Source organism: Microbulbifer maximicatervae (SeqCode) (assembly GCF_052467065.1).
Window position 1 is genome coordinate 5102090 of the sequence record NZ_CP174299.1, and the last position, 57671, is coordinate 5159760.

Below are 57671 nucleotides of genomic sequence, written 5' to 3' on the forward strand. Positions count from 1 at the left end.
ACCATCAATACCAATTACACCTGACTCACCCACGGCGTTATCATCTATCGCCACACCTAGCACTGCACCGACTGGCACCACCTGGCCAGAGGTAATAACCGCGCTGGTGCCGTTGGTGTAATCCAGCATGCGCCCGTCTTGTAGAAAATTTTTAACCATTTCACTTTCCCTCGATTGGGTTAATAATTGAAAGCAAAAAGGCCGCGCAATGCGACCTCTTCTATGAGCGTTGTTCGAACTAGCAGTTAGCTGGTTTTTGGGGCTCCAGGCTTTGGCTGCGACATCCAGGCGGACTTTGAATTCCACGCCATCGATATCCCAGCTATTTTACTCTTCTAAGACTGGTGCTTGCTGACCATCCAGATAGAGCACTTCGATAGTGTCATGCACTACCGGGTCGGTATTAAGGTAGTTGCCAGTCCTAACGCATCCCAGGCTGAAGTTTGGGTTGCCTATGAGAAATACCCAGCCGGCCTAGTGCAAAAGATTTTTATCTTCGCGGATTTAGTAGAGCTCTACTTCGCCTCCCCTCAGTACACCAAACACATAAAGCTGCAGACTCAATAAGACTACCATCGCTACAGTCAGCGTGTTCTCGCGGTATTTGGGGAGATGGAACCAGACAATATCAGCTCCCCGCTAGTGCAAATGTTTATGGATGCACGCGGCGCTGAGTACCCCACCTCAGTCAATAGAGAGCGAACCTTTCTAGGCATTGTGATGAAGTGGGGCAAAGCCAGGGGCATCGTGAAGATTGAAGACCCCACAGCATTAGTAAAAACAATTAAAGCAAAGCCCGGCGGGCGCTACGTAGAAGACTGGGAATACCAAGCCTTTTGGCAATGGCTGGGTGATCGCGGCCACGTGATGCACCAGTGTGCTATGGAAATCAGCTATTTGTGTGCAGCCAGGCAGCAGGATGTACTCGCCCTCACCCGTGCAGACATCCAAGAAGATGGCCTATTGATCGTGCAAGCCAAAACAGGCAAAGCCCAACTAAAGCTATGGAGTTCAGCGCTCAAAGAAGCCGTTGATCACGCAGTAGCCACTAACACAGAAGCCCAAATCCAAACCACCCATATCATCCGCAGCCGTGTTGGCCGCGCCTACACCCGCACCGGGTTCAATGCTATTTGGCAAAGAGAACAACGAGCGGCGCTAGCTGCTGGGGCAATCAAGCAGCGTTTTCGCTTTCACGATTTGAAAATTAAAGCCGTCAGTGACTTTGACGGCGATGTGCAGAAATTTACCGGACATAAAACCCGCTTGATGGCAGAGCGATACAATCGAACAGCAGATAAAGTTGTCAGCCTAGACCGGAAGCAACCAAAGAAAGGCAAATAATTTAGTTAGCCTACTGCTCCGTATCTTCTTTGTTTTCTACAACATCAATGCGAGCATTTCGTTCAAGCTCAAGTCTCAGTACAGCTCTCAAATCTTCAACTGATTCAGGTGATAAAGCGGCTTGCTCATCTTTCACTTTAGATAACTCAACTGCAATTGCGTGAGTTAGGTTACTTATTGATTCATCAGAGAGAGTGACTGGCTGTAAAGACACAGGAGAATTTAGATTTACGGAAATATCTTTATTTTGGGAGTAGATCTGCCCTATAAGCGCACCAACAGCTACCAAGGCTGAAAAAACTGCTGCCCAGAACATCTTTTTTGTAAGCTTGACTCCGTGCCTTGCAACTTGAGCACTTTGCTTGGCTGCACCTGCACTCACTTTCGCTGCCTTCGAACTGTCAGCAGCAATTGTATTTGCAAGTTCAGCAGCATGCACTGCACGCCTCGACAGTTCGGCCTGATTTCGCTCCAATCTATCACGGCCAAACCTTTCAAGATCTTCGATTCGCATCTCTATAATAGGCAAGAATGAATCAATGACTCTTGTCACTTTATTTTGCTTATTCTTCAGTTGTTGATACAAACCAGAATTCACTCCAGGCTCCACAGAAAGCGCCTCCAAGTCTTCAGAGACCCCATTCAGAGCTTGACGATCGCACTGCAGCGCCCCTTTCCAGCTCCTATATTCAGAGAGAGCTACCTCCACGCCTGACTCATCACTCAGGGATAGCCTTTCTTCTATTTGGCTGGACCTTTCTTGCAGCTCGGTGAATTCATAAGCGACAGCAAGAGCTTTTTTAATTTTCTCTAAATTAGCTTCCATATTGCTCCAGCCCCTATGACATACATCCTTAAAAACATAAAACCTCAATATAGATTGAGGCCATAATTACCACACCAAATTACCACACCGAGGGCAGAAACGAAAAAACCCCGCACTAGGCGAGGTTTTAACTCCTTGATAAACAAGGAAGAATCTGGGGTGGCCGACGGGGATCAACCCCGCAAGCTAGGCCCGTTACCCTACCACTGATAAGCAAACTTCAACTTAATACCATATAGCTCATCATCAAAGTTCAAGTCATCATCTTCGCTAACACCGCCATAAATATCGCCACCTATCACCCATGAGGAATCAGAAAATCCTGAAAAATAGTAGTTATAGAGTAAGGAAATCCCGTGATAACGAGTCGAGACTCTACCTCCACTATCGTAACCAACAGTCCCCAGAAATGTTCCCACAGAGTGGCGATCGGAAGACACTAAACGCTCCCAACCAATACCATAACCTTCGGTCCAACCGGCATGTTCTGAATAGCCCAATAAACCCAAAGTGGCAAAGTATTTATCTTCATCTCGGTTAATTGCGTACTTTGCCCCGAGCCCACCATGATCCCCACCCACACCTAATGAAAAGTTTGAGTCCCCAGCCGCAGAGGCGAAAGCAGAACAAGTTAGGAAAAATACGGACAGCAGATACTTCATTACAGCTCCAAGCTACTTCTTAGTGATCTCAACAGGAGGGAGGGGGAATTTTTACCGCCTGATGGACATGGCTCAAGACCTGCCAACATCAAACCTCAACATAGATTGAGGCTAAAATTGGCACCATAAATTGGCACCACGGGGCCTAAAACTAAAAAACCCCGCACTCGGCGGGGTTTTAAGTCCTTGATAAACAAGGAAGAATCTGGGGTGGCCGACGGGGATCGAACCCGCGACCTCAGGAGCCACAATCCTGTGCTCTACCAACTGAGCTACGGCCACCATAAAAGTGATATACTTCAGCACCTTGTGGCAGTACTGATTGCCGGATACCTCTTGCAGCCAATCTGGCTTCAGACTAAGTCCTTTTTGCCAAACCAGCACCATCTTGTGAAGATGGCACGCCCGGCAGGACTCGAACCTGCGACCATCCGCTTAGAAGGCGGATGCTCTATCCAGCTGAGCTACGGGCGCAAGGTGAACCCGGAAAATTGGTCGGGGCAGAGGGATTCGAACCCCCGACATCCTGCTCCCAAAGCAGGCGCGCTACCAGACTGCGCTATGCCCCGTTTTTCCAATCATTCGCACCTCTTTGACCCTGTTAACCGCCCCGTAGGTGGTTGTGTAAGTCGCTGTAGCTGCGAAGTGCGTGCATAGTAATGATACCCCCGGCCCATGTCAACGCTTCTAAGCTATTATTTTTAAAGAAGTTTATCCTTTTGCCTATCTGGGCCCAGAAGTGGCGAAATTATTTCCAACCTGTGCGAAAATGGCGCACTTCGCGAATCCGACCGGATAAAAAGTAAGCGTTTTTAAAAATCGCCGGCTTCCGCCCTTCTATATAAAGTAGGTGCTGAAGCAGATTCCGGTCTATTAGCCATCGATTTTTTACTGTTAGAGATAGTATCTATGTCTGCACTGGTTCTGGACGGCAAGGCCCTGGCACAGAAAACTGAAGAGGAACTCTCGGCTCGGGTAGCCGTACTAAAGGAAAAGAGTGGTGGCCAAACGCCAATCCTGGCGACCATTCTGGTAGGTGATGACCCCGCCTCCGCCACTTACGTAAAGATGAAGGGCAATGCCTGCCGCCGAATCGGCATGGACTCCCTCCAGGTGGAACTGCCCTCCTCCACCACCACTGAGCAGCTGCTCGCCAAGATCGAAGAACTCAACACCAACCCCAACGTCCACGGCATTCTGCTCCAGCACCCGGTACCGGCGCAGATCGATGAGCGCGCTTGTTTTGATGCGATCAGCCTGGAGAAAGATGTAGACGGTGTAACCTGCCTGGGCTTTGGCCGTATGGCAATGGGCGAAGAGGCCTATGGTTGCGCGACTCCTAAAGGAATTATGCGCCTGCTGGAAGCCTACAATATTGAACTGGAAGGCAAGCACGCCGTGGTTGTGGGTCGCAGCCCCATTTTGGGTAAGCCGATGGCGGCCATGTTGTTGAATGCCAATGCCACCGTGACTATCTGCCACTCCCGCACCCAAGACCTGGCCGAGCATATCCGCCGCGCCGATATCGTAGTGGGCGCCGTGGGCAAGCCTGAGTTTATCAAGGCCGAGTGGATTAAGGATGGCGCTGTGGTTGTGGATGCCGGTTACCACCCCGGCGGTGTCGGCGATATCGAGCTGGGCCCGCTGGCTGAGCGCGCTGCCGCTTACACCCCGGTACCCGGCGGTGTTGGTCCCATGACCATCAATACCCTGATCTATCAATCTGTCGATTCCGGTGAGCGTAAAATTGGCTAACCTGATTCGTCTGGATAAAGCGGTCAGCCAGGTCACCGACCTCTCCCGCACTGATGTAAAGCGCGCCGCCTGGGCGGGGCGCATTACCGTCAATGGTGAGGTGGTCACCAATGCGGCCACCAAAATACAAGTCAGTGATGAGTTGTGCCTGGATGATGAGCCCCTGCACGAGCCGGGGCCCCGCTACATTATGTTGAACAAGCCACTGGGCTATGTCAGTGCCACCAAAGATGGCGAGCACCCTACAGTGCTGGACCTGATTGATGAGCCTAATAAGGAAAAGCTGCATATTGCCGGGCGCCTGGATATTGATACCACCGGCCTGGTGCTGCTTACCGATGACGGCCAGTGGTCCCACAAAGTGACCTCCCCCAACCACCATTGCGACAAGACCTACTACGCTCTGTTGGCCGAGAAAATTGAGGAAGATGCCGTGGCCAAGCTTGCCAAGGGTGTCTGGCTCAATAACGAAAAGAAGAGAACCAAGCCCGCCAAGCTGGAGATCCTCTTTGCCAACGAAGTGCGCATCACCATCGGTGAAGGGCGCTATCATCAGGTGAAGCGTATGTTTGCGGCCCTGGGCAACAAGGTATTGGAGTTGCACCGGGAAAAGATCGGCGAAATCATCTTGGATGAAGAACTTCAGGAAGGTGATTACCGCCTCCTGACCCCTGAAGAAATTGCCTCTATCAATTAAAAAAAGATATGTCAGCCCTTCTACATCAGGAACTTATCCAGGCCCCAGAGGAAACCCTGTGGATCGCCGATGAAAACAGCAAGCCCCTCTTACACCAGGAGGGGTTTCATTTTGCCGGGGATTTAATCAGTAACCGCTGGGATATTGCCGAACTCGCCGAAAATACGGTGAAGCGGAGCTTCTTCAATGATTTCCACTTTGAAGAACTGGACCGCAAATACCGCCGTATTGTCTACGCCGTTTCGAAAGAAAAGGCCGTAGTTCACCATGTTATTGATTGTGCACCCCACTTCCTCGGTGAAGGTGGCGAATTGATTCTGCTGGGTGAAAAGCAAAGCGGAATCAAAAGCTACGCCGCCAAAGTGGCCGAGCGCCTGGGCACTGCCAAGCACTTGCAAAAAAACGGCAACGACTACCTGAGCAGTAATGTTGTCGCTCACGAGGACACCGGCAATCCAATCAGTGAGCTTCAGTACGCCCAGTTACAAAAGCTGCCCGAGCTTGGCGGCCTCTACTCCAAGCCGGGATTGTTCGGCTGGAACAAAATCGATAAAGGCAGTGCCCTACTCGCCCAGCAATTAACGACGGAGTTGCCACAGGACGGTTCTCGTATTGTTGATCTCGGTTGTGGTTATGGCTACCTGAGTATGCAATTAGCCGCTTTGGGTAAATATCATTTTACCGCTACGGATAATAACGCCGCTGCTCTAGTGGCCTGCCGCAAAAATTTTACCGAACAGGGAGTCGAAGGCATCGTTGTGCCCTCTGATGCAGGCTCTGAACTGGAAAGTGAAATCGCCGATCTGGTACTGTGCAATCCTCCTTTCCATCAGGGCTTTCAGGTGGAGGGAGATTTGACCGATCGCTTTCTGCAACAGAGTGCGCGGATTCTTAAATATTCCGGCACTGCGATTTTTGTGGTGAATGAATTTATTCCCCTGGCGAAAAAAGGGCCCCGCTATTTTTCCCAGGTGGATTTAATCACCAAAGAGCAAGGATTTTGCGTATACCGACTGCGCCCCTAAGAGCTGGGGCGCAGGCCGGCAGCAGTCGCCTGGAAACAGGATTAAAGGCTAGTAATCGCGCAAATTAAACAAGTTCATCGACAGCGTATGCTCTTCCAACTCTTCGAGTTGTCGCAATCGTTCGAATGCATCCCGTGCCGATGGGGTTTCAGCGCCCTGGGCAAGATCCCGATATTGATCGGCCAGGTAGATCTCGATATCCATGGCCAACTTGGCAATCTGCTCCAAGTCTTCAATATCAATGCCGCGCAAGCGCTGCAAAAATTCTTTCTCTCGCCCTTCCGGGGCAAATTGCACCCAGGTATGTAGGGCTCCAGGGGGCAGGTCTTCATGGAAATTTTCCAGTGAGTGCTTCATGGAATCTTCCCGTCGTCGCAGCTGATCCAGCAGCAACTCGACCCGTTCATTGGTGGCAAGCTGCTCATACTCTTCGTACTGCAGCGCCAACTTGGCATGAAAATCCCTTCCTTCCTGAATCACTTCCTCAACAGTTTTGTACCGCATCAATCGATCCCGGCAGAACACTTCGCTCACCTTGAGTATAGTCACGAGGTGACAAAGGGCGCCAATGAATATCACTATTAAAGTGACAGGGATTTTAGGAGCCGGCCTCTGTGGGGGCTGTCGAGATTAGCGAAGCTGGCTCATGCGGTAATCCAGGCGCCGATTGGGGTTGGCGGGATTGATCTTTTCTGGGGCCCTGGCCGCCAGCTCACCTTTGCGCAGAGTTCTTCTGCTCACTGCCAGGATATGATTCTCATACTGGGGCATATAGGCCATCCAGGCACCGCCGAGTCGCTCACGCATAGCTTTATCGCGCCAAGCACTGTTCTGTAGCTCGGGCCTATCCCCGAAGTTGCTGACCAGCACGCCATCTTTATGAAGCAGGCGCATCAGACTGGAGCACCAGGACTTATCGGCGGGCACCGCTCGCTGCGCTACGCCTCCGCAGTGCCCAAATAAGTCGTCAATCACCAGGTCGAAAGTGCTGTGAGAGGGTCGCTTCAAGTGATCGCGCACAAAATCACAGGCATCCGCACACACCAGCTCAACATCGCGCACATCAAAGAAGCGACGGGCAATATCCAGGTGCACCGGGTCCAAATCTACGCCGACAATACGCTTAGCGGAGGTAAACGCCTGTAAAAGGCGAATCAGGGCACCGCCACCAACGCCGAGCACCAATACCGAATTCAAGCGCTCTTCAGGGAGGAAAAATGCCGGTAGCAGCAACAGCTCCCAAAGGGAGCCCTTGAGGGGATCGCGGGGATTCCACTGAGAATGGAAAACCCCATTGCTGTAGAGGCGCACACTCGCGCCATGGTTGCGCACCTGGTAGCAGGTATCGCCAACCTGCTTTTGCCAAAGCAGCGCCATCAGCTCGCCGGGAGGTCTGAGGACTTGAGCAATACCCGGGCAAAATCCTGTAGGCCCGCCAGGTCTTCCTCGCTAAAGCGCGCCACACTGGGGCTATCGATATCCAACACTCCCAGGCAACGACCCGCTTCGTCATAGAGCGGCACCACCACCTCTGAAGCTGACACGGCATCGCAGGCGATATGGCCGGGGAACTGATGCACATCCTCTACCAATTGGGATTCACCGGTCGAAACAGCAGTACCGCAAACACCGGCGCCCACTGGAATCCGGGTACAGGCAGGCTTGCCCTGAAAGGGCCCCAAACGCAGCTCATCACTGTAGAGGAAATAGAAACCGGCCCAGTTGATATCTTCCAACTCCATAAACAACAGCGCACTGGCATTGGCGGTGTTGGCCAGCCAGTCTCGCTCTCCAGAAAGCAATCCTTCCAGCTGCCCATTTAAGGTGGTGTAAAACTTGTTCAGCGACATACCTAGCGCCCCTTGCCCACTTATAATTTCAAATCGTGTCAGCTAAAACTGGCAAACCCGCAAAACAGTATCCTGCGGGAGGCAGGTATTTTGCGGGCTTTGGCGAGGGAATCAATATGCAGAGTGCAAAATTACTGGTAGGGATCGACCACTGCGGGTTCTTCACCGGTCTCACCACGATACTCATCGGCATCTACAGTTGGGCGAGACCACTCGCTTTCATCATTGTTGCTACGAGTGTTCGACTGGATAGCCGGCGGCGCGCTGGTAACGTCTGACTGCATCAGGTTGCGCGACTTTTCAAAGCGGTCTTCCACTTTTGGCTTGGGCGCAACTTGTGCGGAGTTGCCGCTACCTTCGCGGCGAATGCGGTTAGCCATAGCACTCAGATTAGGGCGGCGACGCTCCGCAAGCTTCACGGCTTCCAACTCACTGTTCAGGCGGTTGATCTCCGCCTGTAAATCTCCCATCTGCGCTTGAAGTTCAGTAATCTGAGTCAACACACCTTTTACTTTACGACTTTCCTTTTCGTACATCACGGCGGCGCCGCCAAAGGCCAACGCAAAAATGACCAGGATGGAAAACTGACGCATAGCAAACTCCGGAAACTGCACTTGTTATTCTGAGGGGCATTTTTACAGCATATTTTTTCTATCTTCCGAGAAATTGCGCATAAAAAACAAGTTCAAACGCCCGCCGACGCCTTGATAGTCACCATTCCATAAAAACGAACAATTAAAATTTATCGGATAGCGACATGTTCACTCTAATGTCCCAGCCAGCTCCCCAATCTCAACCGCCTCCTGATCCACATAGCGATTGCTGTCTGAAATTGCTGGCAGCAGAGTGCTATCTGCATATTGGCAACCAATCGCTTGCACCAGCTTTTGCCCCACCTTTTCCGCCTGCTCTGGAGCATGGGCTTTTCCCGTGCGCAGAAAATGCAGTAACAGATCGTAGCCCGGGCGCCAGCACTGCAAGTCGGGAAAGCTCTTTCTCAGCGCTGCGGCAATCCGCAATCCTTCATAGTCCAGGTCCCCCCAGAAAAATGTTGGAACCGTTCGGGATTCCCCATCGTGCCACCAGCTTAGGAATTGCTGCCGGATATTTTCACTAACCACATTAATAGTGCTGAAGCGCACCCTCGCCCCATTGCGAATCCGTTCTGCGCCGCCCTGGTAGCCCTCGCTATAAACCAGCGCTGCACGACTGGGTTGCAGCTCCGCCAGGCTAATAAAAGTGTCCTGGTTTTCGATAAAAATGACCTGCTCAAATTGCCTGGGCAGGTAGGCGTGGAGTAAAAGCTGGCGCTCCCGGATTTTACGGCTCAGGTCAGGATAGAGATTGCGCACCAGAGATTGACGGCTGGGTAATTCCAGGTATTTGGAATCCCCTTTAAAGCAGCGCGCGGCTAATTGTCGCCAGGAAATTTTATCGGCAAAGATCAGCTCTTTGCCGACAGACACCCAGCAAGCAATAATTTCTTCGACGGAATCAAACCCCGGTTGGAGTTCCAAGCCTTCAAGGGGAAAAGCAGAGGGATTTTCAAAGCGATCGACATAGGGTTCCAGCAGGCTGGTCCAGGCGGATTGGCGAACTGTGGGGGATGGGCGATTGAGCCACAGGCGCAGCTGTTCCTCGCTGGCATCCCGAAAAATCAATTGGGCCCCCTGCCACTCAGCAATACCCGGCCGCCTTTTCGGATTCGGTTTTACCGTAAAACACTGGTATTCCCGCGCAAAATGCTGCAATTCATTCCACAGCTCCTGCTCATCTTGATCGGGGTCCCTGAGGGGCTCCAACACTTCCAACCAGCGTTTACTGCCAGCGCGCAAATCCAGCCTGAAACTAATGCGGGCTTCCTTGCCGCGTTCCAGCTGGCTGTCCCGCCGATCCAGAATAAAATTCAGGATGCCGATTAACAGCGGGTTTTCCTCTACCCAATAGGGCAATGCCTTTTCCATCGGTTGCCTCCCTGCCAATGGAGGGGTTTCCCCCGAAAATACCTATCCCTCTACTTCTACCAGGTCCATAAAATCCAGCGACGCCTGCTGGCGAATCGTGCGGCGGTGATTGGCCCAGAGTTCGGCGATACGCTCCTGGTTGCACACCTTGCGATCGACATACACCCGGGTATTCAGCTGACCGATGGGCTTGGCACTGGGGCACTTACTGAATACAAACTGATTCGAGATCAGATCCATAAAAGGCCCGGATTTACTGCTGGGCATAATAAACAGCAGCTGTAACCCCAGGGTTTCAGTCAGGTAACGGATCACTTCCTTGGAGCGGGACTCATCCATTTTGGAGAAGGCCTCATCCACCAGTACCATTTGCAAATGGCTGCCGCTTTCACCAAAGCGGAAGGCCGAAGTGACCGCTGCGGAGCGGATAATATAAGCCGGCGTTTCCAGCTGACCGCCGGAACCGGTGCCGTACTGGCTGAGCGCAATCGGCTCCTTGCCCTCCGGCTCCTTATAGATCTCATAGCTGCGGTAGTTACGATAGTCGCTGATTCGATCCAGCTCGCGCCGCGCTACCTGCTCGTCTTCACTCAGCAGCATACTCAACAGGCGGTCCCGCACCTTGCGGTGCTTGGGCGCCAAGTCCGTGTCGAACAAGCTCTGCTCTTCGCCCAGATTCGGCAGTTCAATTACCGCCTTAAAGAAGCTCCAGTATTCCTTGAATTCCGCCACCCACTGGTAGTCAAAACGGAAGCGCTCGCGGTCGGCGCCAAAGCGGTGGTGTTCCAGCTCTTTGTTCAGATCATCCAACACGCGCTTACCATCGTTAATGGACTGGTAAATAGCGTGGCACAAGTGGGTTACAAAAGTGGTGTTAAAGGATTTTTTCAATCCCAGCAGTTGATCGTGGCGCTCCACCAGCAGGTTGTTCTTCAGGCGGTTGCGCAGGGTCTCTACCTGATCGCCGAGACCGCTGATCAACTTGAACAGACCATCTTTATGGCCGCCACTCAAGTCTGGCTCAAACACCAGGGTATCGACGCTAGCACAGGTGGCGTTGTACTCCATCACCGCGCGATCGAGCTGGCGACTGTATTTCTCCAGCTGTCCCTGCCAACTTTCGATATCCGCTGAAAAGTCGAAGTTGTCTGCTGCGCGCTCTACCTGCTCGTCGGCAGTAACCAGCACCTGCTCGGCATCGAAAGTGGGATCGATGGCGGTAATACGCCTTACCATTTCCTCGCTGTCACTGGCAGCATCGTCCAAGGACTCCAGCTCGCCAGACAGCGCGTATAAGAGTTTGTCGTTGCTTCTTAGCTTGGTCTCCAGAGAGCCATGTTTGCGCTGGAGGTCCGACAGCTGCTTTTGCTGATCTTTGAGCTGGGCCTTGAGTTCATCGACCTGCTGCTCGAACTGCTCGAAGTCCTTCAGGTCCAGGTTTTCCAAGGCGCGCTCGGCACTGCGCCATTCCCGCTGGGCCGCCAGGGCGGTATCCACAATGGACAACAGCTTGATATTCGCCAGTCCGCGCACTGCATTGGTGACGCGACGGTAGAGCTGGTGGCGCTCGTTGACGTGGGCGGCCTCTTCCAGCAACTGCTCCATAGCGCGCTGCTGCGCCGCCAGTGCGCGAGCGCGAGCGCCCTGGCCGAATACCAGCTCGGCATCGTCCATATCGCAGCGCCACATGCTGTAGTTGCCACTGGCCATGCCGTCGGCAGTCAGGCCCCGGCGGGTGCCGCGCAGCTCGTGTTCATCCTCCACCTGTACCACGGCACCGTATGAGGCGCGCAGATAGTGCTCGGCAGTTTTATGGGTAAACTCCATCAGTTCGATAATAGAGCCCGACGGAGTATCCAGGCGCTCCGCATCGCGGCGGGCTTTATCCCCCTGGATCACGCGGGCGCGGTTGTTGCGCCCGGGCAGGCCGCGCACGATACGAATTGCGCGGGCTTCATGTTCCGGCTCCACGATAATCGAGAAGCGCGCGCCGCCCAGATAGCCTTCAATCGCCATCTGCCAGCGCTCATCCAGCACTTCCACATAATCACACAGGACGCGGGGCTCCGCTTCAGGGCACTGCTCGCGAATTGCGGCCAGGGCCACTTCTACCGATTGGGGGTAGCGCACGCGGTTGGCCTGGAGATGCTGAATGCGACTCTCCTGGGTGCGCAGCTGCTTTTGCAGTTGCTGTACTTTTTGCTCCCAGCGGGAGGCCTGTTGGGCAATCTGCTCTTTGGGGGAAACCTCATCACTTGCGCCGGCTTTGCCACTGCTATCCAGCAGGTCGAAGAGGCGGTTCTGTATGGCCTCACTGCTGGCAGCGCGCTCGCGCAATGGCTCCAATGCAGCCAGGTCAATCCAGTCCTTGCCCAATAACTTGTGCAGATCCGGCAGGTCTTCCTCGCGGGCTACCTGCTTGATCGCCTGCACCAGTGCTTTATCGGAGAAGGCGGGAATTTCCAGCTCGGCGGAGGTGGAGTTGAGCAGGTTTAATAATTCCTCGGCGGCCTCACGGTTCTCGCGCCAGCGGGCCTCTTCGGCAGACATGGGGGTGTGCTGCTGGGACAGAAGGCTCAGGGCATTGTTAATACGCTGTTCCAGTTCGTCCTTATTGCGCAGCGCATCGATACCCAGGCGCTGGGCTTGAAGCTCTACCAGCTGGCCATTGAGTTGCTCGACGCGCTCGGAGGCGACGCGCACTTCCCGCTCATTGCTATCCAGATCACTGCGCAGTTTTTTCTGGTCGTTCTTGCCGCTCAGATAACTCTTTTGCACCCGCTGCTGGCGGTGGCGCGCGCACAAATATTCCTGCACCCGCAACTGCAACCACTGCTCCCGGTAGAGCTCTACCGACTGGGCGATGGCCTCCAGGGAACTGACCCGCTCCACAATCTGGCGGGCTTCCTGCTCCATGCTGTGAATGGTTTTCATCAGCTCGGAGACGGAGCGGATGGCATCACCCAGATCGCGTTTTTCCAACACTTCCTGGGCGACAAAATCGTTGATGCTTTTTACTGGTTTGTAGGCCATAAAATTGGCAAAGGTGCGCGCGGCGTGCATGGCCTCGCGATCGGAGACCGCATCGCGGCGTCCGCGCAGGGCACCGTAAAGGCGGCGCAAGTAGGCCTTTTTCTTGTCGTACTGTTCTACTTTTTCGAACTGCTTGCTCAGGACCTGGTTGAATTTATCCAGCGGCAGCAGGTGTTTACCATCGGTGTAATCCCGGACAATATCCCCCATCACCAACTGTTCGCCGGGGAATACGAAAAAGCGCAAATCACTTTGGCGAGCCTGGGCGGGCTTGCTGCTGTTATCCAGGTGCGCGCGAATACCCATCACTGCGGTAAAGGGCTCAGCATCGTCTTCACCGCTGGTGGGATGGAAAATACCGGCGATGTAACAGTCGGTAGGCTCGACACGGGCATAACTACCGTCGTCACAACCCAGCACATAGGAAGCTAGCGTCCGCACCTGCTTGCCACCGCGCCCGCGCTGGGTGGTTTCATCCTGCCCCGGGTTAAAAGTAAACAGGGTGTCGTGGGCGGCTGTCATCAATGTCTGGATAGCATCGGCCGCCGTGGTTTTACCGGAACCGTTGCCACCGGAAAACAAGTTGATCGGGCCGAAATCATATTCCAACTGCGGGATATTGCCCCAGTTAATCAGGATCAGTTTTTTTAGGAACATAGTCTTTTCAAAAAAACGGTCTTTTCAAAAGCAGGGTCTTTTGCAGGCGGGAAGCCGACACCCTTCTCCGAGGCTCCCGGGCGCGATTTACGCAAACCCGGGCGGTCGAATGTTTTCGATTTTTTATAGCCGCTACTGCGGCCTCTATTCTCACCTAGGAAGCGGCTTCACTCTCAAACAGGCTGCTATCTTCGACTTCTGGAGTGATGCGTTCGAGCGCTTGCTCTTGTTCCGCCTCTTCAACCTCATCAATTTCATCAGTTTGAGTAGCCTCGCTCTCCACTGCGGGCGGGGCTTCGCTGTCGATCAGCTGGTGCAATACCGACTCGCTGACAAAGTGGGCGATGGTCGGGCGCACGCGCAGCCAGACTTCCGCACTGGTCTCCACTTCTTCGCTGCTGAACTGCACCAAACGCAGCTGGCGCAATTTTTTCAGTAGGTTTTTGCGCTCGGCGTGCTTATCCGGCAGGGACATTTTCAGCAGATTGCGCATACCCAGTTCCAGGGCTTCCATCGACAGGGCGGCGCAACCACTCTCATCCACCTGCCCTTCCCGCAGCGCTTTATCGTATTCCACGCGCAGGGCGAGAATCGCGGCCACTTCCTGCTGACTGAGGCGGGCGCGGAAGCCACCGTGGTGCGGCTCTTCCTGATCCGGCAGTCCCGGCACTTCGGCGCCAGGCGGATACACGCGGATAAACTGGAAACGGCTGTCGTGCTGCAAACGCAACCCCAGCGGGGCCAACCACTCGCGCACCAGCTGCTCACAGCGCTGGAAGCGATCGTAAAGGGTGGTTTCGATTACGCTTTCATCCCGGCAAATAACGCCGTAATCCAACAGGCGCACCAGCAGCTCGGAAAATTCGCTGCGGTTCAGGCGACACTGCGCCAGGGCCTCTTCCAAAGCCTGTTCAATCACTGTTTTTCAGCTCCAGGATATATTCGTCAAATTCGGTGAAATAGTCATTGCTGGCAATTTCACCGGTAAATTTCACCTGCAGGTCGGCGGCACCGCTCTGGTTCACCGCCGCCGCTTCGATCACATGGCTCATAGCGAGCAGGTCACGCGCATCGCGCAATGGCAGGTTGCGGCTGTTGATCTGGCGGCCGGTGCCGAGGGCATCGCTCAGATAATCGCGCAGGTTACTGTTGTTGAAGTTAAACGCCTGGTCGAGCAGTTGTTGCAGCTCGATCTCGCGGCGGTTCTCTTCACCGATGGGGGTTTCATCTTCAACCCGGGTATTCACCGGCTGGCGGCGATTGCGCTGCCACAGCTGGGTTTGCTTGGGGTCAAACAGGCGCAGCTGGAAGCCGCCTAACTGTTCGCCCAGCTGCTCGAGAATTTGTGTTTTTTGCTGGCTCTCACCGAGACGCTGGCACAGGTCGGCAAATTCACCTTCGGCCTGGCTGTGCAGGTAGCTGAGCTGGCGAATAATAATATCGGCACGCTTGGTAAAGCCCTGTAGTGCGCGGCGCAAAGCGGGCAACTTCACCTCGCAGGCGCGGCGCATGCGGTCTTCGATGGTATCGAGCATCAGCCACAGCAGGGAGTGGCCCGGTTGCACCAACTCCGGCAGCAGTTGGCGCAGGCGCTTCTCCCACTCCGCTTTCTGCATATCCTCCTTGCGGCGAATGCAGTCAATCACCCGGTTGATGGAATCGCGATGTTTTTCTACGCTGTCCGCAGACAGACGGATAGCCAGGTCCGGTTGGAAGCGGCTCTCCATAAAGGAGAAAAACTCATCGGTGGCCTGCTGCACCAGCAATTGAGCCTCCACTTCCCGCACCATTTCCCGCTTGCGCTCTTCCAGCTCGGCGATCATATCGGTGAAATCCGCCACGATACGCTCGGAGTATTCCCAGGCATCGATCAAGTCGTGGATTTCACCTCGGCTGGCAAAGGCTTCCAAGGCATTTAAGGTGTTGCGGGTATTGCGGTGGCGGGTGCGCACGCGGGTGCCATTCACTTCCACTAGCGGCTGAGTGAAAAGGCGGCCCCGGCGGCTAAACGGATAGGTGGCGGTGAGCGTGGCGCTGTCTACCTGCTTCTCCAGCCAACCGAACTCCACCAGGCTGTTCAGTACCCAGACCGCCTGATCGCGCAGGTTGCGGAAGCGGCCCTCGGGGTCCTGCACTCCATCTTCACTATCGAGCTGCGGCGCGCGGGTCAGAGCCTCGGCAAAAATTTCCAGAATCTGTTCGCGCAGCAGAGACTCACCGTAGTCAGCCTTGGCGGTGTACAGACGCTCATACAAAAGACGCAAGCACTCAACCACCTGCTCGCGGTATTTACCGGTCAGCGGGCGGAAGAAGTGCTGGTAGGAATCGACGAAGAACAACGACTATAGGCCCGCTTATTCCTCTTCCGGCTTTTGGTTGAAGACACAATATTTTGTGTAGTCGCGGGTATCGTCAAAAGTCCACTGCCCTTTGGGAATGCCATCCATTTTTTCGCACCAAGCATCGGAACCCCGTTTGGGCTCACAGCCGGTCAGTGCGATAAGGGCGATAACAGCGCTGGTCAGGACAAATACTTTTTTCATGGTTCGCTTCTACAAATGAAATTCGAATTTCACTTCCCCGGCGGCCGCAAGGTGCCAAACCGGGGAAAATCTATCGGTGTCTCAAGTCTATCCGTGTCTCGGGGAGGGACCCGCGCTATTCGCGGCGCCACTTGGTCCCTTCGCGGCTATCCTCAAGCACCACACCTTTGGATTTTAACTCTTCGCGAATCTCATCGGCGCGGGCAAAGTCACGGTTCTTCTTGCTTTGTGTGCGCTCTTCGATCAGTGCTTCAACTTCTTCGGCAGAAATACCTTCATCTCCACCACGGGCCTGTTTGAACCAGGCTTCCGGGTCTTGCTGGAGAATGCCCAGCATATCTGCAGCGGCCAGTAGCAAGCCTTTCAGGCGTGCTTTATCCACCTCATCGGCTTTGTTCAAGTCACGGGCAATCTGGTGCAATTCGCTGATGGCGATCGGCGTATTCAGATCGTCTTCCAACGCCTTGATAAAGGCGGTGTCGTTAAGGTCCGCCGCTTCAGCCTCAACCGCTTCCGTTTCACGCAGTGCGCCATAGAGAGTATCCAGGGTGCGCCATGCCTGATCCAGCAAATCAGCACTGAAATTCAGCTCTGAGCGGTAGTGGGCAGATAGCAGTGCGAAACGCAGCACTTCACCGGGGTATTGGCTCAGCAGGTCTTTGACCATACGGAAGTTGCCCAGGGACTTGGACATCTTTTCGCCATTGATATTCACGTAGCCGTTGTGCATCCAGTAGCGCACAAAATCCACACCATTGGCGCAGCAGCTCTGGGCGCGCTCGTTCTCGTGGTGAGGGAAGGTCAGGTCGCGACCGCCGCCATGGATATCGATAGTGTCACCCAGGTGCTTCTTGATCATGGCCGAGCACTCCAAGTGCCAACCCGGGCGCCCACGGCCCCATGGGCTGTCCCAGCCGGGCTCGTCATCGGCGGACGGCTTCCACAGTACGAAGTCGCCGGCGTACTTTTTGTAAGGCGCTACTTCCACCCGCGCACCGGCGAGCATGTCGTCAAGGGAGCGCTTGGACAGCTGACCGTATTCCTGCATGGATTCCACGGCGAACAGCACATGACCCTCAGCTGCGTAGGCGTGGCCTTTCTCCAGCAGGCTTTCGATCATCGCGATCATTTCCGGCAAGTGCTGGGTGGCGTAGGGGACAATATCCGGCTCCAGGTTATTGAGCGCGGCCATATCCTCGTAGTAAGCCTGGGCATAGCGCGCTGACAGCACGCCGATTTCCTCGTCGTTATCCCGCGCGGTCTTCATGATTTTGTCGTCAATATCGGTGATATTGCGCGCGTAAATCACATCGCTGAAATTTCTTTTCAGTATCCGGTACAGGGTGTCGAACACCACCACAGGGCGGGCATTGCCAATATGCACGCGGTTGTACACGGTGGGGCCACACACATACATGCGCACCTGATCTTCCACCAATGGTACGAAGGGTTCTTTCTTCCCGGAAAACGTGTTGTAGACTTGTAGAGACATCTTTTCTCTCGAATTCTTTTTGCTGTGTGGCTGGGCCAGTCATTGACCCAGCCGCGAAAACTGCCACTCGGGCAGCCCTCCGCTTTGCTATTTGTTTTGCTCTTTGGCCCAGCTGTCGCGCAGGCCAATGGTGCGGTTAAACACCGGCGCTTCTGCGCTGCCGTACTTGCTGTCGCGACAGAAGTAGCCGTTGCGCTCGAACTGGTAGCCCTGCTCCGGCTCCGCTTTGGCCAGGCCGATTTCCGCCTTACAGCCTTTTAGAATTTGCAGGTTGTCCGGGTTTACGCAGTCGAGGAAGTTCTTACCGCCGGCATCCGGCGCCGCATCGTTAAACAGGCGATCGTAGAGGCGCACTTCGCAATCGACATTGTTGTCCGCAGATACCCAGTGAATAACGCCCTTTGGCTTAACGCCGTCGGCCGGATCTTTGCCCAGGGTGTCCAGATCAACCGAGCAGATCACCTCAACAATTTCACCGGCATCGTTCTTCACGACTTCTTCAGCAAAGATCACATAGGCGTTGCGCAGGCGAACTTTTTTGCCCAGCACCAGACGCTTGTACTTCTTGTTGGCCTCTTCGCGGAAATCCTCTTTCTCAATATAGAGAGTGCGGCCAAAAGGAAGTTCACGGGCCGGCAGATCATCGCGCACCGGGTGGCCGGGTGCTGACAGCATCTCTTCCTGGCCTTCCGGGTAATTTTTCAGGGTGATCTTCAAAGGCTCCATCACGCACATGGCGCGCGGTGCATTTTTATCCAGATCGTCGCGAATGCTGTATTCCAGCATGCCCACATCGACAACTGAGTCGGAGCGGGTTACACCGATCATCTCGCAGAAGTTGCGAATGGAAGCCGGAGTAAAGCCGCGACGGCGCATACCGGACAGGGTCGGCATGCGGGGATCATCCCAGCCGTCCACATGGCCTTCGTCTACCAGTTGCTTGAGCTTACGCTTGGACACCACGGTGTAGTTGAGGTGCAGGCGTGCAAATTCGTACTGACGCGGGCGTGAAGGCACCGGCAGGTTCTCGATCAGCCAGTCGTACAGGGGCTTGTGGTCTTCAAACTCCAGGGTACAGATGGAGTGGCTGATACCCTCAATTGCATCACACTGGCCGTGAGCGAAATCGTAGCTGGGGTAAATACACCACTTATCACTAGTCTGGTGGTGAGCCATTTTTTTGATGCGATAGATGATCGGATCACGCAGGTTGATATTCGGTGCGGCCATATCGATCTTGGCGCGCAAGCTACACTGGCCCTCTTCCATTTCACCGCTGCGCATCTTTTCAAACAGCGCCAGGTTTTCCTCGACAGAGCGATCCCGGAAGGGGCTGTTCTTGCCCGGCTCTTTCAGCGTGCCACGATAGTGGCGAGCTTCTTCTGCGGACAGGTCGCAGACGTAGGCCTTGCCATCTTTAATCAGGTGCAGAGCCCACTCGTACAATTGATCAAAATTATCCGAGGAGTACTTCGCCTCGCCATTCCACTCAAAACCGAGCCAGGAGACATCGCGCTTAATCGCATCGACAAACTCTTCCTCTTCCTTGGCCGGGTTGGTGTCGTCAAAGCGTAAATTACAGGTGCCACCGAATTCCTGCGCCAGACCAAAATTCAGACAGATGGACTTGGCGTGGCCGATATGCAGGTAGCCGTTGGGCTCCGGCGGGAAGCGGGTCGCGATCTGCGTAACCCGGCCCTCAGTCAGATCTTCACGGATAAGGTTCTGTAAAAAGTGAGCTGGCTTGCTCTCGGATGTCATAGGATTCTCTTAATTTACAGCTGTGCGAACGTAAACGGCGAATTATAACCTACTTGAGAGACAGAATATCGAATTTGAAGGAACGCTTTTCATAGAAATTCACTGCAAGCGTTTGATTTTTGTGCAATTGACACAGATATTCCGACACAGCATTTTACAGCTACAGACTACAAGGTATCATGCCGCCCCAAATCAACCCTCATAGGACATTTTATGATCACCCTTCACACAACCCATGGAGATATAGCCATCGAATTGGATTTCGAAAAGGCACCCAAGACTGCTGCCAACTTCTTGCAGTACTGCCGTGACGATTTCTATACCGGCACTGTCTTCCACCGGGTGATCAACAACTTCATGATCCAAGGTGGCGGCATGACGCCGGACATGCAGCAGAAGGAAACCCGCGATTCCATCGAAAACGAAGCCAACAATGGCTTGAAGAACGACACTGGCACCCTTGCCATGGCCCGCACCATGGACCCGCATTCCGCCAGCTCCCAGTTCTTTATCAATGTTAAGGACAACGATTTCCTGAACTTCCGCAGCGAAGACTCTCAGGGTTGGGGTTACTGCGTATTTGGTAAGGTTGTCGACGGCATGGACGTGGTCAACAAAATCAAAGACGTTAAAACCGGCAGCAAAGGCTTCCACCAGGACGTACCCCTGGAGACTATCGAAATCACTGGTATCAGCATCTCTGACGCCTACGCCGATAAGTAATTCCACGGGTCAGTACCGACTCTAAGGCGGGGACATTGTCTACTTATTTTATTTCTGACTTGCACCTCGACGAAAAACGCCCGGATATTACCCGGGCGTTTTTTGATTTCCTGCACGGGCGAGCTGCCGGTGCTGAGGCGCTATATATTCTCGGCGACTTTTTTGAGGCGTGGGTTGGCGACGACGACGATGCCCCGCTGGCCCGCGAAGTGATTGGCGAGCTAAGTCGCTATAGCGGTACCGGCGTAGAGTTGTACCTGATGCACGGCAATCGGGATTTCCTGTTGGGTACCGACTTCGCCCAGCGCGCGGGAGCCACTTTACTTCAGGACCCCACTGCGTTGTCCCTCGGTAATGAGCGCGTGCTGCTTATGCACGGCGACAGCCTTTGTACCCTCGACAAAGAGTATATGGCGTTCCGCCGCCAGGCCCGGGACCCCAAGTGGCAACAAGAGCTACTGGCCAAGTCCCTACAGGAACGCCGCGCTATTGCCGCGCAGATTCGTATGGCATCCAAGAGTATGAACAGCCGCAAGGCCGAAGACATCATGGATGTAACCCAGGACGAAGTGGAGCGGGTGATGCTTGAGCACAATGTGCTTCGACTGATCCACGGCCACACCCACCGGCCCGCCCGCCACGCGTTGACAATCAACGGTGAACCGGCAGAGCGTATTGTGTTGGGAGACTGGGATAAGAATGCCTGGTGCCTGAAAGCGGACAAAGACTCACTGGAGTTGATTCACTGGCCGATCGGCTAGGAACCGGCGTTTTGGATGAGGCTCTGCTGTTGCTGCGCAGCCTCTACCAATTCCCCAAGCGTCTCCCGCAAACGCTGCACACCCCCAAATTGAAAACCTTTCCCCTGTAAATAGGCGCAATGCATCACTGCCGGCGGTTTCACCTGTGACAGGGGAGGAAGCGGTCCCTCTTGTCCGGATATCGATCTTAGAATCTTCACCAACTCGCGACTGCTAACCAGGCAATCACTACAGTTTACTGCCCGCCCCCGGGCATCTTCGTGCTCCAGTAAAAGCTCTACCGCCCGCGCCACATCTTCTCCGTGCACTTCCGTTGAAAGCCGGGAATTTAAATAGGCTTCCCCAGACATCACGGCTCGAGCGATGTCATACCACTTGCTACGACTTAGCGGACTCACCAGCCCGTAAACTCCAGTTAAGCGCAATGAAACCGCATGCCAACTGCGCTGATGCGCCCAAGCAGACAGCATGGCTTCCACAGCCGCTTTATAGCCGCCGTAGAAAGTATCCGGCTGAACAACCTGCTCCTCACTTAAAGAACCGCTCAACTTTCCAGTGGCATAAACGGCACGACTGGAAATAAACACAAATTTTTTTACCTTCGCCGCAAAGGCGAATCGGATTAATGCCAGGGTTTGACTGAGATTTACATGTAAAAAACCCTCGAGATCATCCCCCTCTCCATTTCGATAGCGCCCGGGAAGATGCTCGAAAGCTGCATGCACCACCACATCCAGATTGCTGACGAATGTCTGTAGTGTTGTATCAGAAGTAATATCCCCGACACTCCACGCCAATCTGGGTGAAGCAATACTGCGAAAAAGAGCTGCACTTTCCTCCCTGCGCAGTAATGCTCGCACTTCATAGCCCTGCCGCAAAAAATGCCTGACTAGAAATTGCCCCACATAGCCACTCGCACCAGTTATCCCTATTCTCACAATTCCCTCTCTCGATTTTATTTTCTAAGCACGGGCTAACTCATCCAGATCAACGGCGATATCTCGCCCTTCGTAAACCGCCCACCACAAGTCGATCAGGGGCTTGAGCTTTTCAACTTTTGAGTGCTGTTTTTGCCAGGGTTTTTCATATTGGTAGTGAATGACATGAATACTGTCCCACTGCCACAGCTGCGGCAAATTCAGGTAGAGGTATTGCAAGGCATTATAGATATAAGGCAGGCCGTGCCAACGAGGAAAAAAGGACTGCAAAAATGTCTGGTCTGTGCGCCGCCAGAAAACCCCTGGTCGATCCAGTTGCTCAAGCATTTTTTGGTAAGTCGCTTCACTCGGCACCGCAGTAAACAATCCCGAATTCATGCGATGAAATCCATCCAAGTCTTCGTAAAGATTGGGCGCTGCACAAAATTCTGGGTAATTCATCAAGTGGTCAATATTGCGCAATACCAGGGTGTCCGCATCCAGGAAAACAAGCTTGTCGAATTGGGTCAATTGCCACAGTGCCAATTTGCAAAAGTTATTCAGTGGGTCATGGAAAGCGGGCTTACTACCTTTGTCAAAGGGCGCGCGCCGGTGCAAAGAATCGCGTTTATGGCGGCGGATAAACTCATCGGAAAAACGAGGCGTATAAACTTCTTTTATCTTGCAGCCCGCCGCTTCCAATGGCGCTGGATCACAACTGTTCGGTGGCACCATACAAATTAACGGATAGGCACTGGCCGTACGATCCAATGAGTGTTTCAGTGCCTGCGCACCTATCACATAATCAGGACTATTAACCAGGGTCACAAAGGCACATCTTGACATAACAATTGGCTCTACAGTCCCTATACAGCGTTATTTACAGCGGCGGTAGAATATCTTCAGGTCCGCACAATAATCTGTCACACCAGCGACTTACCATTGCTTCTACTTGTTTTTGTTCAAAGCAATTTTCATTGTAGATAAAGCTCGAGCGCAACTGCTTCCCAAAGACGGTAATAGATAGATAGATGCCATATGGCGTTAAGCGCGTCGCCAGAGGGACAATGCGAATCTTCAAGTGGTCATCCAATTTGACCCAGTCAGAAGTTTCACCGGTATAAACCGCAAAAAAACCTTCCCGATGCTCCTCTGTTTGCAGGAAAGTCACCAAGTAGCAATGGGATGCATCGAGGTGATGGCCAATCAGGCCGTGGGGCCCAATTGCATCAGCAGCATAAACCGTGCGCATGGCATACTTTATCTCCGCAGACAGGCGCGTGAGCTTCTCCTGCCAGGATTCATCCCTACAAACCATCAGGTTGACATACCGGCACATAGGGCCAAACACTTCCCGATACTCCCTCTTAAGCCGAAGGGATAAATTGCCATTCATCCAAAAAGAGTGAGGTATGAATTCACATAAAACCTGCTGAAATGCGGCTGTCAGATAGGCGAAGAGACTCACATTCTCCGAGCTGGCCAATGCCTTTATCTGCTCCAGCTCAATCTCATCTATGTGCTGGATTACTTCACTACAAATAACCGAGGTCTCTTCCGATTGGGGCAACTGCTCTATCTCATCTTTTTGGGATTGCAACTTTTGCTGCCAAAGATTTCGCGCCTTATCCCCCCTCGGCGATCTCAGATAGGTATTTTCATAATTCACATAATCAGCAAAGTCTGCAGTTTCCACCCTAGGTTGATAATCCTTACCCTTCACACTATCCAAATAGTGAGTCAAGGATTCAGACCAGAGGAGTGACAAGCTAATCCCATCGGCAATGATGTGGTGACACTTGGTCAAGAAAATGTATTCATCTTCTCCACTGCGAAGAACACTGAGTCCCAACAATTGGTCCTGCGTCAAATCCATTGGCGAGCTACCAAATTGACGCAAAAAGCTCTCGAAGTGAGCATCACTTAAGTGGCGGATGTCGATATAGTCCAGTTCAATATCTACAAAGGAGCGAACAGCCGGTTCCCCGCTATAACGACAGCGAAAAATCGGATAGGTGTTTACCACCTCTGAAATAGACTTCTTAAACAGTTCAACATCGAATTCTCCTTTGAAAACCATGGCGCGGGTAATCAGGTCGACCAGATCCTTGCGGTGATGCAAATCATAAATACGCTGCTCAGTGATCGATAGGGGGACCTGAGTCGATAAACTCCAACCGGCCATTCTGGTCTCCAAAAATCATTTGCCCGACACAAGATCACTAATGAGTCTGATAAAACTGCACAAGATCATCGGGAACGTTACTTTTAGAATATACAAAACAGTGAAATGACAACGGCGGCATGCTGAAGGCGCAGACAAGATTCTCTTGATTTAAGTCACCGGCACGATGCATGATCTCTACAAACTATAAGGGGCAGGAGTTCCATCCAGGTGATCAATAACCTGAATAAACGCGTATTGATTCTCGGCGGCTACGGCAATTTCGGTGCACGTATTGCACAAATGCTGAGTTCTGAGACCAATATCCAGCTGATTATTGCCGGCCATAACAAGACACGGGCAGACCGCTGCGCCCAATCACTCGGTGGCCTCGCCGAGGGGTTACGATTGGAGAGGGACTCCATCAACTTGACTGCGCAACTGAAAGCCTTGCACCTGGATTTATTAATCCACTGCGCTGGCCCCTACCAGAGAGAAACCGATTACCGGGTGGCCAAAGCCTGCATTGAAGCCCGCACACCCTACATCGATATTTCAGATGCGCGCCGCTTTGTATGTGATTTTCACCGTCTCTCCCCGGCTGCCGAGGCCGCCGGTATCGCCATGGTATCCGGTGCCAGCAGCCTGCCCGGCCTCAGCTCAGCAGCCATAGCTGAGATCCAGAAAGAGCTGCCGGTCATTCGCTCCGTGCAGGCGGCAATTGCTCCGGCACACAAGGTAGAGCGCGGCCTCGCCACCGTGCGCTCTGGCTTTGAAGCGCTGGGGGAGAGCTTCCCCCAATTGCGGGATGGGCGCTGGAGAGAATCATTTGCCGGCAATCACCTGCGCTCGGTAACTCTTGCCCATCCAGTGGGAAAACGCTGGCTGTGCGATTTTGAAGTACCCGACCTGGAGTTGTGCCCAAGATACCTGCCAGATTTAAACACAGCACTATTTTCCACGGGGACAGAGCCCCTGATTCTCCAGGCCGGCCTGTCTTTGTGCGCCCAACTCTCGCGCCTAAATTTGCCCGCCACAAGTTCCCGCATCGCACAAATTGCCCATAAATTAAGTGCCCGCTGGCCTGGTGGCAGCTCTCACGGCGGCATGATTGTCCGCGCACTGGGTGAAGATGCTGACGGTAGGACAGCTGGTAGGCAGTGGCAAATACTTGGAATGGATGGTGATGGCGTCTGGATTCCTGCAGCACCCGCAGTGGCTTTAGCGAGAAAATTCCTTCGCGGTGAGATTTCAGACAGTGGCGCGCGCGCATGCTGGCAACTATTGAAGCTGGATGAAATTCTGGATGAACTGAAGGATTACTCCATCGTCACTGCCATCGAGTTTTTACCTGCAGAGCAAAATTCACTGCCTGCGTTGGCGGCGAGCTAGGGGAAAAAGCCCTTTAGTTGACCTTATCAAGGCAGAACCCTTACAAATGATCTAGGTTCAGTATCGGAACTTTATGTAACGATGCTGAACCTGATTTTATGAGTAGCTCCAACCCCTGGTGCGCCTATTCCGGCCGGAATGGTATAAAGCGCGCAATTATCCCCATTACCGCTCTTATCCTGACCCCATTCTTCTTGGTGCTCACGTTTACAGACAGCGCCTGGTGGCTGGTGGCTCTACTGATTAGCGTTTCACTGGTACTACTGGGAATCTACGATATGCTCCAACCCCACTGGAGCATTACACGGAACTTCCCGGTTGCCGGCCGCATTCGCTGGATATTCCTGAATCTGCGTCCCTATTTCCGCGCCTATATGGTCGAGGGTGATGAGGAGGGGCGCCCTTACAGCATTGAAGCCCGACGACTGGTGTATGCCCGCTCTGAAGGTTTTTCCGATATGCATCCGTTCGGCACTGAAAAAGATGTGCAGAGTGAGGAATATACCTGGCTCACTCACTCGGTGAAGCCCGAAAAAAATGCAGACACTTCCTGCCGTACTGAAGTAGGCACGGGCCGCTGCAAGCAGCCCTACTCCGCCGCCCTATTAAATATCTCCGCCATGAGCTTTGGCGCTCTCTCCGCCGCTGCAGTAGAGGCCTTGAATAAGGGAGCCTCAATTGGCGGCTTCTATCACGATACCGGTGAGGGAGGTATCAGCCCCTATCACCGCAAGCATGGCGGCGACCTAGTGTGGGAATTGGGTACCGGTTATTTCGGTGCGCGCAACGATGACGGCAGCTTTAACCCGGATCTATTTCGCGAGGCCTGCAACGATCAGGTCAAAATGACGGAAATTAAATTGAGCCAAGGCGCCAAACCAGGGCACGGTGGGGTTTTACCCGGCGCCAAAGTTACCCAGGAGATCGCTTCCACCCGCAAGGTTACACCCGGGCAGAACTGCGTTTCCCCTCGCGCGCACTCCATGTTCTCCACCCCCATTGAAATGCTTGAATTCGCCGAGCAAATGCGCGAACTCTCCGGCGGCAAACCGGTAGGCATAAAACTTTGTGTAGGGCATATCTACGAAGTGATGGCCATTATGAAGGCCATGCACGAGACCGGGAAAATGGTGGACTTTATTGTTGTGGACGGCGCCGAAGGCGGCACAGGCGCAGCACCATTGGAGCTGTCCAACCACGTGGGCATGCCGCTGCTGGAAGGGTTGATTATCGTACGCAATGCCCTGGTAGGGGCGGGCCTGAAAGACAAAGTGAAGTTGGCTGCCAGCGGCAAGGTTTATTCCGCGTCCGGCCTGGCACAATGCCTAGCCATTGGCGCTGACTGGTGCAATGCGGCGCGGGCATTTATGTTTTCCGTGGGCTGCATCCAGTCCCAGCGCTGCCATACGGATACCTGCCCAACTGGTGTTACCACCCAGGATCCTCGGCGCCAGCGCGGGCTGGTGGTGGATGTGCAAAGTAAAAGGGCGGCTGCTTTCCAGGCAAAAACTCTCGAAGCACTGGGGGATATAGTGGCTGGTGCAGGACTTACCGATCCCCGGGACCTGAAACCCTACCACCTGGTTCACCGAATTAACGGCGCAGAATCCAGGCCGATAGACCGTATCTGGCATTTTCTCGACACCAATTCCTTAATCGATGCACCGGAAGATACGCCCTACTGGCACTGGTGGCTGGCCGCACAGGCAGACAGTTTTCAGCCTGCGATCAAGCTCGAAGAAGGCAAGTACGCGTCAATCCGCCGCGCTATTAACCGCTAGCCCCACCCAATCTGTGGAGACTGCTATGCAGACCGTTTCAGAAATTATTGTCGATACACTGGTCAAGGCCGGCGCCAAACGGTGTTACGGCATTGTCGGCGATACCATCAACCACTTCACATCAGCGGTGCGCACTTCCGACTTGGAGTGGATACATGTGCGCCATGAGGAAGTGGGCGCTTTCGCCGCTGGGGGTGAGTCTTACCTTACCGGTGAACTGAGCGTCTGCGCCGGAACCGCCGGACCCGGCAGCTTGCACTTTATCAACGGTATTTTTGAAAGCCATCGCAATGTCGCCCCGGTGGTACTGATTGCCTCTCGAATCGACCGTGCGGAACAGGGATTCGGCTATCCGCAGGAAGTGGATCAGCAAAAACTCTACGAACAGTGTTCAGTCTTCTGTGAAACCATGACCCACCCGGAACAAGCCCGTCGAATGATTGTGCAGGCTGCACAAACTGCACTTACTCGCGGTGGTGTCGCGGTGGTGCAAATTAGCGGCGACTTGTTCAAGGAGAAGAGCAAAGATAGTCTGCCCTGGTCGGTACATCGCCCTGAATGGCTAGCGCGTCCGTCTGACTCTGAGCTCGACGCCCTGGCAAAGAAAATCAACGCCGCAAAAAATATCACTATTTACGGCGGTATCGGCTGCCGTCACGCTCACGATGAAGTAGTAAAACTGGGACAACACCTGGCCGCTCCTATTGCCCACACCACCAAGTCGAAAGAGTTTCTCGAATACGACAACCCCTGCCATGTGGGCATGACCGGGATTCTCGGCAATCCCGCAGGCTACCGGGCCATGGAGACTTGTGACCTGTTACTATGCCTGGGTACCGATTTTGCCTACACCCAGTTCTACCCGGAAAAAGCCACCATTATTCAAATTGATGCGGAAGCGCCGCACCTGGGGCGACGCGCTCCTGTGGATATGGGCCTGGTAGGGCATGTGGGTCCAACCATTGAAGCCCTCTTGCCCCGATTAAAGGCCCGCACCGATAGCACCTTCCTCGACGACCTGCTCGAACGATACAAAAAAGATCGGGAAGAGATGAAGAGCCGCGGCAAAGAGAAAGACCCCAGCCTGATCCACCCTCAATTTGTCGCTCAGACACTCAACAAGCTGGCCGATGAGGATGCCGTATTCACCGCCGATGGCGGCGCCTGTATGGTTTGGATGCTCCGCGACCTCACTGCCAACGGCAAACGCTCATTTCTCACCAGCCTTTCCCATGGCACCATGGCCAACGCCTACCCCCAAGCCCTGGGCATGGCCAAAGCCTATCCCGGGCGCCAGGTCATCGCTATGTGCGGCGACGGTGGTATGACCATGTTAATGGGAGACCTGTTGACACTGGTGCAAGAAAAAATCCCATTAAAAGTCCTGGTATTTAACAATAACTCCCTCGGCTTCGTAGAGATGGAACAGCGCATTGAGGGGCTACTCGACAGCTATACCGACTTACATAACCCGGACTTCGGCCGCGTTGCCGAAGCTTGTGGCATCAGCGGTGCCAGTATCGAGAGTGCGGATCAGCTTGAGGACAGCATGAAGCGCTGGCTCGCTACTGACGGGCCGGCACTACTCAGCGTACCGACGAACCGGGTGGAACTGGTGATGCCGCCGGAAGTTACAGCGCAGCAAGTCACCTCCACCGCACTGTTCGGACTTAAGGCAATACTCAACGGCCGCGCAGATGAGGTGGTAGATCTTTTGCGAGACAATTTCCTGCGCTGAGACTTTTTAGCAGGCTAAAACAAAAGGTTTGTGCGGCACTCATGCATCATTTCGGACAGCAACGCCATAACAGCATGCTGGCCCTGATCGCCAGCAGTGAAGTCGACGACAACAGCGCTCCCGGCCGCGCCGCCATGAGGCTACGGGCAGAGTTATCAGAGCGAAAAATTGACGTAATAACAACCACCAGCGGTAGTGATGCCTGCGCCATACTGAGTACTAACACCGCGATCCAATGCCTGCTGATTAATTGGACCCTGCCCGGTGAAGCGAAATGCCCCGCCCTGGTTGTATTGGAAGAACTTCGCGCCCGCAATCCCCAAATGCCGGTATTCCTTCTGGCAGATCAGCAGACTGTCAGCACCATGCCGCGACGGGCCCTGGAATTAGCCAACGATTTTATCTGGATGCTGGAAGATACCCCGACCTTTATCGGCGGTCGCATCCAGAGCGCAATTGAAAGATACCGCCACGCCATTCTTCCCCCCATGTTTCGCGCCCTGACCCACTTTGCCCGGGTCCATGAATATTCATGGCATACACCCGGCCATACTGGGGGAACAGCTTTTCTCAAATCCCCTGCGGGTCGCGCTTTTTACGATTTCTTTGGGGAAAATATGTTGCGCTCGGACCTGTCTGTTTCTGTAACAGAGCTGGGATCGCTTTTGGATCACTCGGGCCCCATTGCCAAGGGAGAGCAATATGCAGCAAAAGTATTTGGTGCGGATCGCACTTACTATGTAACCAATGGCTCTTCGACATCGAATAGAGTGATATTGATGGCATCGGTTACCCGGGGACAATTGGCTCTGTGCGATCGAAACTGCCATAAATCCGTTGAACACGCGATCACCATGTCAGGTGCAGTTCCAACCTACCTGATTCCCCTACGCAACAATTACGGCCTCATAGGCCCTGTCCCTCCCCAACAGTTGACGGCCAGCTCTGTTGCCAATGCTATTCGGCAAAACCCTTTGTCCAAGCACGCCCAAAATTCCCGTGCCGTTCACGCAGTCATTACTAATTCCACCTACGATGGTCTCTGTTACAACGTGCGCAGAGTGGAAGAACTTCTCGGCGAGTCCGTTGACCGCCTGCACTTTGACGAAGCCTGGTACTCATACGCTCGATTTAATCCTATCTATCGAGATCGCTTCGCGATGTACGATTTGGGCGAATCCGACGCGAAAAATGGCCCGAGCAAATTTGCCACTCAGTCAACACATAAATTACTCGCCGCATTGTCCCAGGCATCGATGATTCACATTCGCGATGGGCGTAAACCCATTGAGCATGGGCGCTTTAATGAAGCCTTTATGATGCATGCCTCAACCTCCCCACTTTACTCCATCATGGCCTCCAATGATGTGAGCGCAGCAATGATGGATGGGCCGGGTGGAAAAGCATTAACAGAGGAGTCAATTGCTGAGGCCGTAGCGTTCCGACAAGTATTGTCCCGTTTGCAACAGGAGTATCGCGATAAAGAAGAGTGGTTCTTCGGAGGTTGGCAGCCTGAGCATGTCACCGACCCCAGTAACGGGCACAACTACGCCTTTCACAGCGCCCCAGCAGAGCTCCTGTGTCATGAGCCCAGCTGCTGGCTATTAGACCCCGGCGAGTCATGGCATGGATTTGGTGATATTGAGCCAGATTACTGCATGTTGGACCCGATTAAAGTATCGATTACTACCCCAGGGATAAACCCTGATGGCAAACTGTCTGCATCTGGAATACCTGCCAACATCGTCAGTAAATACCTGGACAATCTCGGCATTATCGTGGAAAAAACTACCGATTTTACGATTTTGTTCCTGTTTTCTATCGGTATTACCAAGGGTAAGTGGGGCACTCTAATCAATGCTTTACTGGCCTTTAAGCGCGACTTCGATGCCAACCGGCCCTTAAGTGAATGCCTGCCAAACCTTTTAAAAAAGTCCCCAGGCTATCGCAATATCGGGCTGCGCGACCTTGCAGACAATATGTTTGCTTCCATGAAAAAATTACAGACCACAGTGCAAATGTCTGCGGGATTTTCAGCCTTACCTAGAGCTGACTGCAGTCCGGTACAAGCTTATGAAACCCTGGTTCGCGGCGATGTGGAAATGCTTCCGCTAAGCAAGTTACCGGGACGTACCGCAGCCACCGGCGTTGTACCCTACCCTCCAGGTATTCCTCTGTTAATGCCCGGAGAAAATTTTGGCGATGAAGACAGTCCGGCATTGATTTACTTGAGAACTCTGGAAGCCTTCGACCAGAAATTTCCAGGCTTTACCCACGATAACCACGGAGTAGAGGTGCGGGACGGCCATTATCATATTTACGCCCTGCGGGGAGACTCGCCATAGGCTCGCCTATCAAAGAGGAGCATAAAATAGGCTTAGTGCCCGCAACCCTGATGGTTGCAGGCAATATGATGGGCTCCGGGGTTTTTATGCTCCCCGCCAATCTCGCCGCAGTCGGCAGTATTTCTTTGATCGGCTGGTTGATAACCATTGTCGGCGCTATCTCCCTGGCCCTGGTATTTGCCAAGCTCGCCGCTATCTATCCCGCAGCCGGCGGCCCTTACGCCTATGCCCGCCGCGCTTTTGGCGATTACATTGGCTACCAAACCAACCTGGTTTACTGGCTAGCCAATGTAATCGGTAACGTTGCGCTGATTACTGCAGGCCTGGGCTATCTGACCCATTTTTTTCCACCGTTAAAAGACCCACTGACTTTTGCCATGGCCCAGGTTGCCATGGTCTGGCTGCTAACTTACGCCAATGTACTGGGCCCGCGCACCGTCGGTCGCATCCAATCCCTCACCACCGGCCTGGTTTTGCTTCCAATCCTCGGCACCGCTATTTTTGGCTGGTTCTGGTTCGACCAGCAAAACTTTACCAGCAGCTGGAATGTCTCAGGCAAAAGCGACCCCAGTGCTATAATGGCCAGCCTGACCTTCACGCTCTGGGCCTTTATTGGGGTGGAAACCGCCTCTGTATCCGCCGCAGTGGTAAAAGACCCTACCAAGAACGTCCCAATCGCAACGGTTGGGGGAGTTATCCTGGCTTCTATTGCCTATGTACTCAGCTCATCGGTCATTATGGGGATGCTGCCGAACCAGGAATTAATCAGCTCCTCCGCTCCCTTTGCCGATGCTGCTCGCCTGGCACTGGGAAATACTGCGGCCAATGTCGTAGCCCTGTGCGCCGCTATTGGCTGTATCGGTTCATTGGGCGGTTGGATACTGTTGGTGGGGCAGTCTGCCAAGGCGGCGGCAGATGATGGCCTGTTTGCGGCGCTATTTGCCCGCACCAATAACAAGGGCGTGCCTACCGGCGGATTGACTCTGGTAGCCGTGCTGATGTCTGTATTGATACTTACCACTATATCGCCAACGGCCAGCCAGCAGTTTGGCAAAATTGCCTCTGTCGCTGTGATTATGACGCTGATGCCCTATATCTATTCAGCGGTAGCTTTGCGGGTTTTGGCCTACGGCAAAATGCCGCCTCAGCAGTACGGACTGTTTACTGTGATTTTGCTGATTGCAGCGGTGTACTGCCTTGTGGCCCTGGTGGGATCTGACGGGCAACAAACCCGCTGGTCCCTGATCTTTGTGATTGCGACAGTCATTTTTTATGCACTAATTTTAAATCGCCGTCGCAGCGTTGAAGAAAAGCACTTTCTACCCGGTGGGCCAGAACCAGCCTGGGTTCACTACTTCACTCTCTTTGCCACAATTGCTGCCCTGTGCCTGTTCTTCTGGTTTTCCGTAGGGCAATACCCGGACTTGGAATTGCGCCTGCGCGCACCCAACCCCTCGGGTTATCATCTTGAGAGGCACATTGAATCCTAGACTCAACGGGTTAGCGCCCTCTCGATGGTTTCTGCGGTAATTTCAGTAATCCCTTGGGAGTTGGATTCACGGTTACCCGCCACATTGAGCGTCTGCGGACGATTCTTGAGGATAAAGTCGCGCACCAGTTGTACTCGATCGGCATCAGCCGGATTGACTACCAAGTGTGGTTTCCCCGATGCCTGGCAGAACTCAATAGTAAACAGGGTACCATCACTACTGGGATTGGTTGTGAAGATAACAGTGGCATCAGAGTTGCGGATATTCTCACGAGTACGCTCTTCCAGATCCGGGGACGTGTTTTCAACCAGCCCAAGCCCTTTAAGAAAATCTGGCCGATCACCGATCTCAGTCCAGTAACCCTGCGGTGCTGTGCCACCAGTGACAATTCCCAGGCGCTGTCCTGCCAGCAAGCCGCCGGTATCCGCCCCTGTCTGACCACCACTGATAATTTTCTCCGGTCGGAAGATCACTTTTCTCCCCCATATCGTTTATCGTCCTACTAGCTCGAGCTAGCAGATATCAAGGCAGCGATAATTGGCATTGAAATTAACGACCGCAGCCACTAATTTATCTCCAACTTTAGTCTGGCCGGCAGCGCTGTGAATTACTATCTGATACTGAAAACACTGCATATCCTCTGCGCCATAATCGTACTCGGCACAGGGACCGGCATCGCTTGGTACACCCTGAGGGGCTGGCTATCCGGAAATGCCCAAGTTATGCAGTGGGTTAGCCGGGAAACGGTACAGGCAGACTGGATATTTACCGGATCGGCGGTAATTGGTCTATTCGGTAGCGCGGTGGGAATGCTGCTGATTAATCCAAGCTGGATGCTACAAGCCTGGCTGCAATTAGCCGCCGGTCTCAGCGCAACCGTGTTCTTGTTGTGGCTGCCGGTTGTTTACCTTCAGTACCAGCTGCGTAAACATGCCAAAGAAGACGGTAATATAGACAAAATGCGCAAGCTAATGATGGCTTGGTGCCTGCTCGGGGCTATCGCATTTCCCATAACCGTTGTCATTGTCTATCTGATGGTGTCTAAGCCGGCACTATAAGGACTCATGCCTGGCCATTACCTCTTCGTCCCCCTGAGGGTCTTATAGCTCGCTCGATGGCCAATATCTTTCCACTGCCGCTTGAAGTCATCCAGGACTACGCCAGACACGATTTCTGCATTACCTTCCGCACTTTTATCCAAACGGTGTATCGCTTCTTTCTTACATAGTGGAACAATAATCGCCGAGCGTTCATGTCGGTCCATTCTCAACAGACGGCTGCGAATATGCTCTGCCTCACCACCGGTACAACTTGCATCTGTAATCACAAATACATTGGTATCACTGTCCAGGTCCGAGGCTATAGTGCCAAAACCTAGATCAAACTGCCGAAATACCACCCCTTTGAACAACCCCTCCCCCACTTCCGAACCCGTTATAAAGGGCCAGGCATGCGCCAGGGTCCACAAATAGGATTTACTTAAGACATATTGCAGGTGCTGATTGCGAACAAGCCCCAACTGGAATTGACGCTCAAAGGTTTCATCATTCAACTTGGCTTTACTGCAAATGGCCTTGGGAATGAGCTCCCCTTTGTAGCTGGTGGTCGGGATAACCACGATAAAATCATCAGCATCCCGCTTTTTCTCCAACGCCTTAAGAATGGTCGCCTGTAGATGTAAGACAAATTCCTCGGTGGTAATTACATCGTGTGGCAGCGCTGCGTTGTCCATTGCCAGGTTCATATAAAGTGTTTCCGCTCTATATGCCTGAATAATCGGCTCCAGCTCTTCTCGACTAAACAACAACTTTTCATCGAGGATCGCCTGCTCATTAATTTTCTTTGCGTAGCAATCTATCAGCAGTTGGTCTGCGGCATAGATACCGAAATTTCCCGAACTGACACAGCGGAAGTATTCCTCATCTTGCATCGACAAAAATCGCTCAACCACAGCCCGGCTTATGTCCCGGCCAAACAACTCATAAAGCGCGTCCTCTTGCCGAGGTAAAAAATATTCTTCCGGGTCAATCAACCGCTGAGATCGTTTAAGAACCACTTAAGCACACCTAATTCTTGATCCACTGCCATTAATCCGTATTAACAAATACGAATTATGTTAAACACAACAATTTACAGAGTTCTGCACACTTCATCGAAACCCAACCGAGGGTTGCGCGGATATAATTTGTCGGTTTCGCCATAGCCAAGATTGCACAAGAAATTGGACTTCATATGACAATCGGGGAAGTGCTCCGGCAGAAAAGCCGGTGCTGAGCATTTGTCACTGAAGAATTCCTCATCAACCAATGCGTTATCAAACCCCGACATTGGGCCGCAATCGAGCCCCAGGGCCCTCGCCGCTAAAATAAAGTAGCCTCCTTGCAAGGAACCATTGCGAAATGCAGTAACCTCCGCGTATTCGGGGCTATCGGCAAACCATTCGCGCGCAGGAGTCTGGGGGTAGAGCCTCGGAAGGTGTTCATAAAAGTGCATATCGTAAGCAACAATGACAGTCACCGGAGCCCGCATAGTTTTTTCAATGTTTCCTTCATTAAGCGCTGGCTTGAGCCGCTCCTTAGCCTCCTTACTTACAACAAACACCAATCGCATAGGGCAACAATTAGCACTGGTGGGTCCGAATTTGACCAAGTCGTAAAGCTGTTTCAAAACCTCTTTTGAAACCGGCTTATCCTGCCAATGACTATGGGTTCGGGCTTTGTTGAATAGCTGGTCGAGCACCTCAGAGGAAACAGGTTGCATAAGAGCTACCCCAAAATAACTTCGCTGGTAACAGTTTAGTTTGCGCCAGACATTTCAAAGGAGCAGCAGAATCATTAGAAGATGGCAGGCCATCACTAGGTAGGTCACGATGCTGCGGGTGCGAAAGTACTGATCCCGCCCGGGCAGATTGGGGTTCAACCGGGCCTCGGCCCAGACCACAAAACCGAAAGCAACTAGTAATACCGGTAGCGCCCAAGTGGTGCGAAACATCAGCAGCGCCACCCACCCCACCAACGTCACCAGGTTACTCAGTAGCGCTAAAATCATCCTATGCGGATGCCCCACTTGATTGAGTGCAGCACCCCACCAAACACCGCAAAGAAAACTCAGAATCACGGCGCTGTAGGCGGTGAACAGCAGGCGCGGAGTCACTCCCCAAAGAGAAAACCCCAACCACTGCATAATGATTCCTGCGACAAATGGAATCAAACCAAGGTAAGCCAGCCAGTCAAACAGCCGCGTATCTACTGGTGGGTAGTGATGGATGTCAGTGTCCATGTCGTCTAAGCTTCCAAGTCAAAGACAGTTTCGTCTCAAACAACAAGCTTAGCGGCAGGAGCAAGCAGCAATGGATGCCGAACAGAAGATTGACGTCAAACAAGCGCTGCGGGTGTTTGATAGGGCGACAAAGGAGGGGCGCAAGGAAGGTAACGAATGGCATTACCAGGGACTGGCAGTCAGCACTGACTTTGACGGCTATACGGTTTTTATCAACTCCCCCAAAGTAAAACTCACCATATTTTTCCACAATAAATTTTCTGTGGATTCCACCAGCAGCAAAGAGCTCGAAGAGTTTATTCGGCTATTGAAAAAGCTTGATTCAGGATAAGAGAAAAGAACCTAGAAACCTCAAACAGAGGTAAATTTTAAACACCAAAATGAGACACGGTGAGAGCAACTTTTCGACATTCACTAAAAGAACACCGTATGCACAAATGGAGACACTATCCACCACCAAGCTTAAAAACCTCAGAAAACCCAACGCATCCGGTTTAAAATTACAGCCTAATACTACCGCAGCTACCTTCCAGATAAATCGATCATCTTACGGACTTATGCGGGTAGCACAGAATTTTGAAGCCCAGCGAAACATTGACCCATCATTTCACCCAAAGTCCGCTGGGCTAAATCTTAAGCTTCCCCTAGTAGAATTTTAATTATTGCCCCAAGAATATAACCAACACTATCCGTCACTCCACCAGACACATCACTTCCAGCCATTAACATATCTGCTGAAATGGTTTTCCCTTCTTCAGATATCTGAGTGTGAATCACATCCTCATGTATTGATCCAGCAAAACATACACTGACAGTTAAGACCATAAAAAACAATTTATATATAACTTTCATTAATATTCCTCCTAATTGATCAAATTTTCCATCTTTCCTTCTTTCCATCCTCCAAAAATCTCCCTATTTTTGGAATACCCACATTAATGGATATTTGAACAGCCTTCAAACCTATTAGATTAAACTTAAAATTCTCATATGAAACCTTATTAGCTTCCATGAACGAAAAAATACCTGCGAGATCAGCCTGGGTATTACTCCCTGACGGAACAAAGTAACCAGCAAGATTGAACTTGCGGTTGCCAATATCTTCCGCGTCATATTCAATCCCCCCGGAACCTAAAAGGCATCAACACCTCCAAAAGGTTCAGTGTTATCACTGGGAGACGCGCCTAGTACTTTTCTGCCACGTCTAAAAGCAGAGGACCACCACCTGCCAACATGGTAGAATTGTGTTTAAAAAATCCAATAGTTGGTTATCCATAACCAGATACTTCGTCAAACACCAGTCCCAAATAACACCATCTCCCCAGCCTCCCTTTAATATCAACCTTTACATTTCATTGCATGCAAATATTTTTTAACATCCTCAGGAGCCAATAAACAATTACAGTTTTGAAATATCTTGCTCCTAGCAACATCATTGGTCACACAAAAGATCATCTTGAGCATCAATACTGATTCAGAGTTAGCTATGTTGATGTTCAAACGGCAAAATATAACCTTTTTCGCCAGAGTAAAGTTGGAAGCTTGCCATGTCTTTTTTCAGTCCTTCTCGAGGAAGGCCAAATAGCCTTACACCCTAACAGGATTCTTTAATGGCTTTATTGATACAACCTTCTCGCCAAGGATAAATGTAAATCATGGTCATATCTACTGGAGAGCGTCCCAAGATCTTTATATTTTCTGCAAACTAAAATACTACGGCGTCTAAGTGATCAACCCCACCATGAATACCGTTTTGCTTTATAAGATTTTGTGCAAAATTATTGAGTAAAGCACGGGACAACCTTGTCTTTGTGCTTCTCTCAGCATCTGTATATTTCTTGGAAATGAAAGATAATTTTTCCATTACTTACTTTTTTTGGGGGAGGAGGGGAGAAATACCGGGCTACCTGGTACAAACTCACCATAACAATCATCCTGGCTGATCATTACGCTCCTCAATCTTCAGTGCTCCAAGATCGTCGAATGCGGTCCCTGCAGTAACACCAATAGGTTTACCGTCCTAGGCTTTCCCGTTTTGGTGCATTTCTCAGGTAGCCTAAAAACTTCCTGAAATTAGCCCGTTGCCTAGTATCCCTCTCTTAATATGTCGTTAAGCAGTTCCATTAGTCCTTAATCCACTACAAAAAAGCATCCAGCGAGCAACTTTCGTCTTCCTTGAATCACTCAGACAAAGATGCCCATAAACCATTTATGCTTTCTGATTACAGAATAACTGATTGAAAATAAAAGCTAATTAAGCAACGGCACTTAAACCTTCAAAAGGCGGCACTCAAAAACTGTACTTCCACACATTGGCTCTAAAGTATAATTTTTACGGAAGGATGGTCAGTAGAAATTCACTGTGCATTACATATCTTTTTCAAGATTGTGGCCAACAGGGTATTGATGAACAGCCCCTAGTGTACGAGTTTGATCTTCTAGCGTGCTTACGATAGTACAGCTTACAAATACCCTTTGGTATTAGTTTACTACTGCTCACCCAACTTACTTATAGCGTTTGATCAATCGATATCGACTTGTACTGGCGAGATCCAACAGAGACCTGTGCTGATTTTTAGAGCACTAACGTAGAATCGGGCAAAGGCAACAGAACTACCAAGCAGTCCTACGATAACGCCATAGCCAACGTTTTGAGCTACTGCCGGCATGACCCAATTTAGTGAGCTTAGGCAGCAAGAATTCTGATGTTTTCACTAAAGAATCAGGAAGCTTGTAGCCAATAAACATCAATTCAAAAGCTTCCTGAAAATCTGAGCCAACTTAGCAGGCCGGGCGAGAATTACTGCCCAGCACTCTCCGGCACACCACTGTGAAAGCGGAATTGTCCATCACTGCCTTCCACTAATTCCTTTTCTTTCTCCAGCAGTGCCTGAACCCTAGGTTGAATATCTTCATCGGAAGCCTTCTGGGCAAGATGTAGGTAATCGCGGAAGTGACGTGCCTCAGATTTGAGCAGGGAGAGATAAAACTTCTGCAACTCATCATCTAACTGAGGCGCAATCCGTGCAAAGCGCTCGCAGGAGCGCGCCTCGATAATAGCGCCACAAATCAACGTATCAATCAAACGCCCCGGCTCTGCGCTGCGCACTTCAGCGCGAAGACCGGCCGCGTAGCGGGAGGCACTAACGTGGGGATAGGCGATACCGCGTTTCTCCATAATCGCCAGCACCTGCTCAAAGTGGCGTAACTCTTCGCGAGCCAGACGCGACATTTTGTTCAGCAGCTCAAAGTCATTCAGATAGCGAAACATCAGGTTCAGGGCCGTACCCGCCGCTTTTTTCTCGCAGTTGGCATGATCGATCAGCATCATTTCCGGCTCCTTCAATGCCGCCTCCACCCAGGCATCGGGCGTGGGACACAGCAGGAATTCATTGATAGCGGACAGATCTGGGACTTGAGCATTCATAAGACGAACAAACTTAACCGGAGCAAAATAACTTGGCGCGGGATTATAGCGGCCCCAAGCCACAAACGCCCGCTTTTAAACCACCAGCGGGCACTACTCCCCCAACTGACAAGCAGGGGCTGCAATTATCCAGGAAGGTCCCTAGTGATAAATACACTCAATTTGATAACGATTTATTAAGTGTATTAATATAAAAATCACTTTTTATCCGGCATATCTGATGAATGACTACAGAACCCAGGCAAAAGCTATCCCGCAGCTACTAGAAAATGTCCATGGCGCCGCCCAAGCCCTGAGAGAATCCCTGGAGTTGCTGCAAAATGCCGAGAAACCCTGGCAGCACTATCTACTTCAGCCCCCTTTCGCACAGGATGCCGCACTCAGTCTCAGTCAGAGCTTTGAACGCCCCTATTCACTGTCAGGCGCTCTCTACTCACAACTCGACTATCTGGAGCCCATTAGCGCCGGAGGAGATGCCCGCGCTACTTTACAGGTACCTGGCTTATTGGCGGTACCGACCAAAACCCTTGAGCTTGCCCAACAACTCAATAACCACAAAGAGATCTTCGCCAAGGTTATTGCCGAACTCCGAGGCGCCCTGGCGGAGCGGCCAGTGGCAGAGCAGGATCGTACTGTGCGGGAAACCCTTGCGGGTGCTGGGTTCCCCCGCGCACATCTACGCCAATGTTACCGCCTGGTCTTGATGTGCCCGAAGCGGCCGGATGCCATCACCCTTTCATGGATCAAGGCGCGTAAATCTATTCGCAAGGTCACGGTGAAATGGTGTGAAAAGAAGTTGGTGCAGCTGGACCCTCAAGGGTCCGATCCCGGTATCCAATATCAGCGCCAGCTACTCGCCGGGCTACACAAAAGCCAGCAGGAGGATTTACGCCAGGTGCAAGTGCAAAGTCGCCCCAATCTCCAGGTAGCGGAAATCTTCTATGGGCACGAGCCAGGTGAGGAAGAGGAATATCATCAGGTCGGCTATTCCTCCATGCCGATTCTGGTAGAGGCCAACGAAGCCGGGCAGCTGCCTGAATTCACCCGAGTTGACCACCAACCGAGCTTGAGTCGACGGCGCCAGCGGCGGGATCTGGCAATCGCCAGTGAACCCTTTCTACCGGCGCTCAGAGTATTTTTGCGCCAGCAGCGCTAAACCCAAGCCCCAAATGGGGCTGCCATCAAATTTTTAAACCTTCTTAGGTAATACCAGGCGCCACATAGCGCTGGTAATAGGCGACAGACAGTGCGTAAAAATCCTCATCGATAAGGCGGCGAATTTCCACCAGTGGGACGCCGCGAGCCTGTGCGGTGAGTTGCAACCCAAAAGCCTTGAGGTCCGATATCTGGCTGGCCCCTGCCCTCAATAGTTCGAACACCCAGCAGTATGGATTTTGACTCTCATCAAAACGGACCCGCTGGTGATGAAGCTGCTCCAATAGCAGCTCGCGATCCACGATCTCCAACTGGCTGCGTACTGCGTTCACCAAATACCCTTCTCGGCGCTCGGCAATTACCCGGCGCTGTTCTTCACTATAGGCATTCCAATCAATAACCTCGTGTGCAAAGCGCTTGCAGCCACGGCAAACATCATCGCCAATTCCCGTGGAGCAAACACCGATACAGGGCGTGCGAACCTTCTTATACATTAACTATCCGACCAACCTATTTATGCCGCCCGCGCGGCCTTCAAATTGCGCGTAGCCTATTTTGTTTCCGCCGCCAAGAAAAGGGGGGAAGTACCAGCTGCCAAACCACTAAAATTCACCTAGCAAATAGTCATAATTCACTTAAATTATTGATTTTTCGATAAACTTAACAGCTGTAGGGCTTTCCTGTAGTATTCGCCCCCCGCCATCAGCGGCCTCGAAAAAAAAATCCCGGCTGACAGTTAATAGACCGGGAATTCCGCCCGCTGTAGGTGCCACCCCACACACCAAGAGGGACTTATCAGTGCTTGAAGCCTATCGCAAACACGTCGCCGAACGCGCCGAACAAGGCATTCCACCAAAGCCATTGGATGCCGAGCAAGTCGCCGGCCTGGTTGAATTGCTGAAAAACCCGCCTAAAGGCGAAGAACAGGAACTTGTTGACCTGCTCACCCACCGCGTTCCGCCAGGCGTTGACGAAGCCGCTTATGTTAAAGCAGGTTTCCTGTCCGCCATCATCAAAGGTGAAGCAGAATCCCCGCTGATCGATCGCAAACATGCTGTAGAACTGCTGGGCCAAATGCTGGGCGGCTACAATATCTCCACTCTGGTCGAGATGCTGGACGACAAAGATCTGGCCGAACTGGCTGCTGAGCAGCTGAAAGGCACCCTGCTGATGTTTGACGCCTTCCACGATGTGGAAGAGAAAGCCAAAGCCGGCAATGAATATGCCAAAGCCGTTATGCAATCCTGGGCAGATGCCGAGTGGTTCACCAAGCGCAACAAAGTGCCCGAGAGCATCAAAGTTGCCGTATTCAAGGTGACTGGCGAAACCAACACCGACGACCTGTCTCCGGCACCGGATGCTTGGTCTCGTCCGGATATCCCCCTGCACGCGCTGGCCATGTACAAAATGAAGCGCGACGGCCTGGAGCCAGAGGAAGCAGGCGTTACCGGCCCGCTGAAGCAGATCGAAGAAGTTAAAGCCAAGGGCCTGCCCGTTGCTTTCGTTGGCGACGTAGTAGGCACCGGTTCTTCCCGTAAGTCCGCCACCAACTCCGTGCTGTGGTACTTCGGTGACGAAATGCCTGGCGTGCCCAACAAGAAAGGCGGCGGTATTTGTATCGGCGGTAAAGTTGCCCCAATCTTCTACAACACCATGGAAGATGCCGGCGCGCTGGTATTCGAAGCCCCCGTTGACGAACTGGGCATGGGCGACGTTATCGAGATCCGCCCTTACGACGGCAAGATCCTGGCCGAAGACGGCAAAGTCCTGTCTGAATTCCAACTGAAGTCCGACGTACTGCTGGACGAAGTTCAGGCTGGCGGTCGTATCAACCTGATCATCGGTCGCGGCCTGACCGGCAAAGCCCGTGAAGCCCTGGGCCTGGCGCCTTCAGAGCTGTTCCGCAAGCCTGAGCAACCTGCCGATACCGGCAAAGGTTACACTTTGGCGCAGAAGATGGTTGGTAAAGCTTGTGGCGTTGAAGGTATCCGTCCGGGCACCTACTGCGAGCCGAAAATGACCACTGTGGGCTCCCAGGACACCACTGGCCCCATGACCCGTGACGAACTGAAAGACCTGGCCTGCCTCGGCTTCTCCGCCGACCTGGTAATGCAGTCTTTCTGTCACACTGCGGCCTATCCCAAGCCCGTTGATATCAGCACCCAGCACACCCTGCCGGACTTCATCATGAACCGTGGCGGTGTTTCCCTGCGCCCGGCTGACGGCATCATCCACAGCTGGCTGAACCGCATGCTGCTGCCGGACACCGTAGGTACCGGTGGTGACTCCCACACCCGCTTCCCCATGGGTATCTCCTTCCCGGCAGGTTCCGGTCTGGTAGCTTTCGCCGCCGCTACCGGTGTTATGCCGTTGGATATGCCTGAGTCCGTACTGGTGCGTTTCAAGGGCAAAATGCAGCCCGGCATCACCCTGCGCGACCTGGTGCACGCCATTCCTCTCTACGCCATCAAGCAGGGCCTGCTGACCGTTGAGAAGAAAGGCAAGAAGAACATCTTCTCCGGCCGCATCCTCGAGATCGAAGGCCTGGAAGACCTGACTGTAGAGCAGGCATTCGAACTGTCCGACGCCTCCGCCGAGCGCTCCGCTGCTGGCTGTACCATCAAGCTGTCCGAAGACACCATGTCTGAGTACCTGCGCTCCAACGTAACCCTATTGCGCTGGATGATCGCTGAAGGTTACGGCTCCAAGCGTACCCTGGAGCGCCGCGCGCGCGCCATGGAAGAGTGGCTGGCCAACCCGAAACTGATGGAAGCGGACGCCGACGCCGAATACCTGGAAGTGATCGAGATCGATCTGGCCGAGATCAAAGAGCCGATCGTATGTGCTCCGAACGACCCGGACGACGCTCGCCTGCTGTCCGACGTTGCTGGCGACAAGGTAGACGAAGTCTTTATCGGCTCCTGTATGACCAACATCGGTCACTTCCGCGCTGCCGGTAAACTGCTGCAAGAACACAAAGGTGGCATCTCCACTCGCATGTGGATTTCCCCGCCCACCAAGATGGACGAGCACCAGTTGATGGAAGAGGGTTACTACAACATCTACGGTTCTGCCGGTGCCCGCACCGAGATGCCTGGATGCTCCCTGTGTATGGGTAACCAGGCACGTGTGGCACCGAATGCCACCGTACTGTCCACCTCTACCCGTAACTTCCCCAACCGTCTGGGCGATGGTGCCAACGTGTACCTGACCTCCGCTGAGCTGGCTTCTGTAGGCGCCATCCTGGGTAAACTACCGACTCCGGCTGAGTACCAGGAATACGCACAGAACCTGGACTCCATGTCCAGCGAGATCTACCGCTACCTGAACTTCGATCAGATTGAAGACTTCCAGAAGTCTGCCGAAGAAGGCAAGCGCATCGCAGCGACTGAGATCCAGGAAGTGAATGTCTAATTGACAGCCTGATCCAGACGAAAAGCCCCGCTAACTAGCGGGGTTTTTTTTGCCTATAGGAAAGATCTCAGCTTGCCGCAGCATAAAAAAATAACTTTTAAGCTGGCGCACTTTACGTCTACATGGCTCGACACCAAGCTCTAGAATCTAGCCGACTATAATTAACTCCGAATCACGAGAAAAATTTGATTGCCGGCTTTCCGTCAGCAATCAATGAGCACTCACTAGATTTCTCTATATCTAACTATAAGAATACGCTTCCATGCCAACGCCCGTAAAACAGCTAGCTTCCGAACAGGAAACAACATCACTCCGTGAGCACACTTTTTGGCTAAGGTGGCGAGATCGCTGTATATTTTTTTCTCAAAAGCTAAAAAGAAAAACCCTAAAATATGCCAGGCGCCTAGCCAATATTATTATGCGAAGGTATCGCCATTTTCCCAATTTCCACTATCCGAGCAGTCGTACCCCCTACCCCAAAACTACGCCAGTCAAATCTCATAAAGCCACAACAAATAGAACCCAGACCTTTATTCTCTACAGAGTCATCGGCAACGACTTAGCTCCCCGGCATAGTGTGGGACAGTCCCGCAAGAATCTCGAATTTATTTTGAAGCATGAGCCTGAACTCGACAACTGCGAAAAAGTATTTATCCTCAATCGAATAGTCGACCCTAATGAAGAAGCAGCCATCATTAAACTGCTCGACGACTATCAACAAACCTTTCTCAGAATCCCCTTTAGCTGGGACGACTACCGAAAAATAGAGTGGAATATTCTCGATCACCCCATCAGCTATGCCCCCTATAAATTAAAAGGGCTACGATTACGCCAGGACTTAGCGGTTCAGGCAGAGCTGAGCCTTTACCGCCATAAAAATAATTATGTAATGAATAATAATGGGGCCAGAAATCTCGCCCTCCAGGACGGAAAATCAAAAGCAGACTGGATTTTACCCTGGGATGGCAATTGCTTTGTAACTCCAAAAGCCTGGCAAGCAATAAAGCAACAAGTACTCAACAACAACGCTTACCCCTACCATATTATTCCAATGACAAGACTGTTGGATAACAAATCCATTTTATGTGAGAACTTCGAACCAACCCCCACTGAAGAACCACAAATAGTATTTCGATCTGATAGCAGAGAGATTTTTGATAGCCGCTACTGCTACGGCAGGCGACCCAAAGTAGAGTTTTTATGGCGGCTAGGCGTATCGGGGAAATGGGATGAATGGGCGATTTTCCCATGGGATCTCCCCTGCCCGGATTACTCGGAAGCCGCAGGTCACTATACTCAAGGAGCCTGGGTAGCCAGACTATTTTCTGGAAAGCCGCACCTGGAGCGGACAGATCAGCAGTCCAGCCGGGAGCGAGGAGCGACTCGCTCTGAAGCTATCCTTGCCATGCTGGATCAACTCGATGATTCCAGCTTCTGCGCCGATACAAGCGCCTCTGGCAGCAAGTTGGCCAGTACAAACAGGCGCAACCCTTCCTATCTAATGCTACTAAGAGAGGCCACGCAAAGATCAGTAAGAGCAAAACAGAGGGCACGGCCCAGTTCGATTAATAGCTTGCTTCAGGATTTGACCATTGTCGCCCTTGCGCAATCCCACTGCTCGAAACCACAATTCATTCAATTTATCGACAATAGCCTCATCAAGCTATTCCCCGACAAACATGAAACGAAATACAGCAAACAATTACATTCTGTAAATCCCAACCTACTGGCCCATACCCTATGCACTTTAAGAGAACTTAAACAAGAACAGCAGATTCGTCTGATAGGAGTTGAGCGATTAGACTACCATCTGGAGCAATACCTTAGCTGGTTGATAGATAGTCATCGCGGGCAATCAATGCGTCCAAAACTTGGGCATCTTGGCACACAGTATGATTTGCAAGTTGTAGCTTTAGCGCTCTATCTCAATCAAATACAAACTGCCAGAAAAACTCTCAGGGACTCCCGCTTCCGAATATTAGAGCAGTTTGATCACTCGGATAACCAAGTATCGAAAATCAAGAGTAAAAATAGTGTTCATTATGAATGCATAAATCTTCAATTATGGATTTATCTTGCCAGTCTCGCAGAAACAATTGATGAAAATTTCTGGAACTTCACAGCAAGAAATGGGGCTGGCATCCAGCAGGGAATAGATAATTTTCTACAAGCATTCGAAAACAACAAGGGCGCCAAGCATTTCGATCGGCAGAGACTGATCCCAATAGCCTATGCCTACAGACAACATTATGGAGAGCTAAAAATAGAACTTAATGCCGTACCAATCAGCCAATGCAAACCTGTTTTCCCAATCGAAACGGGAATTTTCCCATTTTGGAACTTTGGCAAAGAAGCACAAACTTTGCCTTTAAAGGCTGCCGATCAATTAACAACTGAAGCGGAAAGATAGACAACGGATAGGTTATTAAACTCAAACCTCAGGCTTTTTTATCCCCAACAAATAAAATGCAAATAATAAAAGCAAACATGGCGAGATAGGCGTTTACAGTAAATGCATATTCAATACCCGATGGCATGTCAGTGGCCATCGCCACTATCGTTGTATTCAACCCTAATCCTACGGCACCACCCGCTATTTGAAACATAAAAATGATTGCACCCGCCAAACTCGCTCTACTGTTATCAACAACCGTTATAGCCACAGTGGTAATGGTGGAATTGAACAAACCAATACCAGCACCTAATATCACCAGGCCAGGAACCAAAGACATATATTGAGTATCCTTGTGGATATGAGATAGAAGATACATTCCCAGCGTCATCAATAAAGTAGCTGCCGATACTATCTTCTTTGCTCCAATCACATCATATAGCTTCCCTGCCAGAAAGCCGAAAACGCTAAAGGAGAGCATCATAGGGATCAACCCCATCCCCGCCTTCATCGCCGAGGTACCTCGAACATGGGTTAAGAATTGGGGAATAAAAAACAATCCCGCAAAGAAAAGTGCTGAAATCAATAACGTAGCAATAGAGGCGAAAACAAACCGTTTATTCCCAGCCACATCCGGTGGAATCAACGCCTGAGCCCCAACTCGCTTCTCAACGACACTAAACAAGCATATAAGTAAGAAAAAGGCAGCGATAAGGCCGAGGACCAATGGGCTTTTGAAACCGACATCAACCACAAGATCAAACGCCAACAGCAAGGCAAATAGAGCCATCGACAGCGAAGTGATTCCGGCATAGTCAATACGTTCATCACAAGCTTCTGGAGAGTCATCAGGAATCACTCTCCAGCAAACATATAAGGCAACTGCTGATACCGGCAGGTTAATAAAGAAAATCCATCTCCAACTGGCATAATCTGCCAGCGCACCACCCAACAGTGGTCCAACTGAATTGGCAATACCGCAAACAGTAATCACCAGCCCTCCAGCCAAACCCGCTCGCTTTTCAGTCATCAGGCCATAGGTCATACCCAGGATCGACGGCCACATCATAGCCCCTCCAATCCCCATCAGTGCCCGGGATATCAATAACATTCCCATATTAACTGCAATCCCACCGATAAGTGAGAACGCCATAAATAGCAGGGTTCCAATAAAGAATACCCTCCTCCTGCCATACATATCGGCAAGGCGACCACCTGAAATAATCAGTACTCCAAAGACTAAGGCGTAACCATTAATGACCCACTGGGTCGTTGTAAGGTCAGAGTGGAACTCGTGCCCCATTGCCGGCAGCGCGGGAGAAAAGGCCGTAAAATCATTGGCGACAAGGAAAATGGCAAGAGACAGAGCCAACATTCCAAGGTATAAATTCTTATCTAAGAGACCCTCTTGTCTTTCCATTGCGTAAACCTGTACTTACATATACATAAACCAATTGACATACAAAATGACGTTAAGCTTTTTCTTCCTTAGACCCTATAAATAAAACGCAAATAATAAAAGATAACATCGCCAAGTATGCGTTTAATGTAAATGCCTGACTAATCCCATAAGATATATCACCAGCCATTGCGACTATTGTGGTATTCAGGCCCAACCCCACTGCACCACCCGCTATTTGAATCATAAAGATTATTGCTCCGGCCAAACTTGCTCGGCGCGGATCAACAACCGATATTGCAAACGTGATTATAGTAGAATTGAATAAGCCAATACCCGCCCCCAAAATTAACAACCCGGGAACCAAGCGAATATATTGACCGTCCTGATAGATATGAGACAGCATATATAAACCTAAAGCCATTAATAGTGTTGCTATGGAGGCAATTAGCTTGGCTCCCAGCACCTTATAGACATTACCAGCAACAAAACCAAATACACTAAATGCCAACATAAGTGGAACCAATCCCAGACCTGCTATTGTTGCAGAAGCTCCATGGACTTTACTTAAATATTGCGGGATAAAAAAGAACCCCGCATAGAAGAACTGGGCAATTAACAAAGCGACACAGGCTGCAGTGACAAAAGACTTGTTTCCTGCTACATCTGGAGGGATTAATGCCCCCTCAGCTGCTCTCCCCTCAACCAATATAAAGAGGCAAAACAAGAGAAAGAAAGCCATAAACAGTCCAAACACCAGATAGTTTTTAAACCCCACATCGACTACAAAGTCGAAAGCAAGCAGAAGAGAGAATAGTGCCGATGACAGTAGAGCAACTCCTCGATAATCTAACTTATCTTTAGGCACATTTAACGAATCTGGTGGAATCACTCTGAAGCAAAGATAAAGAACCACTAGAGAAAGTGGTAAATTAATAAATAGAATCCATCTCCAGCTGATATAGTCAGCCAGGAAACCTCCCACTAGTGGCCCTACAGAATTTGCTATACCGCATATCGTAATAATCAGTCCACCGGCCAACCCTGCATTCTTCGGTGTCATCAGACTGTACATCATCCCCAAAACAGACGGCCAAATCAGCGCACTCCCCGCCCCCATAAATGCACGGGAAACCAATAGCATTCCCATACTTCCAGCAATTCCGCCCAAAAACGAGAAAAACATGAAAATTAATAACCCGACAATAAATGTTCGCCTCCTACCATACATATCAGCCAGACGACCTCCTGAAACTATCAACACACCGCAAACCAATGCGTAAGCACTAATTACCCATTGACTCGTAGTAAGATCTGACTGGAACTCTTGTTCAACCACAGGCAATGCCGGCGAAAATGCAGTGAAATCATTGGCCACAAGAAAGATGGCCAGGGACAGCGCGCCTAGACCAAGATATAGATTACTTTTCACCGAGGCCTTTTTATCAACCATACCTAAAAACTCGGCTTGTTCTCAGTGAAAATAGCTGCCATTAACGAATCGTTTTTGTAGAAAGACCAGAAAAGAAAACCAAGGAAATCAAGAACCCAAGTAGTGCCAGATAAGCATCAACCACAAAGGCCCGCTCAATCCCAACAGCGATGTTGGGAGCCATAGCCAGTAAAGTCGCATTAACTCCCAACCCAAGGGCCCCGCCCACAAATTTAAACATATAGATAATCGACCCTGCCAAACTAGAATCACTGGGCTCAACTACGCTAATTGCCGCTGTAACAATCGTTGGACTATATATGCCAATACTGCTGCCCACTATCAGAAGCCCGGGAAGGAAATAAATATAAGATGCGTGGGCCTCCACAGCCGACAATAGAAACAGCCCTATACACATACCCAAAGCACCAGCACAAATCAAAATCTTAGCGCCCAGCCGCTCGTATAATGCGCCAGAAATATAGGCTACAACACCAGAGCTGACCATTAATGGTAGCAACGCCAACCCTGCCCCAAAGGCAGAATAGCCCTTTACCTTGATAAATAGCTGCGGGATATAAACCAGGGTCGCAAAAAATGCGATAGCAACAAAGAACATACTGAGTCCAGCGGCGATAAAGCCTCTGTTCTTTATCAATTCACCTGGAATTAGCGCGTTATTAGGATCAACAGTTTCAACAACAGCAAAAACTATCATGAGAAATATGGACAGTACCAATAGGCCCCACACATAGAAGTGGGACAAGCCATACTGAACCACCAGATCCATAGCAAGGAGGAAACTAAATAAAGACCCACAGAGGGTAATAACACCCCAATAGTCAATTTTCTTATTGCTTCTCTGAGTACTAGCTGGAGGATATTTGCTCCAACACAGAAGAATAACCAGCAAAGCAATGGGAATATTAATAAATAATATCCAGCGCCAGCTGGCAAAATCAGCCAACAGACCACCAATCACTGGGCCACTGGCATTGGCCAACCCCGTTGTAGTGAGAATCAACCCTCCGGCCAGCCCGGCCTTATCCCTGGGCAAGAGGGAGAAAACCATACCCAGGATGGCAACCCAGGCCAAGGCTCCCCCCAAACCCATCCATGCACGGGCGAATAATAGCGTTCCTATATTTCCCGCAAATCCACCTACAAGGGAAGATGCAGTAAAGATATAGATGCCGGTAATAAACATTCGCCGACGACCATAGATATCAGCCATCCTGCCCGTAGACACAATCAAAACACCATACACCAGGGTATAGGCGTTAACGACCCAGTGAATGGTGGTGATATCGACATTGAATGTCTTTTGAATTGCCGGGAGTGCCGGCGAAAATGCCGTATAATCATTGGCAAGAAGAAATGCCGCCAGTAGCAGGGCAAAGAGCCCCCAGTAGTGAGTGGGAGTTAAAGAGCTTTCATTGGATGCCATCGATTAAATCTACATGTACTTTATATCCAGTATGGTGTATTTGTTCCAACACCCACCCCAGCAAAGCCTCAATTCGTAATCAAAAATCAATATAATTCGAGCCACTATCACATTTACATGACAACAGCTAATGATTACCATTAATTAAGCTACATTCCACTTGAAAAAACAGATTTAAACGAGCTTCATCAATAAGTACATGCCTACAAATTATTACAAAGCGCCTAAGGCCAACCTGGAAAGTAAAACCACTCCTTCGCCCCAAACTATATCCTTCCTTATTGCCCTTAAAGCTACTGCGCTAACCTGTGTCGTATTGCCAACTATTATTGCGGTTTTTTCCTTGCCTGGTGCTTCCGGAATTCAGATTCTTAATGGCACAGTCCCCATGCTGACATTCTATCTGATGACTACTCTGGTATCCTTAATCGCCACCCTAACCTACGGGAAGCTTATTGAGTACTTCCTGTTAAAGATGCAGAGATACAACCGAGTTTCTATGATGTTGGGTGGTGCTCTTCCAAGCATTCTCCTTTGCTGTGCAGGAATAGCAACAACAGAATCAGGTTTCTTCGGTCTCGCATTTATTATCGCTTTATACTCAATTCCCATTGCCTTTTTATGCCATTATTTTGTTGCAAAATCTGGCAAAGATGTAAAGAGCGCTTAAAGGAACCTGCCTCTTCCCCCCTCCCTCAGACGAAGAATTAAGAGCCTCCGATCACCTTTGGGAATTTCTTCTCAGAATATTGATAGTTAATTCCCAAGGAAAACACTCTGCCCATAATCAAAAATCGGAGGGTCATCCTATAACGTCATCCAATATCATTTTAACGATAGTGCTTTGGATGTCAGTGGTAGCTTTGGGTGAAAATAATTCAAGTAATTACCCAGGGATTTGAGAGCCGTCTTTGCCTAACCAGCTATTCAGCAGAGTCCCAAATCGACAAACAGGCAGTAATCCGCTTGATAGAACTTAATATGTTGATTTGTAAGGAAATAGATATGAAAACTTACGCCTCCATTGCTGCGGCAGTCGCTATAGCCATCAGTGGGCACGCTGCCGCCAATACTACCATTGTCAATCAAAATGGCGTCGGGAATTCAGCCCTGTCCAACCAGGTTGATCCATCCACGTCAGGCAACTTTGCGATATTCACACAAATCGGTGACAACAACTCATCAACCACATCTCAGGTTGTCAACACTACGAATAGTGTTATTAATAGCACTCAACTTGGCGACAACAATACTGTTTCATCGATTGATCAAAGCGATTCCACTACGTCGGTAGTTACCGTAGTGCAAAATGGTCAAACCAATTTATTTAATGCACTTCAAAGCACTACCACCTCAAGCACCTCGACGACGACACAAACTGGCACCTCCAACCAATATACCACCGTACAAACCAATTCATCTTTAGATAACACCGTAATCACCCAGAATGGTGACTCCAACATGGGTTCCATGGTTCAGTCATCCTCCACTGGGAATGGGCTTTTTATTACCCAGCTTGGAACAACTAATACCGCAGGAGCAGCTCAATCGACTGAGACTTCCGGCACCATCACGGTACTTCAAGATGGCACATCAAATATGTCGGGAAGTACACAGGCTCTCGGAACAGGGAATATTCAAAGCACAACTCAGGTGGGAACGAGCAATACCTCATTAGTTCTTCAATTTACCAGTGTCGGAGATTCTGCTGAATTAATACAGGAAGGTGATTCAAACGATGCAGATATTGAACAAGATTTAGGCGCTGGCAATAGTCTCTACGCCGAACAGCTAGGCACCACCAATACGGTCATGACCTTTCAAACTGGTGCGGGTAACGATGGTGAAATTCTCCAGGATGGATTAAGTAACTCAGCAGATCTATCACAGGATGGCGACTTGCTCGTAGCCTATATAGAACAAATCCAGACTTCGAATACTGCAACAATTACCCAAACATCAACCAACAATAATGCCAGTACTATGCAGATGGGTTTCGCCAACACCCATGACACCACCCAGGCAACAAGTGGAAACTCAGCAACTGCTACCCAGCTAGGTACCAGTAATACAGGTACCATCTTGCAGTAATTTATCGGCCGGCCCCAGTGAACCTCAAACTGGAGCCGGCCATACCTGATGATATAGTGATATTTATTTTTCTATAGTAAATCTTTTAACAATTAAAGCCCCCAAGTTTTTACCCTCCCCTATTTTAAATGCATAAATGAAATGACTAACGTCATTAGTCACTTCTTTTTTATGCAAGGCAAGCTGCAATATAGGCCTGCAACTACCTCTTTAGGGATTTCTTCTCAGTAGATTGATAGTTAAATCCCAAGGAAAATACTGCTCACCTGACCGAAAATCGTTAGGTCATCCTACATCATCACCCAATATCATTTTAACGGTAGTGCTTTGGATGTCAGTGGTAGCTTTGGGTGAAAATAATTCAAGTAATTACCCAGGGATTTGAGGGCCGTCTTTGCCTAACCAACTATTCAGCAGAGTCCCAAATCGACAAACAGGCAGTAATCCGCTTGATAGAATTTAATATGTTGATTTGTAAGGAAATAGATATGAAAACTTACGCCTCCATTGCTGCGGCAGTTGCTATAGCCATCAGTGGGCATGCAGCCGCCAATACTACCATTGTCATTCAAAACGGTAATGGAAATACAGCAACATCTAACCAGAATGATCCATCAACATCTGGCAACTTTGCAATATTTACTCAAACTGGCGACAACAACTCATCCACCACCGCTCAGACAATCAACTCTACAAACAGTATTATCAATAGCACACAAATAGGTGATAACAACACCGTTTCATCAATTAGTCAATTTGACACCACCACTTCAGCCATTAATGTACTGCAAAATGGCCAAACCAATCTCTTTTTTGCCATGCAAAGCAATACGATGACAAGCACATCAATAAGCACACAAAATGGTACATCTAATGAAATGGTAATTACACAATTTGAATCCAATTTAGATAATATGGTTGTTACCCAGACAGGAGATTCAAATATAGGCGTGCTCGGACAAGACCAAACATCTAATACTTCCCAAATTTTAAATCAGCAGGGAATCTCAAACGTAGTCGGAGGCATTCTAGGTAACGAGACGTCTAGTGTTGGCATAATTTTCCAAGATGGAACCTCGAATATTGCAGACTCTATTTTTGAAAATGGTTCGGGGAATTATCAAAGTACCATACAGCTAGGCCTTAGTAATACATCATTCACTAAACAATCCTCTGCATTTAACAACACTTTTAATCTGCTACAGGATGGTGACTCTAATGATGCCCATGTTGTCCAGGAGTATGGCTCCGACACCTCCATTGAGGTCATACAGCTTGGCACAACTAACATGGTAATGACGGACCAGACTGGATCAACTAATGAGGCAGGACTTGAACAAGATGGCCTCAGTAACACCGCAGACCTCTCTCAAGATGGAGACCTACTTGTAGCCTTTATGGAGCAGGTTGGAGATTCTAATGGAGCTACGATTACCCAAACCTCTACGATGAATACCGCTAGCACCATACAAATGGGCACGACAAACACCCATGATACTACCCAGGCAACAAGCGGAAATTCTGCAACTGCTACTCAGCTAGGTACCAGTAATACAGGTACCATCTTGCAGTAATTTATCGGCCGGCTCCTGTGAGCCTCAAGCTGGAGCCGGCCATACCTGATGATATAGTGATATTTACTTTGCTATAGTAAATCTTTTAACAATTAAAGCCCCCAAGTTTTTACCCTCCCCTATTTTAAATGCATAAATGAAATGACTAACGTCATTAGTCACTTCTTTTTTATGCAAGACAAGTTGCAATATAGGCCTGCAACTATCTCTTTAGGGATTTCTTCTCAGTAGATTGATAGTTAATTCCCAAGGAAAACACTCTGCCCATAATCAAAAATCGGAGGGTCATCCTATAACGTCATCCAATGTCATTTTAACGATAGTGCTTTGGATGTCAGTGGTAGCTTTGGGTGAAAATAATTCAAGTAATTACCCAGGGATTTGAGAGCCGTCTTTGCCTAACCAGCTATTCAGCAGAGTCACAAATCGACAAACAGGCAGTAATCCGCTTGATAGAACTTAATATGTTGATTTGCAAGGAAATAGATATGAAAACTTATGCCTCCATTGCTGCGGCAGTCGCTATAGCCTTCACTGGGCACGCTGCCGCCAATACCACCATTGTCAATCAGAATGGCGTCGGGAATTCAGCCCTGTCCAACCAGGTTGACCCATCCACATCAGGCAACTTTGCGATATTCACACAAATCGGTGACAACAACTCATCGACCACCTCACAGGTAGTCAACACTACAAATAGTGTTATCAACAGTACCCAAATTGGCGACAACAATACTGTTTCATCAATTGATCAGAGCGATGCTTCCACTTCAGTCATTACCGTAATACAAAATGGTCAAACTAACTTATTCAGTGGCTTTCAAAGTAGCACCACTTCAAGTACTTCAACAACGACACAAACTGGAACTTCCAACCAATTCACCGCCGTACAAGGTAATTCATCTTTAGATACCGCCTCAATCACCCAAATTGGTGACTCCAACATGGGGTCCATGGTTCAGTCATCCTCCACTGGGAATGGGCATTTTATCACCCAACTTGGAGCAACCAACGTTGCAAGTACAGTCCTATCAAACGAAACTTCAAGCACCATCACGGTACTTCAGGATGGCACATCAAATTTATCGGGAAGTATACAGACTCTTGGAGCAGGGAATATTCAAAACACAACCCAGGTGGGAACGAGCAATACCTCATTAGTTATTCAATTTACCAGTGTCGGAGATTCGGCTGAATTAATACAGGAAGGTGATTCAAACGATGCAGATATTGAACAAGATTTAGGCGCTGGCAGTAGTCTCTACGCCGAACAACTAGGCACCACCAATACGGTCATGACCTCTCAAACTGGTGCAGGTAACGATGGTGAAATTCTCCAGGATGGATTAAGTAACTCAGCAGATCTATCACAGGATGGCGACTTGCTCGTAGCCTATATAGAACAAATCCAGACTTCGAATACTGCAACAATTACCCAAACATCAACCAACAATAATGCCAGTACTATGCAGATGGGTTTCGCCAACACCCATGACACCACCCAGGCAACAAGTGGAAACTCAGCAACTGCTACCCAGCTAGGTACCAGTAATACAGGTACCATCTTGCAGTAATTTATCGGCCGGCCCCAGTGAACCTCAAACTGGAGCCGGCCATGCCTGATTAAATCGTGACATTTAATTTGCTATAGTAAATCTTTCGATAATTAAAGCTCCCAAGTTTTCACCTCCTCTATTTTAAATGCATGAAAGAAATGACTAACGTAATTAGCCACTTCTTTTCAGACAAGGCAAACTGCAATATAGGCCTGCAACTATCTCTTTAGGGATTTCTTCTCAGTAGATTGATAGTTAAATCCCAAGGAAAATACTGCTCACCTGACCGAAAATCGTTAGGTCATCCTACACCATCACCCAATATCATTTTAACGGTAGTATCTTGGGTGTCAGCAGTAACTTTGGATGGGAACAATTCAAGTAATTACCCAGGGATTTGAGAGCCGTCTTTGCCTAACCAGATATTCCGCAGAGTCCCAAATCGACAAGCAGGCGGTAATCCGCTTGATAAAGATTAATATGTTGATTTGTAAGGAAGTAGATATGAGAGCTTACACCTATATTGCTTCGGCACTTGCTTTAGCAATCAGCACGCATGCTGTCGCCAATACTACGATTGTCAATCAGAATGGCACCGGGAATACAGCAACAGCCAACCAAGCAGACCCCACCACGTCGGGCAACTTCTCGATATTCACTCAAACCGGAGACAACAACTCATCAACCACATCACAGATAACCAACTCTACAAATAGTGTTATCAACAGTACCCAAATTGGCGACAACAATACCGTTTCGACGATTGAGCAAGATAATGCGACCACATCGACAATTACTGTACTGCAAAACGGTCAAACTAATTTATTCGATGCCACTCAAACCAATACCACATCGGTAACTTCGACAACCACACAAATTGGCACTTCCAACCAATTCACCACAACACAACTCAATTCCTCCCTCGATACTGCCACAATCACCCAGAATGGTGATTCAAACACTGGCTCTATTATTCAATCAAACTCTTCGGGGAATGGACTTGTTGTCATCCAACTGGGAACGACTAATGACGTAGACGGTACCCAGTCAAGTGAAACTTCTAGCACCGCCACCATATTTCAGGATGGAACATCAAATATGGCTACCTTTTTTCAGGTCGCCAACGGATTGGGGAATATTCAGAGCACAATCCAGTTAGGGACAGGTAATACCTCACTCATAACACAATTTACATCTACCGGTGGTACTGCTGAGCTAATACAGGATGGCGATTCAAACGATGCTGATCTTGGGCAGCAGGACGGCCTCGGTAATAACCTTTTTGCCGAACAACTGGGTACAACCAATATGGTTTTTGCCATTCAATTTGGTGACAGTAACGATGCTGAGATCGAACAGGATGGCTTAAGCAATTCCTCTACGCTATTCCAGCTTGGAGATTTACTGGTTGCCGATGTGGAACAGATTGGAGATTCTAATACGGTTACGATTAACCAATCAATGACGATGAATACCGCCAACATTATGCAAATGGGCACAACAAACACCCATGATACCACCCAGGCAACATCTGGGAACTCTGCAACCGCTACGCAAGTGGGAACCAGTAACACCGGCACAATCT

Annotated in this window: 49 protein-coding genes and 3 tRNA genes (2 of these 52 running past the window's edge); 22 read left to right on the forward strand and 30 right to left on the reverse strand. The window is 50.6% G+C overall.

The features are described 5' to 3' along the window. A protein-coding gene (locus ACJJI1_RS22560; protein WP_444958112.1) for a capsid cement protein crosses the window boundary here: on the reverse strand, positions 1-159 show its 5' end (the start). 213 nt of this gene lie to the left of the window's left edge; only the first 159 of its 372 coding nucleotides appear in the window; the start codon lies at positions 157-159; the stop codon falls past the left edge of the window. A 189-nt stretch (positions 160-348) separates the two neighbouring features. On the opposite strand from ACJJI1_RS22560, the gene ACJJI1_RS22565 reads away from it, so the two are divergent. After that, positions 349-567: a hypothetical protein gene (locus tag ACJJI1_RS22565; protein WP_444958113.1), complete on the forward strand. Its 219-nt coding sequence runs from the start codon at positions 349-351 to the stop codon at positions 565-567. A 45-nt stretch (positions 568-612) separates the two neighbouring features. Further along, a complete protein-coding gene (locus ACJJI1_RS22570) occupies positions 613-1344 on the forward strand; it encodes a tyrosine-type recombinase/integrase (RefSeq protein WP_444958114.1) in 732 nt (243 codons plus the stop codon). Between the two features lie 10 nt (positions 1345-1354). Here ACJJI1_RS22570 and ACJJI1_RS22575 read toward each other — a convergent pair whose 3' ends face one another. The 5 genes from ACJJI1_RS22575 to ACJJI1_RS22595 form a co-directional block, all read right to left on the reverse strand. After that, positions 1355-2170: a hypothetical protein gene (locus ACJJI1_RS22575; RefSeq protein WP_444958115.1), complete on the reverse strand. Its 816-nt coding sequence runs from the start codon at positions 2168-2170 to the stop codon at positions 1355-1357. A gap of 200 nt (positions 2171-2370) precedes the next feature. After that, entirely contained in the window at positions 2371-2832 is a 462-nt protein-coding gene (locus tag ACJJI1_RS22580; RefSeq protein WP_444958116.1) for a hypothetical protein, read from the reverse strand. A 206-nt stretch (positions 2833-3038) separates the two neighbouring features. Continuing rightward, a tRNA-His gene (locus ACJJI1_RS22585) sits at positions 3039-3114 on the reverse strand. 115 nt (positions 3115-3229) lie between these two features. Then, positions 3230-3306, reverse strand: a tRNA-Arg gene (locus ACJJI1_RS22590). 18 nt (positions 3307-3324) lie between these two features. Then, a tRNA-Pro gene (locus tag ACJJI1_RS22595) sits at positions 3325-3401 on the reverse strand. A gap of 340 nt (positions 3402-3741) precedes the next feature. Here ACJJI1_RS22595 and folD point away from each other — a divergent pair. From folD to ACJJI1_RS22610, 3 genes are read left to right on the forward strand one after another with little or no spacing between them, the layout of a single operon-like run. Next, entirely contained in the window at positions 3742-4587 is an 846-nt protein-coding gene (gene folD, locus ACJJI1_RS22600; RefSeq protein WP_444893404.1) for a bifunctional methylenetetrahydrofolate dehydrogenase/methenyltetrahydrofolate cyclohydrolase FolD, read from the forward strand. Beyond that, positions 4568-5284: a 16S rRNA pseudouridine(516) synthase RsuA gene (gene rsuA / locus ACJJI1_RS22605; protein ID WP_444897766.1), complete on the forward strand. Its 717-nt coding sequence runs from the start codon at positions 4568-4570 to the stop codon at positions 5282-5284. The genes folD and rsuA overlap by 20 nt, the downstream gene beginning before the upstream one ends. Positions 5285-5292: 8 nt before the next feature. Beyond that, on the forward strand, positions 5293-6309 hold the full coding sequence (locus ACJJI1_RS22610) for a class I SAM-dependent methyltransferase (RefSeq protein WP_444958117.1): 1017 nt from the start codon (positions 5293-5295) through the stop codon (positions 6307-6309). 48 nt (positions 6310-6357) lie between these two features. On the opposite strand, the gene ACJJI1_RS22615 is transcribed toward ACJJI1_RS22610, so the two are convergent. The 11 genes from ACJJI1_RS22615 to ACJJI1_RS22665 all read right to left on the reverse strand — a co-directional run bounded on the left by ACJJI1_RS22615 (position 6358) and on the right by ACJJI1_RS22665 (position 19609). Further along, complete coding sequence (locus ACJJI1_RS22615) at positions 6358-6813, reverse strand: hypothetical protein (protein WP_444897768.1); 456 nt, start codon at positions 6811-6813, stop codon at positions 6358-6360. 126 nt (positions 6814-6939) lie between these two features. Beyond that, positions 6940-7686, reverse strand: a complete 747-nt coding sequence (locus ACJJI1_RS22620) for a spermidine synthase (RefSeq protein ID WP_444958118.1) — start codon at positions 7684-7686, stop codon at positions 6940-6942. After that, entirely contained in the window at positions 7686-8159 is a 474-nt protein-coding gene (gene msrC, locus ACJJI1_RS22625; protein WP_444933654.1) for a free L-methionine (R)-S-oxide reductase MsrC, read from the reverse strand. The genes ACJJI1_RS22620 and msrC overlap by 1 nt, the downstream gene beginning before the upstream one ends. A 131-nt stretch (positions 8160-8290) precedes the next feature. Continuing rightward, positions 8291-8752, reverse strand: coding sequence for a hypothetical protein (locus tag ACJJI1_RS22630; protein ID WP_108735279.1), 462 nt, complete (start codon positions 8750-8752; stop codon positions 8291-8293). Positions 8753-8920: 168 nt separating this feature from the next. Next, positions 8921-10123 carry a Wadjet anti-phage system protein JetD domain-containing protein gene (locus ACJJI1_RS22635; protein ID WP_444958119.1) on the reverse strand — a complete coding sequence of 401 codons (1203 nt, stop codon included), beginning with the start codon at positions 10121-10123 and terminating at the stop codon, positions 8921-8923. A 42-nt stretch (positions 10124-10165) separates the two neighbouring features. Further along, complete coding sequence (locus ACJJI1_RS22640) at positions 10166-13813, reverse strand: ATP-binding protein (protein ID WP_444958120.1); 3648 nt, start codon at positions 13811-13813, stop codon at positions 10166-10168. Positions 13814-13967: 154 nt separating this feature from the next. After that, a complete protein-coding gene (locus ACJJI1_RS22645) occupies positions 13968-14732 on the reverse strand; it encodes a DUF4194 domain-containing protein (protein WP_444958121.1) in 765 nt (254 codons plus the stop codon). Continuing rightward, complete coding sequence (locus tag ACJJI1_RS22650) at positions 14725-16152, reverse strand: Wadjet anti-phage system protein JetA family protein (RefSeq protein ID WP_444893396.1); 1428 nt, start codon at positions 16150-16152, stop codon at positions 14725-14727. Before ACJJI1_RS22650 ends, ACJJI1_RS22645 begins: the two co-directional genes overlap by 8 nt. Positions 16153-16167: 15 nt before the next feature. After that, a complete protein-coding gene (locus ACJJI1_RS22655) occupies positions 16168-16356 on the reverse strand; it encodes a DUF3012 domain-containing protein (RefSeq protein WP_108733723.1) in 189 nt (62 codons plus the stop codon). A gap of 115 nt (positions 16357-16471) precedes the next feature. Next, positions 16472-17848, reverse strand: a complete 1377-nt coding sequence (gene cysS, locus ACJJI1_RS22660; protein WP_444958122.1) for a cysteine--tRNA ligase — start codon at positions 17846-17848, stop codon at positions 16472-16474. A gap of 87 nt (positions 17849-17935) precedes the next feature. Further along, positions 17936-19609, reverse strand: a complete 1674-nt coding sequence (locus tag ACJJI1_RS22665) for a glutamine--tRNA ligase/YqeY domain fusion protein (protein ID WP_444958123.1) — start codon at positions 19607-19609, stop codon at positions 17936-17938. Between the two features lie 213 nt (positions 19610-19822). Here ACJJI1_RS22665 and ACJJI1_RS22670 point away from each other — a divergent pair, with 213 nt between their 5' ends. Both ACJJI1_RS22670 and ACJJI1_RS22675 read left to right on the forward strand, forming a co-directional pair. Then, on the forward strand, positions 19823-20332 hold the full coding sequence (locus ACJJI1_RS22670) for a peptidylprolyl isomerase (RefSeq protein ID WP_108733726.1): 510 nt from the start codon (positions 19823-19825) through the stop codon (positions 20330-20332). A gap of 35 nt (positions 20333-20367) precedes the next feature. Next, positions 20368-21093 carry a UDP-2,3-diacylglucosamine diphosphatase gene (locus ACJJI1_RS22675; protein WP_444958124.1) on the forward strand — a complete coding sequence of 242 codons (726 nt, stop codon included), beginning with the start codon at positions 20368-20370 and terminating at the stop codon, positions 21091-21093. On the opposite strand, the gene ACJJI1_RS22680 is transcribed toward ACJJI1_RS22675, so the two are convergent. Genes ACJJI1_RS22680 through ACJJI1_RS22690 form a run of 3 tightly spaced genes read right to left on the reverse strand, consistent with a single transcriptional unit; the run spans position 21090 to position 24195 of the window. Next, positions 21090-22031, reverse strand: a complete 942-nt coding sequence (locus ACJJI1_RS22680; RefSeq protein WP_444958125.1) for an NAD-dependent epimerase/dehydratase family protein — start codon at positions 22029-22031, stop codon at positions 21090-21092. The genes ACJJI1_RS22675 and ACJJI1_RS22680 overlap by 4 nt on opposite strands. A 24-nt stretch (positions 22032-22055) precedes the next feature. Then, complete coding sequence (locus tag ACJJI1_RS22685; protein ID WP_444911093.1) at positions 22056-22856, reverse strand: glycosyltransferase; 801 nt, start codon at positions 22854-22856, stop codon at positions 22056-22058. Between the two features lie 34 nt (positions 22857-22890). Further along, positions 22891-24195, reverse strand: a complete 1305-nt coding sequence (locus tag ACJJI1_RS22690; protein WP_444911094.1) for a condensation domain-containing protein — start codon at positions 24193-24195, stop codon at positions 22891-22893. Positions 24196-24405: 210 nt separating this feature from the next. Here ACJJI1_RS22690 and ACJJI1_RS22695 point away from each other — a divergent pair, with 210 nt between their 5' ends. From ACJJI1_RS22695 to adiC, 5 genes are all read left to right on the forward strand, one after another. Further along, positions 24406-25566 (forward strand): saccharopine dehydrogenase family protein, encoded by a 1161-nt coding sequence (locus tag ACJJI1_RS22695; RefSeq protein WP_444941347.1) that lies wholly within the window; start codon positions 24406-24408, stop codon positions 25564-25566. 98 nt (positions 25567-25664) lie between these two features. Next, complete coding sequence (locus ACJJI1_RS22700; protein WP_444958126.1) at positions 25665-27347, forward strand: FMN-binding glutamate synthase family protein; 1683 nt, start codon at positions 25665-25667, stop codon at positions 27345-27347. Between the two features lie 25 nt (positions 27348-27372). Continuing rightward, complete coding sequence (locus tag ACJJI1_RS22705) at positions 27373-29085, forward strand: thiamine pyrophosphate-dependent enzyme (RefSeq protein ID WP_444958127.1); 1713 nt, start codon at positions 27373-27375, stop codon at positions 29083-29085. A 41-nt stretch (positions 29086-29126) separates the two neighbouring features. Next, a complete protein-coding gene (locus tag ACJJI1_RS22710; protein ID WP_444958128.1) occupies positions 29127-31430 on the forward strand; it encodes an Orn/Lys/Arg family decarboxylase in 2304 nt (767 codons plus the stop codon). A gap of 35 nt (positions 31431-31465) precedes the next feature. Next, on the forward strand, positions 31466-32920 hold the full coding sequence (gene adiC / locus ACJJI1_RS22715) for an arginine/agmatine antiporter (RefSeq protein ID WP_444958129.1): 1455 nt from the start codon (positions 31466-31468) through the stop codon (positions 32918-32920). 2 nt (positions 32921-32922) lie between these two features. On the opposite strand, the gene ACJJI1_RS22720 is transcribed toward adiC, so the two are convergent. Beyond that, a complete protein-coding gene (locus tag ACJJI1_RS22720; RefSeq protein WP_444958130.1) occupies positions 32923-33393 on the reverse strand; it encodes a YpsA SLOG family protein in 471 nt (156 codons plus the stop codon). Positions 33394-33522: 129 nt separating this feature from the next. Here ACJJI1_RS22720 and ACJJI1_RS22725 point away from each other — a divergent pair, with 129 nt between their 5' ends. Then, positions 33523-33978, forward strand: coding sequence for a DUF2269 family protein (locus ACJJI1_RS22725; RefSeq protein WP_444958131.1), 456 nt, complete (start codon positions 33523-33525; stop codon positions 33976-33978). 17 nt (positions 33979-33995) lie between these two features. Here ACJJI1_RS22725 and ACJJI1_RS22730 read toward each other — a convergent pair whose 3' ends face one another. The 3 genes from ACJJI1_RS22730 to ACJJI1_RS22740 form a co-directional block, all read right to left on the reverse strand. Beyond that, complete coding sequence (locus tag ACJJI1_RS22730) at positions 33996-34976, reverse strand: hypothetical protein (protein WP_444958132.1); 981 nt, start codon at positions 34974-34976, stop codon at positions 33996-33998. Between the two features lie 74 nt (positions 34977-35050). Further along, a complete protein-coding gene (locus tag ACJJI1_RS22735) occupies positions 35051-35680 on the reverse strand; it encodes a malonic semialdehyde reductase (RefSeq protein WP_444958133.1) in 630 nt (209 codons plus the stop codon). Positions 35681-35734: 54 nt separating this feature from the next. Next, positions 35735-36199, reverse strand: coding sequence for a DUF3429 domain-containing protein (locus ACJJI1_RS22740; protein WP_444917663.1), 465 nt, complete (start codon positions 36197-36199; stop codon positions 35735-35737). Between the two features lie 70 nt (positions 36200-36269). On the opposite strand from ACJJI1_RS22740, the gene ACJJI1_RS22745 reads away from it, so the two are divergent. After that, positions 36270-36530, forward strand: a complete 261-nt coding sequence (locus ACJJI1_RS22745; RefSeq protein ID WP_413662543.1) for a DUF3081 family protein — start codon at positions 36270-36272, stop codon at positions 36528-36530. A 302-nt stretch (positions 36531-36832) separates the two neighbouring features. On the opposite strand, the gene ACJJI1_RS22750 is transcribed toward ACJJI1_RS22745, so the two are convergent. Both ACJJI1_RS22750 and ACJJI1_RS22755 read right to left on the reverse strand, forming a co-directional pair. Next, positions 36833-37099, reverse strand: coding sequence for a hypothetical protein (locus tag ACJJI1_RS22750; RefSeq protein WP_444958134.1), 267 nt, complete (start codon positions 37097-37099; stop codon positions 36833-36835). A gap of 1900 nt (positions 37100-38999) precedes the next feature. Further along, entirely contained in the window at positions 39000-39626 is a 627-nt protein-coding gene (locus ACJJI1_RS22755) for a MiaE family protein (protein WP_444893381.1), read from the reverse strand. Between the two features lie 220 nt (positions 39627-39846). On the opposite strand from ACJJI1_RS22755, the gene ACJJI1_RS22760 reads away from it, so the two are divergent. After that, complete coding sequence (locus tag ACJJI1_RS22760; protein ID WP_444958135.1) at positions 39847-40782, forward strand: hypothetical protein; 936 nt, start codon at positions 39847-39849, stop codon at positions 40780-40782. A 43-nt stretch (positions 40783-40825) separates the two neighbouring features. Here ACJJI1_RS22760 and ACJJI1_RS22765 read toward each other — a convergent pair whose 3' ends face one another. After that, positions 40826-41275 (reverse strand): DUF1289 domain-containing protein, encoded by a 450-nt coding sequence (locus ACJJI1_RS22765; RefSeq protein ID WP_413662547.1) that lies wholly within the window; start codon positions 41273-41275, stop codon positions 40826-40828. 304 nt (positions 41276-41579) lie between these two features. Between ACJJI1_RS22765 and acnB the strand changes: the two genes are divergently transcribed. Together acnB and ACJJI1_RS22775 are read left to right on the forward strand one after the other, a co-directional pair. Further along, positions 41580-44195 carry a bifunctional aconitate hydratase 2/2-methylisocitrate dehydratase gene (gene acnB, locus ACJJI1_RS22770; RefSeq protein ID WP_444958136.1) on the forward strand — a complete coding sequence of 872 codons (2616 nt, stop codon included), beginning with the start codon at positions 41580-41582 and terminating at the stop codon, positions 44193-44195. An 889-nt stretch (positions 44196-45084) separates the two neighbouring features. Continuing rightward, positions 45085-46605, forward strand: a complete 1521-nt coding sequence (locus ACJJI1_RS22775; protein ID WP_444958137.1) for an alginate lyase family protein — start codon at positions 45085-45087, stop codon at positions 46603-46605. A gap of 28 nt (positions 46606-46633) precedes the next feature. On the opposite strand, the gene ACJJI1_RS22780 is transcribed toward ACJJI1_RS22775, so the two are convergent. Genes ACJJI1_RS22780 through ACJJI1_RS22790 form a run of 3 tightly spaced genes read right to left on the reverse strand, consistent with a single transcriptional unit; the run spans position 46634 to position 50865 of the window. Then, positions 46634-48007: an MFS transporter gene (locus ACJJI1_RS22780; protein ID WP_444958138.1), complete on the reverse strand. Its 1374-nt coding sequence runs from the start codon at positions 48005-48007 to the stop codon at positions 46634-46636. A 52-nt stretch (positions 48008-48059) separates the two neighbouring features. Next, positions 48060-49439, reverse strand: a complete 1380-nt coding sequence (locus ACJJI1_RS22785) for an MFS transporter (protein WP_444958139.1) — start codon at positions 49437-49439, stop codon at positions 48060-48062. A gap of 40 nt (positions 49440-49479) precedes the next feature. Continuing rightward, positions 49480-50865, reverse strand: a complete 1386-nt coding sequence (locus tag ACJJI1_RS22790; RefSeq protein ID WP_444958140.1) for an MFS transporter — start codon at positions 50863-50865, stop codon at positions 49480-49482. Positions 50866-51064: 199 nt separating this feature from the next. Here ACJJI1_RS22790 and ACJJI1_RS22795 point away from each other — a divergent pair, with 199 nt between their 5' ends. The 5 genes from ACJJI1_RS22795 to ACJJI1_RS22815 form a co-directional block, all read left to right on the forward strand. Continuing rightward, complete coding sequence (locus ACJJI1_RS22795) at positions 51065-51535, forward strand: hypothetical protein (RefSeq protein WP_444958141.1); 471 nt, start codon at positions 51065-51067, stop codon at positions 51533-51535. 197 nt (positions 51536-51732) lie between these two features. Continuing rightward, positions 51733-52956, forward strand: coding sequence for a hypothetical protein (locus tag ACJJI1_RS22800; RefSeq protein WP_444958142.1), 1224 nt, complete (start codon positions 51733-51735; stop codon positions 52954-52956). 350 nt (positions 52957-53306) lie between these two features. Beyond that, on the forward strand, positions 53307-54530 hold the full coding sequence (locus ACJJI1_RS22805) for a hypothetical protein (protein ID WP_444958143.1): 1224 nt from the start codon (positions 53307-53309) through the stop codon (positions 54528-54530). Between the two features lie 350 nt (positions 54531-54880). After that, positions 54881-56104: a hypothetical protein gene (locus ACJJI1_RS22810; protein WP_444958144.1), complete on the forward strand. Its 1224-nt coding sequence runs from the start codon at positions 54881-54883 to the stop codon at positions 56102-56104. A 348-nt stretch (positions 56105-56452) separates the two neighbouring features. Then, positions 56453-57671: the 5' portion of a hypothetical protein gene (locus ACJJI1_RS22815; protein WP_444958145.1), read on the forward strand. It continues 8 nt past the right edge of the window; only the first 1219 of its 1227 coding nucleotides appear in the window; its start codon is at positions 56453-56455; the stop codon falls past the right edge of the window.

Excerpts from the sequence above, each read along its gene's own strand:
- ACJJI1_RS22710 (WP_444958128.1), top strand. The coding sequence starts at position 29,127 with ATGCATCATTTCGGACAGCAACGCCATAACAGCATGCTGGCCCTGATC.
- ACJJI1_RS22670 (WP_108733726.1), top strand. The coding sequence starts at position 19,823 with ATGATCACCCTTCACACAACCCATGGAGATATAGCCATCGAATTGGAT.
- ACJJI1_RS22620 (WP_444958118.1), bottom strand. The coding sequence starts at position 7,686 with ATGGCGCTGCTTTGGCAAAAGCAGGTTGGCGATACCTGCTACCAGGTG.
- msrC (WP_444933654.1), bottom strand. The coding sequence starts at position 8,159 with ATGTCGCTGAACAAGTTTTACACCACCTTAAATGGGCAGCTGGAAGGA.
- ACJJI1_RS22665 (WP_444958123.1), bottom strand. The coding sequence starts at position 19,609 with ATGACATCCGAGAGCAAGCCAGCTCACTTTTTACAGAACCTTATCCGT.
- ACJJI1_RS22575 (WP_444958115.1), bottom strand. The coding sequence starts at position 2,170 with ATGGAAGCTAATTTAGAGAAAATTAAAAAAGCTCTTGCTGTCGCTTAT.
- ACJJI1_RS22700 (WP_444958126.1), top strand. The coding sequence starts at position 25,665 with ATGAGTAGCTCCAACCCCTGGTGCGCCTATTCCGGCCGGAATGGTATA.
- ACJJI1_RS22735 (WP_444958133.1), bottom strand. The coding sequence starts at position 35,680 with ATGCAACCTGTTTCCTCTGAGGTGCTCGACCAGCTATTCAACAAAGCC.
- ACJJI1_RS22580 (WP_444958116.1), bottom strand. The coding sequence starts at position 2,832 with ATGAAGTATCTGCTGTCCGTATTTTTCCTAACTTGTTCTGCTTTCGCC.
- ACJJI1_RS22745 (WP_413662543.1), top strand. The coding sequence starts at position 36,270 with ATGGATGCCGAACAGAAGATTGACGTCAAACAAGCGCTGCGGGTGTTT.
- ACJJI1_RS22755 (WP_444893381.1), bottom strand. The coding sequence starts at position 39,626 with ATGAATGCTCAAGTCCCAGATCTGTCCGCTATCAATGAATTCCTGCTG.
- ACJJI1_RS22705 (WP_444958127.1), top strand. The coding sequence starts at position 27,373 with ATGCAGACCGTTTCAGAAATTATTGTCGATACACTGGTCAAGGCCGGC.
- ACJJI1_RS22795 (WP_444958141.1), top strand. The coding sequence starts at position 51,065 with ATGCCTACAAATTATTACAAAGCGCCTAAGGCCAACCTGGAAAGTAAA.
- ACJJI1_RS22630 (WP_108735279.1), bottom strand. The coding sequence starts at position 8,752 with ATGCGTCAGTTTTCCATCCTGGTCATTTTTGCGTTGGCCTTTGGCGGC.
- ACJJI1_RS22785 (WP_444958139.1), bottom strand. The coding sequence starts at position 49,439 with ATGGTTGATAAAAAGGCCTCGGTGAAAAGTAATCTATATCTTGGTCTA.
- ACJJI1_RS22635 (WP_444958119.1), bottom strand. The coding sequence starts at position 10,123 with ATGGAAAAGGCATTGCCCTATTGGGTAGAGGAAAACCCGCTGTTAATC.
- ACJJI1_RS22775 (WP_444958137.1), top strand. The coding sequence starts at position 45,085 with ATGAATAATAATGGGGCCAGAAATCTCGCCCTCCAGGACGGAAAATCA.
- ACJJI1_RS22740 (WP_444917663.1), bottom strand. The coding sequence starts at position 36,199 with ATGGACACTGACATCCATCACTACCCACCAGTAGATACGCGGCTGTTT.
- ACJJI1_RS22765 (WP_413662547.1), bottom strand. The coding sequence starts at position 41,275 with ATGTATAAGAAGGTTCGCACGCCCTGTATCGGTGTTTGCTCCACGGGA.
- ACJJI1_RS22655 (WP_108733723.1), bottom strand. The coding sequence starts at position 16,356 with ATGAAAAAAGTATTTGTCCTGACCAGCGCTGTTATCGCCCTTATCGCA.
- ACJJI1_RS22780 (WP_444958138.1), bottom strand. The coding sequence starts at position 48,007 with ATGGAAAGACAAGAGGGTCTCTTAGATAAGAATTTATACCTTGGAATG.
- ACJJI1_RS22750 (WP_444958134.1), bottom strand. The coding sequence starts at position 37,099 with ATGGAAAGAAGGAAAGATGGAAAATTTGATCAATTAGGAGGAATATTA.
- ACJJI1_RS22690 (WP_444911094.1), bottom strand. The coding sequence starts at position 24,195 with ATGGCCGGTTGGAGTTTATCGACTCAGGTCCCCCTATCGATCACTGAG.
- ACJJI1_RS22570 (WP_444958114.1), top strand. The coding sequence starts at position 613 with ATGGAACCAGACAATATCAGCTCCCCGCTAGTGCAAATGTTTATGGAT.
- folD (WP_444893404.1), top strand. The coding sequence starts at position 3,742 with ATGTCTGCACTGGTTCTGGACGGCAAGGCCCTGGCACAGAAAACTGAA.
- ACJJI1_RS22610 (WP_444958117.1), top strand. The coding sequence starts at position 5,293 with ATGTCAGCCCTTCTACATCAGGAACTTATCCAGGCCCCAGAGGAAACC.
- ACJJI1_RS22760 (WP_444958135.1), top strand. The coding sequence starts at position 39,847 with ATGAATGACTACAGAACCCAGGCAAAAGCTATCCCGCAGCTACTAGAA.
- ACJJI1_RS22615 (WP_444897768.1), bottom strand. The coding sequence starts at position 6,813 with ATGCGGTACAAAACTGTTGAGGAAGTGATTCAGGAAGGAAGGGATTTT.
- ACJJI1_RS22640 (WP_444958120.1), bottom strand. The coding sequence starts at position 13,813 with ATGTTCCTAAAAAAACTGATCCTGATTAACTGGGGCAATATCCCGCAG.
- ACJJI1_RS22685 (WP_444911093.1), bottom strand. The coding sequence starts at position 22,856 with ATGTCAAGATGTGCCTTTGTGACCCTGGTTAATAGTCCTGATTATGTG.
- ACJJI1_RS22790 (WP_444958140.1), bottom strand. The coding sequence starts at position 50,865 with ATGGCATCCAATGAAAGCTCTTTAACTCCCACTCACTACTGGGGGCTC.
- cysS (WP_444958122.1), bottom strand. The coding sequence starts at position 17,848 with ATGTCTCTACAAGTCTACAACACGTTTTCCGGGAAGAAAGAACCCTTC.